Origin of the sequence: Shewanella marinintestina (assembly GCF_023283845.1) — a bacterium.
Taxonomy (GTDB): Bacteria; Pseudomonadota; Gammaproteobacteria; order Enterobacterales; family Shewanellaceae; genus Shewanella; species Shewanella marinintestina.
In genome coordinates, this window is the sequence record NZ_JAKILC010000007.1 from 230687 (window position 1) to 272155 (window position 41469).

Consider the following 41469-nt stretch of genomic DNA (forward strand, 5'->3'; position numbering starts at 1 on the left):
ACCTAGTTTTTCAACTTTATCGAAACCTTTTGGCAGTTGGCTGGTGGAATCAACTGCGACCAGCTCATTGCCAGCATCTAAGGCGAGCACTAATTCTGTTACTCCAGCACCTGCGCTGACAACTCTCGGTGTGCTGGATGATTTGTTTTCTTCGCCATGCTCATGATCTGCGTGCGCCATTACTGATTGGCTAAATGCCAATGTCGAAAGTAGAGCAAGGCTGGCTAATAAGCGGTTGTGGCTGTTATTAAAGATTCTTTTACCAAGCATGGGTAACTCCAAATTAATCAAAACTATTTAATATAAAAATATAAATAAAATTAGTGTGTTGGTTCGATAATCGAAATCGAACGACAATACAAATAAGTACAAGGATGTTGAGGCGATTAAGGCTCCATTAAAATCTGAGTATTTGTAATGTTCTGGCGCTGCATCGCAGCTAATACCGTCATTAATGGCTGCACGGGGGCTGTTTTGTCGGCGGCAATAACCACCTTAGCTTTAGGGTTAGCTTTAAAGGCTTGAGTAAATGCTGCTTCAAAGGCATTAAAGTCACTAAAGCTTTGGCCATCAAGCGCCCAGTGCGGTTCAGTTTGCAGCACATTGATCGCTATATGTTTGTCTTGAGATAGTGCGCTGAGATTTGAGTCGGCTTCAGTGGGGACATCAACCGGCAAACTCAATAACTGGGTGTTTGCAGTTAGCAGTAAAAACACCAATACAATAAAAATGATATCGATAAGCGGGGTCAGATCTAAACCAAAGCTTTGGCTGCTTTCATCATTGCCAGCGCTGATCATGATGGTAAACCCGTCAGCGGTGTTTTATTTAGCCCGGCTGCTTTATTTAGCCCCGCAGTCTTATTTGGCTCAGCAGTTTGGGACTGACAGCTTGCTTCTTTACAGGTAGCGGCTTTTGAACATAGCTGTGCAGCAGAGTCCGTACCGATACTCAAGGCTTGATCGAAGCCGTCTAACCAGAGGTTGAGTAGGTTAAGCGCATGAGCTAACTTGCTGCAGCGTCGCTCTGCCCAGAGAGTAAATAGGTGCGCCATGGTAATAGCGGGAACGGCGATAATCAGGCCTGCTGCGGTGGTGTTCATTGCAAGGCCTAAGCCGGACGCCAGTTGTGATGGGGTGACTGGGCCGTCAGACAAACCGAGTTGGTTAAACATCTCTATGAGCCCTAATACCGTGCCCAGTAAACCAAGTAGTGGGGTGATAACACCTATGATATGTAGCACTTTTAGCCCCGAAAGTAGCTTACTTTTTTGCTTTACTAGCCAGAGTGAAACTATCTCTTCGCGCATGGCGCGCGGCTGCTCGCCATGGCTCAATAATAAGGCAGTACCTTTGGCCAGCATGCTACGGCCTTGGCTTATTTGAGTCATTAAGGCTTGTCTTTGTTCAGGGGTTGCGCTGCGAGCCTGTTGGCGTAGCTGGGTGAGCCAGCTATCGCGTTTTGGCAGTTCATAAATCATGAGTGCTAAACGCTCAATAATAATCATCAAGCCTAAGAAAGCGCAGATAAGTAACGGCCAAGTTAAGTAGCCCAGCTGTTCGATGAGTTGTTGGTATAAGGGTTGAGACATGGTGTTTCCTTGGCGATAACTTAGTTATCGCATTAACGATATAAACAAATAAATGTGTATTGCGTCTTCCCTTAAACGCGTATTTATAGCCTTACTTTCCCCGTAAGGTTTGTTGCATTAACGGCTTAATTCAGTTCGTTTAGCTAGATTTGAGCCGTGATTAATTCAATGCAAATTTCACCGGTACACGCACTGTGTAGGCATAAGCTGTTTGTGGTTTAGGCGCGGCGAATTGCCATTTTTCTACCGCACTTAGAGCAGCCTTATCGAGTAGGCGGTAGCCAGAGCTGTCAACCAATGTTAGTGATAATTGCTCACCTAATTGGTTGAACATCACCTCAATTGTTGCTGTACCTTGAAAGCCTTTTTTACGAGCTTTTTTAGGGTAGCTAGGTTGCGCTGGTGGGCTGGCAAAGGTGGGTTGGCTTAATGCTACAGCTTGTTTGCTTACACCTTGTTTTGCGTCTACTTGTGCTTGGTTGTGGGCTGTTTGCGGCTCAAGCTTTGGTTCAAGTGCTGATTGTTTTGCTTCAGCAGTAGACTTAGCTTTATGCGGTGCCGGTTTTTTCGGCTCAAGCTTAGCGACTTGTTTAGTTGGTTTGACTGTAGGCTCAACCTTTGGCTTAGGTTTGGCTTTAGGTTTAGGTTTAGTCGTAGGTTTAGTTTTAGCCTCTGTTTTTGCTTTGGCTATTTTTTTTGGCTGCAGCTTGGGTTCAATTTGGGTTTCTGCTGGCGAAATTTCAGGCTCAATGACTTTGGGCGCTTGGCTTGCTTGCATGGCTATCGATAGGCTAACAGCTTGATTAGACCCCATGGCAGAACCAGAACTGAGCTGCAGTTCTGGTTGGCTATTTTGTGAGGCAAGTACACCGCCTTGGATTAAAACCGTTAAGCAACCAAAAGCAAAATAACGTTTAGGTGTCATGGTGAAAACTCTTAGCCAATTAGTCTATAAATATTATTAATTAGTGCCGACTAAAGTAACTTGTTTGAAATGATGTAAGTTCAATTTGATAATCAGCCACTCGCTTTACAAAACTGACAAATGGAGCTGTTATTTACATAATTTACAAATAGTTATAAATACTAGTCGCGATAGTGTCTAAACAAGATATATTATATTGAATGAGATCGCAAATGATAATGATTTTCATTTGATCTATTTTTTTATCTCAGGTAAAGTGCCGAAAATAACAAAACGGCAGTCTTAAATTCTTAATCCTAACTAAGAGGATTCAAGATAAGACGCTATCAATACTTACCTTGAGGATTGAACCAATGATCAAGAAGCCTGTTGTAATCGCAATTGCGATGGCTCTTAGCTCTAGCGCTTATGCAGCGCAAACTCAGCAAGCCAATAAGCAACAAGTCACCGAATTTGACGAAGTGCTTGTTACTGCAACTCGCGTCAGCGAAAAAGCGTCAGAAACTAGCCGTAGCGTAGCGGTTGTGAGTGAAGAGCAATTGCAAGAGTCGCAACCAGCATCGGTTGCACAGGCATTGAAAAACGAAGCCAATATCAACGTGAGCAATGGCCCACGCGCTTCATCTCAAGGGGTTGAAATTCGTGGCCTAGGCGGTCAGCGAGTATTACAAACGATTGATGGCGCTCGTCAAAACACTAATTCTGGGCATCGCGGAACCTACTTTATGGACCCTGAGCTTTTAAGCTCGGTCGAAGTGGTTCGCGGGCCTGCAAGTAGCCTATGGGGCAGCGGTGCGATTGGTGGTGTGGTTGCGCAAAACACTAAATCAGCCTCTGACTTTTTAGATGAAGAAGACACTTTTGGTGGTTATCTAAAGCAAGGTTATGAGTCAAATGGCGATCGCATTAAAACCAGTGGTGCTATCTACGGTTTAACTGAAACGCAGTCGGCAGGCAAAGTAGACTGGTTGCTTAATGGTAGCTACTACGACAGTAATAATATCAAAATTGGTAACGATCAAACGCTAGAAAATAGCTCGTCAGACGGTACCAGCGGTTTGGCTAAGTTTGGCTGGGAACCTACAGATGATCAGCGCTTGCAGTTATCTGCGCGTTTTTCAAATATTGACGAGCTGGTACCAAGCAACCCTTCTACTAATGTAGGTAGCTCGGTGCCTTTGGTTAAGCGTAAAACTGAAGATCAAAATGTGACTTTAGATTACAGCTTAAATCCTACCGATAATGCGCTGCTAGATTTAAACGCGACCTTGTACTGGAATGGTACCAACTACGATGAAGACCGCGTCACTAAAAATCAGTTTGATAGCACTGAATTTGAAACCTTAGGTTTTAGCTTAAGCAACGCCTCTACGTTTGGTAATACCGTGCTGACATACGGTGTGGATGGTTATCAAGACTCGATTAAAACAGTCCGTGACGATAGCGGCCAATCAGGTCAGCGTCCAGATGATATTGATGGCAACAGCACTGTTTGGGGCGCTTATACTCGCGCTGATATCGAACTCTCTGACAGCTGGTCAGTTGACGCCGCAGTACGTTATGACGCGTTTGAAAATGAAAGTAACAACTTGAATCAGTCATCAGACGATAACGCCTTCTCGCCTTCAGTCGGGCTAGTATGGAAAACCACTGATTGGTTAACCTTAAGTGCTCGTTACGATCAAGCATTCCGTGCTCCAAGTATGGAAGAGATGTACTCAACAGGTACCCATTACTGCATTCCACCTATCCCAGGCTTCTTACCAAATGGATTATGTAACACCTTTGAAATCAATCCAGACTTGAAAGCAGAGCAAGCGGAAAACAAAGAAATTAAAGCCGATTTACGTTTTGCCAATCTTGCGGGTAATGACGAATTAGCAATTACCCTAAACGTATTTAGAAACGATGTTGATGACTTTATCGAGCAATCTGTTTCTGATCCGCTAATGGGGATCCCAGGCTTTGAGCAAACCACCTCTTGGAACAACGTTGATGAAGCTAAGCTAACCGGTTTTGAATTCAGTACTCGTTACCGTTACGAGCAAACTCGAGTGAGCTTTAACTACGGTCAAACCGAAGGTAAAGACAAAACGACTGATGAATACCTATCTAACATTCCAGCCAAGAAGCTATCGATTGATCTGTCACAAGGGATCATGGAAGGCGATATGAAGATAGGGACCCGCTTTAGTTATGTGGCAGAGCAAGACGAGTTACCAGTAGACAACCTTAATCAATATGACTCATACAAACTTTGGGATGTTTACGTGGCGTGGGAGCCAGCCATGGGTACATTTGAAGGTCTAAGAGTCGATTTCGCAGTAGAAAACATCGGTGATGAGGAATATCGCCAAGCGTGGCAAACCTTGTATGAGCAAGGCAGGAATTTCAAATTGTCAGCGCGCTATAGCTTCTAAGTAAGCTAATTGAGAACGAGGTCGGCTCATTAACATGCGTCGACCTCTTTGCCGTTATTTTATAGGAGATATTCCATGTCTGTATCAATAGAGCAAATCCGTCAGCATCTAGAAGCTAACCCCGCGGCTATGCCTAGCCAAGTTGCAGCAGAACTCAGCATCAGTGAATTTGAAGTGGTATCAGCACTACCAAGCGAGCAACTGAGCATATTACCGCTAGAGCAAAAAAATGTGCTGTTAGCTGAGTTACCAGAGTGGGGCAATATGACCACGATTATTTCAGCATCTGGCAGTATTTTTGAGTTTAAAGGCAGCTTTCCGAAAGGTAAATATGCCCACGGTTATTACAACTTAATCACTAAAGGCGATGGCTTACATGGCCATTTAAAGCTTGATGTCATTAGCGCGATTGCGCTTATCAGTAAGCCATTTAGGGGCACCGAAAGTCACTCAATCAACTTTTTTGGCCCACAAGGTGAAGTGGTATTTAAGGTGTATTTAGGTCGTGACAAAAAGCGCGTGTTATTGCCTGAACAAGTGGCACGATTTAATGAGTTAAAGCAGCAACTTGTCGTATCGGCTTAAGTCGAGTTACCGAATAATAATTTAGAGAGTAGAGTCATGACCACTGAAAAAGAACAGCGCTTACGTGAAAAGCTATTGCCAGAAATTGAAGAGTTTAAAGCCCAGCGTTCAACGCTGCAGTTAGCCACACAAGATGCTGATGGCGTACCCAACGCTAGTTATGCCCCTTTTGCTTTGGCTGATGATGGTTTTTATATTTTGGTTAGTGAACTTGCGCGTCATGGCACCAACCTAAAAGCGTCTAATCGTCTGTCGGTTATGTTGTTAGAAGATGAAGCGGAAGCTAAAAGCGTTTTTGCACGCAAGCGTTTAACGTTTGATGCCACTGCAGAATTGGTTGATCGCGACAGCGAAACCTTTACCAAAGGGGTTGCGGCATTATCAATACGTTTTGGTGAGATGATTGATAACCTAGCAGGTCTTGGCGATTTCAATCTATTTAAGCTAAACCCGCATCATGGTTTATATGTCAAAGGCTTTGGTCAGGCATTTAGCTTATCAGGCTCAGAGCTATTGGATGTTGACTGGAAGCGCGATGGTCACCACGGTACGCCTAAGGCTGAACTTATTGATGAGGCAAGCTGATTCAAAAGGCTGAATAAGGTTACATTAATAAGGCTATAGCAATCAGAAAAAGACACTCGCCTATGGTACAAACATCTCGTTAAACCCTTTAGCGAGATAAATAAAAGTATTCTGATCTAAATAAACATTGCCCGCCTTCGTGCGGGTTTTGTTATTCTGCTGTTGTTTTCATTTTAACCTTACTTAAGGTTAGGGATATTGCATTGAATCAAAACACTTCTTCTGTCGCTAATGGCGATAGTCATTCAAAGGCTACGACGAATGACTCAGATAAACCTAAAAATACACCTCATGTAAGCCAGCGTGCAGTGCTGCCGTGGATTGGCGCATTTTTAAAGCCGTATCGCGCCAAAGTTATCACCGCGATTATCTTTTTGTTTATCGGTTCACTCGCTTGGCTATCGCTTGGTCAAGGCGTGCGCCTTATGGTCGATGAAGGTTTTTTAAAAGATAACGGTTCACGCTTAAATGAGATTATCTTGCTGGTCATAGGTATTACCGCATTGAGCAGTAGCGCAATTTTTTGTCGTTTTTATTTAATGACCTGGCTGGGTGAGCGCGTTAGTGCTGATATTCGCTTAAAGGTGTATGACCACTTACTGAAACTATCACCGGGTTTTTATGCCAAGCTGAGAACCGGTGAGATGATCTCCCGTTTTACTGCCGACTCAACCTTGTTGCAGTCTGTTGTCGGTTCAAGCTTGTCGATGGCGCTGCGTGCCAGTGTGACTGTGCTAGGTGGCATCGTCATGATGGCGATTACTAGTTTTAAAATGACAGGTTTAGTCTTGTTAGCCGTGCCTATGGTACTTGGGCCTATTTTCTTCTTCGGTCGTAAGGTGCGTGACTTATCACGTAAAAGCCAAGATAAAGTTGGGGACTTAGGGGCTTATGTTGATGAAACATTGCATGAGATCCACACCGTGCAAGCTTATTCTCATGAAGACCAAGACCGCGCCTTGTTTAATCATCGCGTTGAAGCAGTGATGGATGCAGCCAAAGGCCGAATTAAGTACCGCTCAATCCTTATCTCACTGGTAATGTTTTTAAGTATTTTAGCCATAGCTTTAGTGATGTGGGTTGGCGCGCACGATGTCATGAGTGGGGCGATTAGTGCCGGTGAGCTGTCGGCCTTTATGTTTTACGCGGTAATGGTGGCAGGCTCTGTGGCAACCATCAGTGAAGTGATTGGCGAAATTCAACGTGCGGCAGGTGCTACTGAGCGTTTGATTGAGCTCATTGAAACCCCGATAGATATCCCTGTGGTAGAAAACCCACTTGGGCTACCAACGCCCGTGCGCGGTGAACTGCAGCTTAAAAATGTACGATTTAGCTATAGCAATATGAGTGATAGTGCTGATAGCAGCCTTGAGCCTGTTTTTAATAACAACAACGAAGTCATTCGTGGCCTCAATATTGATATCAAGCCCGGTGAACGTGTGGCACTGGTTGGCGCTAGTGGCGCCGGTAAAAGTACCTTATTCGAATTACTACAACGCTTTTATGTGCTCGATAGCGGCTCGATTGAACTTGATGGCATAGATATCGCCAAGCTGACGCCACAAATTCTGCGACAGCAATATGCTCTGGTGCCACAAGAGTCAGTAATTTTTGCGACTAGCGTACTAGAGAACGTGCGTTATGGCCGCCTTGATGCGAGCGAAGCAGATGTAAAGCAGGCTTGTATTGCTGCCAAAGCTGATGAGTTTATCACTGAGTTTAGCGACGGCTACCAAACCTATTTAGGCGAGCGCGGCGTACGTTTATCTGGCGGGCAAAAGCAGCGAATTGCGATTGCCAGAGCAATATTAGCTGATAGACCAATTCTGTTATTAGACGAAGCGACCAGCGCGCTCGATGCGGTGAGTGAGCATAAAGTTAAACAAGCACTCGATAGCTTGATGACAAGCAAAACAACGCTGATTATTGCCCATAGGCTAGCAACGGTTATCAATGCCGACCGCATTTTAGTGTTAGATAAAGGTCAAGTAGTGGCTAGTGGCACTCATCAACAGCTGATGCTAAGCAGCGAGCTTTATCGTGAATTTGCCAGCTTGCAGTTATTAACTGAGCAAGACTAAGTGAAGACAGATTAAATATTTTTGACGCTTAGTTAAACTTTATAGCGCTGGTGAACGTATTGTTATTTAATGGGTTTATCAGCAAAAAATAGAGAGAAGAATATGCGTTTGATAATGATGTTCAGTTTACTGTTTTTATCTGCCTGCACGAGTTTACCAAGCGGTATAGAGCCGGTTAAAGGCTTTGAGTTACCGCGCTACTTAGGCACTTGGTATGAAATAGCGCGTCTTGATCATAGTTTTGAACGCGGACTTAATCAGGTGACTGCGACCTACTCGATGAAAGACGATGGTGGCGTGCAGGTGATTAATCGCGGTTTTTCAACTGCCGAGCAAAGCTGGGATGAAGCTGAGGGCAAAGCCTACTTTGTTGATAGCCCAGATATTGGCCATCTTAAGGTATCTTTCTTTGGACCATTTTATGGTGCTTATGTGGTGTATGAACTCGATACTAAAGATTACCAATACGCCTTCATCACTAGCTATAACCGTGACTACCTATGGTTTTTATCGCGCACACCGACTGTGGATGAAGCGCTAAAGCAGCAGTTTATCGAGCAAGCTAACAAGCTTGGTTTTGCCACGGACCAGATCATTTGGGTCAAACAAAGTTAGTTAGAATTAAAAACAATACAGACTAAAAAGGAGCCTTAGGCTCCTTTTTACTATCTGTGACTTAAACAGGCGACCTTGGCGCAGCTTATGTCGCTTTTACTTTTGAGCTACTTACGTAACTTTTACCTTGGAGCTACTTACGTAACTTTTACCTTGGAGCTACTTACGTAGCTCGCGCCTTAAAATCTTACCTACGGTAGATTTGGGTAGGGCACTAACAAATTCAATGATTTTTGGTACTTTATACGCGGTAAGTTGTTCGCGGCAATAGTATTCAATTACCGTTTTAGCCTGCTCTATATCGCTATGTGGATCGCTTAATACAATAACCGCTTTAACCGCTTCACCGCTGCGATCATCGTTAACGCCAATCACGGCACACTCTAATATGCTGTCATGGTTTGATAAAACGTCTTCCACCTCATTAGGGTAAACATTAAAACCCGAGACGATAATCATGTCTTTCTTACGGTCGACAATTTTGTGAAACCCATCTTCTGTCGCTACCGCAATATCGCCGGTTTTAAAGAAACCAGCCTTGGTCATGACCTTATCGGTTTCAGCTTGGTTGTTCCAGTAACCTAGCATTACCTGCGGGCCAAATACGGCAAGCTCACCGGTTTCACCAATAGGAACTTCATTATCATCCATATCGAGGATTTTAACTTGGGTGGCGATCACCGGTTTGCCGATAGTACCAAGTTGCTCAAGCCCAGGTGAATTAAGTGATACCACTGGCGAGGTTTCAGATAAGCCATAACCTTCAGAAATGGTGCAAGCCGTTGTTTGCTGCCAAATGCTTGCCGCAGCTTGGGTAAGGGCGGTGCCGCCAGAAATGGTGACTTTAAGGTGACTAAAGTCTAGCGCTTGAAATGCAGGCTGATGGCATAGACCAACAAATAGAGTGTTAAGACCGGCAAAGCCAGTAAATGGATAGTTTGATAACGTAGAGATTAAACCCGCAATATCTCGTGGATTAGGGATTAAAACGGAGCAGCCGCCGCGCTCATAATAAAGCACCAAATTCACCATAAAGGCATAGATATGGTACACAGGGAGCGGTGCGACGAAGATCTCTTCACCTTCAATAATTCGGCTACCTAAGCGTGACTTAATCTGCATCGCGTTGGCAATTAAATTGCCGTGAGTCAGCATGGCACCTTTCGACAACCCTGTTGTGCCGCCTGTGTATTGCAGTGCCGCTATTTGGCCAAGTACGCTGATCACTGGCGCGTAGGTTAGCACCTCGCCTTTTGCCAATACATCGCAAAAAGGTACTGTTGCAAAAGGCACTTCAGGTTGTGGTTGCGGCGCGATTAAGTCCATCGCATGGGTAGATATAACAGTTTCAATACCTGTTTTTTCTACTACCTCAGTCAGTGTAGGCAGTAGATCTGATAGAACCACTAAGACTTTAGCGCCGGAGTCATTAAACTGATGAATCAGTTCACGCTGGGTATAGAGAGGATTGGTATTCACCAGCACCATTCCAGCTTTGATAGCGCCGTAAGCGGCGATAACAAATTGGGTAATGTTGGGCAGCTGAATAGCAATTCTATCGCCTTGCACTAAACTCGTTTCTTGCTGTAAATAAGCAGCAAATTGGCGAGAGTAGCGATTAATTTCATTAAAGCTCGTTTCTTTACCAAGGCATGAATAAGCTGCTTTGTCGCCATAACGGGCACTGGCAAGTTCAATCAGATCGATAAGCGATGCATAGCGTGAGAGATCGAGCGTTAAGTCTGAGTCGTAAGCCATTGAAGTACCCTTTAGCTAGTGTGTTGATTGTTGGTGATTGATGCTTATATAAAATCAAACAGGCGTTTAGATTAGTGCGATTCTAGCAGAAAGGTCAATGGGCGAAGTTGAAATAAATTGTTTCCTGCTAATTGTATTGAATCGATGGGTATCAGTTTGTAAGGATTAGACTTTTTGCTCTAAATGTGAAGAGGGGGAGGTTCTAGGAAAGGTAAAGAAAGGTTCTAGGTGCTAGGAAAAGATTAAAGCAAAGACGGTTAAAATAGAGACGGTTCAATCAAAGACGATAAAAGCTAAGGCGATTTTAGAATAGTCGAACATGACTACGTCACTACAGAACGCTTCGCTTACAGGACGAGCAAAGTCTAAGGCTCTAGGAAATGCAAAGATAGGTTCTAGGTACAAAGAAAGGTCCTAGAAAAAGATTAAGCAAAGAGGAAAGGTCGGAAAAGCAAAGAAACGCTAAAGGTAGTGATTTTTGCTTTTCCTAGTAGGGCGCAGGCCGTTCTCGCGGCGAAGCGCCCTAGGACCTAGATTCTATAACCTTTATCCTGAACTTAAATAGGTGCAAAGAAACTCGACTCTTGTGAGGCTTGGCCATAGTTGTGCTGCTCCGCCACGGTAAAGGTAATTTCATTGCGGCCACTTGGTAATTGTTCAGGCTCTGCAACCACTGTAATTGGGTAATCAAGTTGCTCTCCGGGCTTAATTTTCAAATTTACATCACCCATTACTCTATAGCCATTATTACCAGACACGTATATGCGATAAAGTCTTGCTTGCTGGGTTTTATTGCGGATCTTAAGGGTGAAGCTGTTTTCAATTTTATCGTCTAAAGTTTCGCGGTACAGGGTTTGTCGGTCGCGTAGTACATTGAGCTCAATGTTATTGCGATTATAAATATCGACAGCAATGACAGTGATCATGATTAGCGCTGCAACCCCGTAGCCTATGAATTTATATGATTCATAAAAGGGCTCCGCTTTGCCGGCTAGCGTGTTTTCACTGGTATAGCTGATAAGGTTCTGTTGATAGCCAAATTTTTCCATGGTTTGATTACAGGCATCAACACAAGCGCCGCAGTTAATACACTCATATTGCAGGCCATTTCGAATATCTATGCCTGTCGGGCACACATCGACACAGAGATTACAATCAACACAGTCACCTAATGAACTAGCTTCATTGCGCTTACGTGGACCTCGGCTCTCACCACGAGTGGCATCATAAGTTACGGTTTTGGTATTGGCGTCAAACATTACCGATTGAAAGCGTGAATAAGGGCAGCAATGTAAGCACATTTGCTCGCGCATCCAGCCTGCGTTTAAGTAGGTGCATATGGCAAAGAACCAAACCCATATAGTTACCCAAAAGCTTGCACCAAAGCTGAAAATGTCGACATAGAGCTCTCGAGCAGGCACGAAATAAGCAATAAAGCCGCAACCAGTTAGCAAGGCTACTGCGCCCCAGGCACTGTGTTTTAAAGCGCGCTTCTTGAGTTTGTCTGTGCTCCAAGGTGCTTTATCTAGGGCGTAACGTTTATTACGGTTTCCTTCGATGCGAGTTTCTATCCACACATAAATAAAGGTCCATGCGGTTTGTGGGCAAAGGTAGCCGCACCAAATTCGCCCCCAGAACACGGTGATAAAAAACAGTAAAAATGCCGCAGCAATAAACACCCAAGCCAAAATCGTAAAATCTTGCGGCCATAATGTGGTGCCAAAAAAGATAAACTGCTGCTGGCTCAGATCAAATAATATCGCCTGACGACCATCGTAGGAGATAAACGGTAGCAGAAAAAAGAGCGCTACTAGCAAACTGTTCATGCCAGTTCTTAGCTGTTGAAACTGACCTTTTTGCTCACGGATATGGATCTTTCGGTTAGCTGGCTGACTCGGTATTACAGTTACGGGGATCCGTTGCGCTTGAGCTGGACTCTCTATCGTGTTGTTCACGTTATTTTTTTGCATAAGGCTTCTCTACAGGACGCATTCTGTGTTCGCAGCACTTTTAGTGCAGCGTGGCAATATCGTTACTGACTGTATTTGCAAGCCTTATACCAAGTTTTTAGTGGTGTTAGTTATTGATTTTAAACAGTATTGTTTGTTATATGTTTTACGTGGATGGCGATATATCGTGTGTTGGCGATATATCGCGATCTTTGAAGCTAAGAATAGAAAGCGTGCTTGATTTAGTCAGATGCTAAATTGGCCGAACAATTGCCAGTTTATTCATACGTGAACGCAAAGTACTTGGCGGCAAACCAAGTACAGCAGCGGCACCACCACTTCCCGAGATCCGCCATTGGGTCTGCTTTAGAATATTAATGATATGCTGGCGTTCGACCTGTTGCAGTGTTTGATTGCTGGCAACAGTTTGTGGGTTATCAAGTGGTGCAGACATTGTGAGCTGGCTAAACTCCAATACTGGGCCATGGGCTAGGATCATCTCCCGCTCCAGCACATTTTGCAGCTCGCGAACGTTTCCTGGCCAGCTATTTTGCATTAGTTTTTGCATGCCTTTTTGGCTGACTTGGCTCACTTTTTTACCCAGTTTACGGTTTAAATCTTGGATTAAGTGACTGACTAACTCTGGAATATCGCTCAAGCGCTGCCTCAGTGGTGGCACCACAATTGGAAATACATTTAAGCGGTAATACAGATCCATACGAAACAGACCTTGCTCGACACGCTTAAGTAAATCGTGGTGAGTGGCTGTGATAAGACGAATATCAACTTTGATGGTTTGGCTGCTGCCTACACGTTCAAACTCTTGTTCTTGAATGACTCTAAGTAACTTAGATTGCGCCTCTAAACTCAGCTCAGCCACTTCATCTAAAAACAGCGTGCCTTGATGGGCAAGCTCAAAACGACCCTTGCGGCGGCTGGTGGCACCGGTATATGCGCCTTTTTCATGGCCAAACAGCTCACTTTCTAATAGCGAACTTGAAAAGGCGGCACAGTTAACGCTGATGAGCGGTTTATCGGCACGATTACTTAATCTGTGGAGGTTACGAGCAACAAGCTCTTTGCCTGTGCCATTTTCACCACTAATGAGTACAGTGCTCTCCGTGTTTGATACTAATTTAATCTGTTGAATGAGTTGATTAATTGGCTGGCTATTACCGGATATTTCTACATCACCAGTACGATCGGCAAGCTCAAGCTGTAAGTATTGATTTTCAAAAGACAGCTTTTCAGATAGCGCTTGCACTTGCTCAAGTGCTTGCCTTAATGAGCGTTCTGTTTGCTTTTGAATACTTATATCACGAAATATCGCGACTACACCCATCATCACCCCATCCTTGTATACTGGGGTCGATGTATAGTGCACAGGAAAGCTAGTGCCATCTTTACGCCAAAATACTTCATGGCTGATCTCACGAGCTGTGCCGTCTAATAATGTGTTGTAAATTGGGCAATCATCTTTATGGTAGTGGCTGCCATCGCTATGGCTATGGTGATGACAATCATGAATATTTTTGCCAAGCAATTCTGCCGAAACCCAACCTGTCATTCGTTCAGCCGCAGGGTTAATAAAAACCGCATTTCCGTCAAGATCAAACCCATAAATCCCTTCGCTGACTGCGTTTAAGATCAGTTGGTTTTCTGGTAAAAAGTTGTCGTGGTTGGTTTTGTCTTTAAGGTTAATGGCAGACATAAGCAGCCTAATAAAGAGGAGTTAATGTTCTGAGTATACGGAAAAATGGCGGGCAAAAAAATAAGGTCACGAAATAACGTGACCTTATTTTTAATCTCTAATATTGCTAATGTGTTAGCCAGAGCTAGCCTTTGGCTTTTTGTAGCCCTTGTAGGACAGATTCCATGGTGAGCTGGGTAGGTAATATGATGCCGTCGGGCGCCCCTGGGCCATAGACTTTATTATATGGTGTGCCGCCTCGCCCTTGAGTTCGCATATAGTCCTCAACAATGGCGTTAGGCTCAGTCCAATCGCCTAGCATTAAAATAATCTTGTCAGCCGCTAAGGCATTAACGATTTTTTCTCTGTGGGTTACGCCGACTTTATTGGCATAACAGATATTGCACCAGTCCGCGGTGACATCGACAAATACGGTATAACCTTGATCCACAAGTGGCTCAATTTGACTCGGAGTTAAGGTTTGCCAATGCAGCTTTTTATATGCTTCATAGTCTTCGCCATAGTTAATAAAGGCAAATACACTGCCGACGCATATTGTCATAAACCCTAAAACCACAATTACCCCATTAGGGATGATTCTGCCTTTAATTTTGAGCCAGATAAGTGAAGCAATACTTAAGCAAAGTAGGCTGAAAAAAATGGCGATGCTGATTGAAATCGTATCCATCAATACTCCAAAAAAATTATCTAAGGGCTACAGTGTTAGGCGCCTAAACAATAAAGCAGTAGCAATTGTAGCCAGCTTAATTAATGCACGCACTGTCCCAAGCTAACACTATTGTGCACCAGTTAAATGAAAATAACCTGAGTAACTCTCGCCTAATGCATTGAATATTGCAGGTAAGGTGTCTGTTTATGGTCGTAATAAACCAAGTTGGTCAGTAAGGGGTTATTAATATATATTGTTGCCACTTAATTACTGGCCATAGGCTGGGTATTCACAAGGGATAAAATGACTTTTAGTGCTTGGCTAGGTTTGCTAGCAATTTGTTGTTTAGGCGCAATGTCACCGGGACCGAGTTTAGCCATGGTGGTGAGACACACTCTTGGTGGTGGCCGCGGTAAGGGCATTATTTGTGCCTGGGCACATTCAATCGGCATTGGCGTTTATGCCTTGCTAACCTTATTGGGTTTAGCGGTATTACTGAAACAAGCCCCAATGGTGTTTAACGGCATTGCTATTATTGGTGCACTTTATTTGGCTTATATGGGGGTACAGGCACTACGTTCTAAAGGCGGTATGTCAGATAAACTCGCAGCTGGTGAATCAACTGATGCATTAACCGCAGCGCGTGATGGTTTAGCTATTTCGCTATTTAATCCTAAGATCATGCTATTTTTCTTGGCGCTATTTAGCCAGTTCGTAATGGTGGCAGACAACATGACAGGTAAAGCATTGATTGTGCTGACGCCATTGGTCATTGATGGTTTGTGGTACACATTAATCGCGCTAATATTATCGCATTCAGCTGTGTTGCCAAAGCTTAGAGAGAAATCTGCTTTAATCGATAAACTGTCGGGTGTGGTGCTGATATTGCTGGCAGTGCGGGTGATTGTGTCGCTTTAATACCAATCAGTATAAAGATTTGGTCGCTCAGCGAGAATTTAGCGCTTCTGAGGCAAGGTCATTAAGTGCTCCTGCTTTAATGACATTCGCTGCATCCATGCAGCTCGCTGCGAGTGAAGAGCATAGTTGAACTAGGGTTAAGCTCACTCTTTTTTTGTAAAAAATCGCAGCATCAGAATCGCTAAAACTCGTCATTCTGGAGCGTTTTTGGCTGCCTACTTCTGCGTTGAACAGCCTCACAAGGGAATAACCATTCTTTCATCTATTCGCCTTGAACTAGTTGCCAAAAAACGCTCTGAGTAGATCAACTTCTTATACTGATTGGTATAATGTGTGCCAATAGCAACACATAAAAAAACGCCATCATTATGATGGCGTTTTTATTGGATCAGTAATTAACTCAAGTGAATTAGCGACAGATGCTTATGAGTTAAATACTTGCACCGCATCATCTTTAGCTGCTTCAGGCTCAGGCTCGCGAGACTGCACAGGGTTTTTGATATGGTCTTCAAGGTTATCCGCAAGCATGGCTTTGTATTCATCGGTAAACCATGCAAGAGCATTGTCTTTTTCTGCTGCTAGATCAGATGATTTTAAAGAAGCTTCAAATGCGTTGAAGCGAGCAGCTGCGAAACGCATAGCTGTGCCGACTTTACCGACATCTTGTTCTTTACCTGCTAGTTCGTTTGCCAATGCAATGAATTGATCGGCTAGTTCAAAAATGGTGGTTTCTTTTTTAGCTTCTGACATCTTGCTTCTGCTCTTGTTTATCTAGGATAGTGTCTCGATTCTAACTTAAATGAGACATTAATGAATCATTGATATTAACTATTGGGATCTGAATCGGTAATAACGCTACCGTCACGAGAATCGTAATAGATAGACATGGTTTGCTCTGGTAAGTAGAAGTAGCGGCATTGGTCTGGGCCAATATAAGTGGCAAAGTATTCTGCACCATCAGTATTTGGAGAGCTGGTGACGACAGGGGGCTCTTGCATAATCGTGCGCCATACAGACATACAATCAGCAACGTTATTTAACCTTGGGCTCGATTCAAATGGTGGGTAGTTTTGCGCAGGAAAGCCCCATTGATTAATATCTAGCTGACCGTTACTGCCATCGCCAAATACTTGCAAATTATCAACTGGGCCAGAGCCACCTTTAGACGCCCATTTTACATTTGCTAAAGTGATGCCACCTTTAAATGCAGCGCCAGTTGCCTCGACTGTTGCGATTTGAGCATCTTGCTTTAGATTGATAAATTTTGGCGTAGCCACAACTGCTAAGATCCCTAAGACGATGATCACCACGACCATCTCAATTAGGGTAAATCCCAAGCTTGCAGTTTTTGTAGGCATGAATAATTCCTTTATTCTTTCAATCTTAATTTTATCGCTAACGAGCGAGCGCTATAGATTCAATATTAGCTGTTAGGATCCGAGTCCACCACAACGCTACCGTGATTAGAGTCGTAAGTTATCGATAAATTTGTATTATCTGAGTACTGATAGATACAGACTGCTGGCACACGTCCATCATATAGAGCTTTATAATCGGTTTCATCAGAGGCATTTATATCTGATACCGTAGGCTCATCATTTTGCAGTACTATTTTCCATACTGAAATACAATCATCAACATTATCAAGCTGAGGTGAGGCTTCATTATCAGTATAAAAATGCTGAGCAGGCCAACCATTAGCATTAAAATCAACATGGGTATCATCAGTGTCGCCATATACTGGCAAGTTTTCAGCAGGACCACTCCCCACTTTTACAGCCCATACCGAGCGCGCTAAGTTAATGCCTGATTTAAAAGCTCCACCAGTGTTTTTAACTTGTGCAACTTGTGCATCTTCAGATAGGTTGAGAAATTTAGGTGCAGCAACAGCCGCCAAAATGCCCAAAATAATGATCACCACAACCAGTTCAATAAGCGTAAAACCTAACTGTTGTTTTGTTAATGGACCTAAACCTTGCATTATAAAATCATCAATTCGTAATAAGGTGGCTATATTAACACTGACAAGTTTTAATACCAATGATCAAAGGTTGGTTACTTGATTGCTTGTTGGGTATTAAAGTTTGCAGTTTGTTGTATTGGTTGGTGTTGTTTATGCGTTTATTCCGTCTGTTTGGTTGTCTGTTTTGCCGGCTAATTACAGGAAGGTGAGCTTGTTTACATGGTAAACTTGGCTTTCTTCAGCTTTACAGGTTTTATTTAGAGGTTAATGATGGCAGTTAATAGTAGTTGGTCGACTTTTATTAAAGAGCAACAGCAGCAAGAATATTTTAAGTCCTTACAGCTATTTGTTGATGCAGAACGGGCATCGGGTAAAGTCATTTTTCCGCCTGAAAATGAAGTGTTTGCTGCTTTTGATGCTACGCCTCTTGATAAGGTGCGAGTAGTACTCATTGGCCAAGATCCTTACCATGGCCCCAACCAAGCTCATGGATTGTGTTTTTCGGTTAAACACGGCGTAAAAACGCCGCCCTCTTTGGTCAATATGTACAAAGAGTTGGCTACCGATATTGATGGCTTTATGGTTCCAGAACACGGCAACTTAAGCGCTTGGGCTGAGCAAGGAATATTAATGTTAAATACCGTATTAACGGTTGAGCAAGCCAAGGCGCATTCCCATGCTAAATCAGGTTGGGAAACTTTTACCGCCAACGCATTAACCCTGCTTAATCAGCAGCCCCAGCCGATTATTTTTGTGTTGTGGGGGGCTCATGCGATTAAAAAAGGTAAGGGGATTGATGCGCCGCAGCATGAGGTTCTTAGCGGGCCACATCCATCGCCATTATCAGCTTATCGTGGTTTTTTTGGTTGTCAGCATTTCTCTAAAGTTAATCAGCTTTTACAAGCTCGAGGTGAAGCCCCAATCAACTGGCAGGTATAACTTTATCTGAATATTGATACACTGCACTTGGAGTAATAATCATAGGTAACGGCACATCCCAATGCTGGCAGGGCAGGCTATCGACTTGCTGACAGTCGTGGGCATAACCTATCGGTAAAGGTTTACCGATACTTTGCCAGTTAGCGAGGGTTCTGTCGTAGTAGCCACCGCCCATCCCCATGCGGTTACCGTGCTTGTCAAAGGCGACCAATGGTGTGATCACTACATCTAGTTGATGAGTAAGCATCATCTGCGTGATATCTAACTTTGGTTCCCAAATACCTAAACTGTTTTGCTCTAATACACTATCAGCTTGATAGCGTAGGAAGAGTAAATTGCCCGCACTAAAGGGGTGTAATCGTGGCAGGTATACCGCAATATTATGCTGCCAAAGCATCTCTATTAATGGCTTGGTATCAAGCTCTCCATCATTGGTAAGATAAAGTGCTACACGGCGAGCGTTAAGTTTGAGTATGGTCGATAAAGAGGTATCTGTGGCCTGCTTTGAATCTGCAAATTGCTGCTCGGCCGACAAACTTTGGCGCGCGAGACGAATCGTGGCGCGGATCTGCTTGCGATTTGCAGGGGTAATACTGTTGTGCGTTTTTGCTGGCATTTAAGACGACTCCTTTTGATAAATAGTCTAACTTTCAGAGTGGTTAAAAGCTACCGGTACAAAAATGCCGCTTAGTGCTAAAGAACCAAGCGGCATCGATTAAACTATTTCTCGTGACGAAGTAGCTTTAACGCTCCATATTCATCGACTTAAGCAGTACTGGACTGTTGTAGTCGGCCACGGCTGTTTTGGCATTTAACCAAAAACGTCGACGAGTTAAGAAGTAGCTACACAATATAGTCAATAAACCCAGTTCAATTAAGTTATGGCTCATAAACATTAATGCTGGCTCAATAATTTGGCCGATACCTCTAACGTACTTCACTTCAGCCGGCACTATGCCAAGTGCACCGTTGAGCATAGCGATACCAAATTGAAGGGCGACGTATAATGCTGCAGCAACAATTAAACCAATAGGCTTTAGGTACCATTTGCTCGGCCAGCTGAAGCCAATAACTAATAAATAAAGCCCTACAAATAAGGCGCCACCAGCTAATGCATTTACGAGAGCGGGCGTATACTGAAACGCTGTTAGGGTATTATAAAACAAGCTCAGGCCAATGTGAGGCAGCAACAGAGTAATACCTAATGCCAGAGCATAAGTTTTAGCTTTACCAATGTTCTTCCAATAACAGCGTTTTATCAGCTGGTAACTTGCGATAAACAGACCTATGACAAAGGCATAGTTGGCTAATGGGTGGACTCCAAACAGGGCAAAGTCACCCTTTAATAGTGCGACAATCCACTGTGGGTATTGCATTAAGCCTACACGGTCCTGAGTTTGCTCTGCAAACTGTGGAAACAGTAGCGCTATTAGTATACCTAAGGTAAAGAATAGGTAGGCATATTTAACTACAGCGCCTAACATCCTAGGGACAATGCCTTTTACGCTTTGTTTCTTAAGCTGGGTCACCAAAGTCTTATAGTTGGTTACTACGGCATCTTTGATATCTGTCGATACCCAATTCTCCTCTAATAACCCAATTTTGCTGCTCGTCGTATCGGCTTCTACGATATTTTTAATCGCAGGCGTGGCAAGGGCAATGGTGTCGTCTTTTTTATCTCCCGCGCCCATCTTTTGGGCGACTTTCCACACTGCTGGATCATAAACACCACCGGCGTCATGAGTTTTATTTTGTTTACCGGCAAAACACATTTTAGTGTCGACTTTGTCGATAGTTGCCGTGAATTGCAGTGTTGGCAAAATAGCACTAAAGGCATACACAAAGGTACAACCATCAAGGTCGCCTTCAACATCTACTTCGGTAATATCGTTAAAGCCGTGGATTACGTTAAGGCCGGTACGTTTGATAAAATCGCCAGTCCATTCATGGTAATCGCTACTGGTATGCTTCCATCTAGTGCTGCGCTTGGCTTCGCCATCGATAGTGTAGCTGTAATATAAGTAACCGCTGCCATCACAGGTACGGCAGGTGACGTCACCGCTACCATTACAAGTTGAACAGGTTTGTTTACCGCTGCCCCAACATGATGAGCAAGACTCTGTAGTGTAAACCGTACGTTGGTTGTAGCTGTCGTACTTACTCACACTGACACGGCCGCTACCACTACAAGAATAACAGCTACTTTTTCCTCGGCCATTACAGCTGCTGCAACTTACACAACCAGAGCCTCGGCAATTGCTACAAATGTCTTGACCTACATAGGTATTAGGAGCTGAGTTTAAGCCAGTATTTTTGATTAAAAAGTTTTTGCTAATATCCGGCCCAAGGATCTTGATAAAGCGTTCGTTAAACAGTGGGTCTCGGCCACTGACATACTCTTTAGCTGCTTGGTTTGCTTCATGGCTTGCATCTGACGATGTACCACAGCTAATACCTGCAGGACGTCGTCCCCCATGGCTATGGGAGTTGACGCCAATTTCAATTCGCCAGCCAAAGGTAAAGTTAAGTTGAGGCTGTTTAGCTTGCTCATCGCTTAATACAACGGGTACATCTACACCGGTGAGTTCTTCACCGTTAGTTCTAATAAAGTCTTGAAATTGCTGTAATTGGCTCACGGCATACTTCCTATTTAATACTGGTTATAGCTTAATGGTAAATTGAGTTTTATCGGCTTTTAAATACACCCATTGACGCACATCTTGATGACCCGGAGCACTCACCTTAATATCGTAACCACCAGGTGGCAGTAGCATCCCCGGTTGATATCTTGGTTTAATATTCATCACAGAAACTCTAGCTCCATCAACGTTAGTATTTACCGTTAAAGGCAGTTTCAACGTTGGCTTAGCTGTGCTCTTTTTAGCGCTGTGGTCACTTGAGTCGTGCTCTGGCAGCATGGCTAAATCAAATTGGTTAAGTGGTTCGCTAATCGCATTGAAGCCTTTGGTAATGCTAAAGGTATTGTCAATTGTTGAGCCAATAGGCTGCACCAATGGCTGGGTAACCAACAGCCACTTGAGCGCAAAAGAAATACTGGCCGAATCATTCTTCTCCATCTGCTCGAAGAAGTAGTTCATCGCCGAGTCTTCCATGGTGTACTCATTGCCGCCAATCGACATAGGCACGACAAAAATTGACGCTAAAATGGTCATGGTAATTGCAGGCTTAACGTAAGGTTTTGTGCTCTTTTCTGTTGTCGGTTTAGCTTGCTTAGCTTGTACCAACTCAACGAGTTTCATTGGTAGCTTAAGCACTGTTAGCAGCACTAACGCTAAACTAATCGACATCGAAATAGGTGGAATAATGGTGGCACGTAGCGCCGATTTACCGGTGGCTTCAAATATACCACCATCGGCAAACTCAGCTTTTTGAGCTTCTAGTACATTAAGGTATTCAGTGGTTTTGCGCTGAATATTAGGCTCGATGATTTGCTGCTTAAACTGACGATTATTCCAGTCGGCTAAGGTAGGGTTAACGTATAGGTCACCCATACGTTTGGCAATACGCTGCTGAATATCGCTGTGGCGTTGGAATGCTTTCCAGCTAAGGTTAGGCGGCATATCAGTGTTTTTAGCACGCATATTTTTGCGCCATTCAATATCGGCTTGTTGGCGAACTTTGCTTGCCACGGCTTTATCGAATGTTCGGCGATCAGTAATAGACCAAGCAGTTGGTAGACTTAGCCCTTTCTGTTTAAGCTTTTTGTTTACCTTAAGGCTAGTGAGTTCATGTACTCTGAAGGTATGCAAAGAGTTGATGCCTAATGGATAGCCTCCTGATTCTTTAATAAAGTCAGGCTCCATTTTTACCATCAGTACATTCTTATAGTGATTCACATCATTGGTATACACCATGCGGTGATCTTTTAAACCTGCATCGCCACCAGTAGCCGCATCAACCGCTTGCATAGCGGTGAATAGACCAAATGTCATGACACCAGCAATGATTGAGTTGCCAACATTTTCAGAGGTAGAGATCTCTTCACGGATCAGCCAGTCATCAGGCGGTATATACGGAATGCTGTATTTCTTTATCTCGCGGTCATAACCATCTTGTAAGCGCTCAAAACAGCGGTTACGACTGTTACCTTTTTTCTTATCAGCACATTTATTACGACGCTCAAAATAGTCATGGATCTTAGGGGCTATTTTTTGTGCTCGAGATTCCACCCTAGCTTCATAAGCGGTAACGCCTTTTTGATACTTTTCCCAGCCCTGTTTTACTTGGTTTTGGGTATCTAACCAATACTCATCAGAGCGGTCAGGTGCACTGGCTAAAGCGCGATTATATTTGGCAGAACCATCGGCGTATTCTTGATATTTGCCTCTCAACGTTTGACGGAATTCATCATAATCTTGGTAATGGCTATCAAAGCGAGACATGGCTTTATCACGGACAAACTTTTCCATGATCATGCGCTTTTTCTGCGATAGATCATCGACCAGTTTATCGTCGGCATACACTAAACCACCAAATACTGATAAGAAGGTCTTTTCTGTGCCGCTATGGGCTTGGTCTGGGTTGTAATTAATACCTTCAAATTGAATCGACTTTTCGATTAACGCGCTACGTAGGACTTGTGACAAATACGCTTGCTGACGCTCTTCAGGTGTCGAAGCATCAATAATAAAGTGGTCCACTAACCATTTTTGGCCAAAAAATACCGTAGGCCAAACAAGCACGGCAATCAAACAAAAATAGCCAAGCGCACGGCCAACTCTAGCTACGCGTTTGCCGCTAAGTAGCATATCCGCTAGTAGTAAAGTCACGCCAATACCACTAATGGTTCGGCCAAATAACTCAACTGCGCGCAGATCATCATGGCTAGAGTTACGACCTCCGGCCACATCGGTTAATGCAGCATTAAATACCGCTTCAGGGAACAGATAAATAACCGAGCAGATGAACATGGTCATCATCCACCAAAATGGCTTACCGACACTAGCGATCTGCTGCTCTATTTTTTGCTGCTTTTGTTGTTTAGCTGCAGTTGATTGCTGCTTTTTTTGCACCTTCTGTAGCTCTTTTTCTGCAGCCGCCATTTTAATTTGAGTCGGCGCAGAGTTAAGTAAGTCAGTGGCAAATGGGCTGTTTTTTTTATCAGTCATTGTTACTACTTGGTAGGGTTAAAATAATGGTTTTACTATTGGTTTTCTCTATTTCTTCATCGACAATTGTCGGAAAGCCATGAGGGTTACTTGCTGAATTCTTATTGCTTCTGCTGACTTTCGCTGGCTTAGCCTTGGCTCTAGCAATTGACTTAAGGCCAGAGTTTAACGATATGTAATAACCCTCTTGCTGGTAGCCAAGCATTTCGTCAAAGCGATCAAAGTCGGCATCAGCAGGCAGCGACGCAATATATTTTCCGGCAGGGGTTAACGGCTGATAACGCTTGTTCGGTACAGAAGCATTAAACAGTTTCTGGCAGATTTTATAAGGTGTGGTGTCGACAATTACACCATCAGGTAGTTTTTTCTTAGCGAGTCGCTTTAACTGGCCTTGATGAAAATCAGTACCGTTAATCGTATAGGTGTAGACTTTCATGCCATAACGGTGCGCGCTATTTAACACACTGGTATTTTGCATAAAGCTGCGAATATCTAAATGCAGGCCTGAGTTTGCGCCAAGCTTATCGCTGATCTTTCTTATACCTGCAGATGACGCATAGTTCTTATAACGAGAACGGTAACGTTTAGTGCCATACTTGCCCGCAAACTCGATGTTCTTTTGGTGATCTAAGTAATAATCATCGTTTTGAGCGCCGCGGCGCAGATCGGCAGTAACCTTATCAACGCTGGTTGGGTGTGCACCTTGAACGAATCCTAAGTAAACGCGTGGGTTAATCCCACGGAGCTTTTCCAGCATTTCCAGATCAGATGCCGAATAATAATAGCCACCCTGACCAATGGTTTGACGCAACATATTGTCTAGCTCAACCAGTTCATGGCCATTAGCTTCAGACTTAATTTCTACGTTTAGCAACTGATCATAAGAGCGATAGGCAGCAAAAGTAGTAAACGCCTCGTATGCAGTAATTGGACGCATATCGAGTAGTTCGTTTGAGCCTTTTTGGCGTAGTTTGAGCTTGGCATATTGCTTACGATTCATGCGCTCAAGTTTGTAGCGCTCACCGGTGTAATACACAGTCGCACGGCCTGTTTGGCTGTCGTGATGGTTAACCCAAGTGCCGTCTTTTAGCTGCATTACATCAATTTCGACACTGTTGTAGTTATCAAACAGCGCAGATGCAATGGCAAGGTCGCTGCTTTCTGGTAAGCGAAAGTCACCGCGATGCGCAGAAATATCCAGCGGACACTGCGCAATGGACACCATTTTTATATGGCCACTATCGCTGAGGTATAAGTTGCGATCGCCCAAAGTCAGCTGAATATCAACAATATCTTCACCATCAACTTTAGCGTCAAACGGCAGGTGACTTAATGATTGGGGCACAACTTTTGGGGGGATCGGAGGCGCCTCTGGGGTAGATTTACAGCCTGAAAGAGCGATAAAAATGATGAGCAGTAAAGCATAACAGCGAGAAGATTTAAGCATACAACTTGTCATAGTCCCTGAATTACAAGTTATTAATAATTATCGCTTTATACGCGAAAAGATAGTTAAAAACAATGGCGAACTAGAAAAGGCTTGTATGTAAGCCTATGATTTTAAAGGGTTCGAACAATAATTAAGTGAGTGACAATTTACATAGTGTGACATATGTTCAATCGTTACAGTGGCTTAAGCTTATTTAGGGATTCATTTAGTAGACTTGCTGTGACTAATCTCGTTCGAGTTTATTGGCGTGATAGATAAGTGGAATTTAGTTCAAGATGATTTTAGCTATAGGATTATTGATTGGTATTAATTTGTACGTAATAGCAAGAGACTGACAGCACAAAGATACAAAACGAATTAATCCAAATGACCATTAAAGGCCTATTCATTAGATTTGGCTTTTACATTGGAAACCTTTTGCAATCAATGTAATTGTTTTGTTTGGTAGGTGTGTTTTTAGTGGCTATTGTGCTGGATGGGTCGTTGCGCTGTTGACGGATTGTATAGTATTTTAGAGCCATAAATAGATAGGGTTTAATTACGTAATTTTTGAAGGCTAGCGTATAGCGCTAAAAAGGTTGTGATGACAAGTTAGTCAACTTAACACGCAATTATTTCACTTATTTTGATTATCATTTCAAACGTAGTTTTTACTATTTTTATCAAATTATTAGTTGGTAGCTCATGTCGCTCATTCCTGTTTTAAGTACACCTTGGTTTAACTCATTATGATAAGGCCTAATTTGGCGGTATGGGTAATCTTGTGCGCATTATGTTGGGGTTTTCCTCGTGCAGTAATAGCCTCTGATATTGCTACCAGTGTGGCTGGTGGAGTCGATGATCGTCTTGCTAATGGCGGTTATTTTGAACTGGGAGCCAGTGTTTATAGTGTTAATAAAGTGGATGTGCGACAAACCGAACATCAAACGCTTGAACCTTCTTTACTCATCAGTGGAATGTATCAGTATAAAGGCCTGTTTGTTGAGATGGTGCATCAGTCTCAAGACGGAATAAATCTGGGTTTTAATTTTTGGAATTCTGAAAACTGGTCATTAGATATTTTAGCGGCAAATTTAAAAACTTCTTGGGCGAGACCTGAGGGGGTTGATCCTGCCATGTTAAGCGAGGCTGGGCGCAATAATTACTTGATGTCAGAAGAGTCGCTATATATTGGTGCAGGCTTCAGGGCTACGCGTTATTGGGACGACCATTACGTATTTCAATACCGGATAGTGAGTGACTATTTTGATGGGCAGGGGATCCAAAGTAGTGCCAGATTAGGTAAATCATGGCAGGTTCGTAATTGGAATTTTCATGCTTTAGCTAGTGTTGAATATTCCTCTTCTACGTTAAACCAGTATCTTTTTGGCGTCACTGATGAAGAAGCAACAGAGCTATTTCCAGCATATAAACCGGGCAACTCATTTAGCTATGGTTTAGAGCTTGGTGTTGCTTATCCAATTAGCGAAAGCTTGGTGTTTCGGGCTATGTATCGTATGAACGTGCTGTCAGATGAAGTGACAGATAGCCCCTTTAATGAGTCTGGTTATGTGTCGTTTTTTAACGCCTCAATCAGCTATGTATTTTAGGTGGCCTATGACTAAGTTGTATCAGTTAGTCGGGCTGCTAATATTTACCTGTCCTGTTAACGTTTTAGCTCAGCAGCCAGTCATTAATTTTACTGCAACGCCGGAGCAATGCGTGGCACTACATAAAGGCCAAACCTGCTATCAAGATGTATTATTCCAGTGGCAAACCCCTGCAACTGGGCGATTCTGTTTAATAGAATCGAAAAATCGGCAACAGTTAACCTGCTGGGATGGCCAATCTTTACAACAATATCAATACAGTTTTGAAAGTGATGCCACCAAGGCATTTAGCTTGATCCGTCACGATGACTTACAGCCATTGGCCGAGGTAAAAGTTACGGTGACATGGGTGTATAAAGCACCTAAGCAAAGTCCGTCTGGCTGGAGGTTGTTTTAATGACATCAACAAAACACATTTTAGTGGTCGAGGACGATACCTCTTTAGCTGAGTGGATAAGCGATTATTTACTTGACCATGGATACAGTATTACAGTTGCTAGCCAAGGGGACTTTGCGCTAGCAATGATCGCCGAAGAAGAGCCGGACTTAGTGCTATTAGATGTGATGTTACCGGTTAAAAATGGCTTTGATGTTTGCAAAGAAGCACGTGCTTTTTATACAGGGCCGATTCTATTTATGACCGCTTGCGTTGAAGACGGCGATGAAATTCAGGGCTTGGAAGTCGGCGCAGATGATTATCTCACCAAACCAATTAGACCTCAGGTGATGTTAGCTCGGATCAAAGCACTACTGCGCCGTGCCACCGATGACAATATTAAGCAGCAATTGGTCTTTGACTCTTTAGTACTTAATGCCGTGGCTAAATCAGTTACTATTGAGCAGAAAGTTTTGGATTTGAATGCCAATGAATTTGATGTTTTGTGGTTACTCGCCTCAAAAGTTGGCACTGTGGTGAGTCGTTCAGATTTAATTGCGCAGTTACGCGGTATTGAGTATGACGGCTTTGACCGTTCTGTTGATATTCGGGTATCACGACTGCGTAAAAAACTGCATGAAGCGCAAAACCAGCCTTATAAAATAAAAACGATTCGTGGTAAAGGTTATCTATTTTGCCGTGAAGATGAGACGCAATAATCCCATGCTTAAATGCGTTGGCAGGGGCGAATTATGAAAAAGCTCATCATCTCTTTAGTGTTAGTTGTGCTTACATCGATAGTTAGCCTTGGTTGGTCAATTAGTGAATTTGCTAGTCTTACCGATCCAAGACCGGATATACCAACGACCAAAGAGCAATTGACTGCGCTAAAGCTAGTTGGCCGTTCATTAGCCCAAAGCTTAGATGATGACAATGTCGAACCGGCTCATTTTATCGATAACTGGAATCAGCAAAACCAAGAGCAACTTTCTTTAATCGATGAGAAGATATTTATCTTACCACCTTCATTAACGACGCAGTTTAAACGTGATGCTGCGTTGCTATTAGAGTCTGATGAAGGGATCTCACTGCATTATCGTTTACCGCTGACCAGCCAAGTACTGAACATCAAGACTCAGCTGGTGTCTCCCGAAGAAACAAATTTTAGTTGGAATAAAATCTACACAATGCTGTTTTATGTGGGTGTAGTGCTGATCTTACTGGTTTGGGTTTCACCATTGATCAGGCAATTAATGCACCTCAGTAAAGCCACTAAAGCCTTTGGTATGGGGCAACTACAGCAACGGATTAAAGTCAGTAAAACCTCTTATATCGGCGCGATTGAAACGGAATTTAACCGTATGGCCGATCGCATTCAGCAGCTAGTGGACGACAATAAGTTGCTTAGCCGCGCCGTCTCCCATGATCTAAAAACGCCCATCGCTAGGCTACGCTTTGGTATTGAAGCGCTAGAAGAAACACAAAACGAACAGCTACGAATTAAGTACTTTCAAAGATTAAACCGCGACTTGGATACCATGGAAGAACTTGTTTCAACCCTATTAAGCTATGCAAGGCTTGATGAAGCAAATATTAAACCTGACTTACAAGTTATTGAGCTAAATAGTTGGCTTAAGCAAAAGCTTGCAGATCATAGCAACATTGCTTATCCGATTGAATATCTCGGGATAGAACAAACAATTAAGGTTAATAGCGACCCCAAATACCTCTCTATGCAGCTGGCTAACTTGCTCAGTAATGCAGAGCGTTTTGGTCGCTCGCAAATTATAGTGAGAGTAGAAGTCGATCAATATCGGGTATGGTTGCATGTCGAAGATGACGGGCAAGGAATTGATAACGATGAAATCGAACAGATTGTTAAGCCATTTGTTCGTGGTCAACAAAGCCGAGACAATGCCGGCCATGGTATGGGGTTAGCGATTGTTAAACGTATCAGCAGTTGGATGGGAACTGAATTTGTTATTACTCGCTCAAGTGCGCTAGGCGGAGCGAGAATGTCGCTGAGTATAAAGCTCGAAAATTAAATCGCTATTGGATATTAAAAACTAAATATGTTGATTTGCTAGAGCGATACACCTAAGTATCCATCAAATAAAAAAGCGCCACAATTGGCGCTTTTTTATGTCTGCGATTAACTCTCGGTCGATAGATGCTGCAAAATGTAGTCGGTATTGTAAATTCTAGACGCTGGAGAGCTAGGCTTGCTCTTAAGTCCCGTAACTTCTACAACAGTAGAGGTCTCTTTATCTATAGTCGAGCTGCCCCACAAAATATCGCCGGTGGTTGTTGCTGCGCCATACTGAGCCACTGAGTCCCGGTTAGTTTGCTCATTGTTAAAGCTAAAGTATGGGTAGCCCGCTTTTTGGCAAAGTTCAGCAGCTTTGAGCATTACATATTTTCGCGTGAGTGCTCGGTCGGTATTGGTGTTGCCCACAAAACTGATCTGCCAGCTATCAGGGGCAATTTGCATAGTTTCAAAGCCTTTACCAAAGGTCCAAAAGCTCTTTTGAGTATCATAAGGTGTGGCACATGCGGCTAACATTACCGCTAGTAATACACCAATGGATAGATTTCTATAATGTTTCATATCACCTCCACTCATAGCGATTTGGATTAATTAAAAGCTGTAGCTAACGCCTAGAGTCGTTACCCATTGATTATTACTGTCAATTAGCGGTGAGTCTGCCATATCAGAACTCAAACGAGAGTAACCTGTGGCTTGAGTAATATCTAAGTGTTCCGTTACCGGTATGACTAAGGCATAGCCCGCTTTATAGGCAAAAGCCCCATCGCCAGTATAAGCTGCGCGCTCATTTGTGGCATCAGACTTAGATACGCCAGCGTAGTAGTTGACGAAGTCTTTACTGTAATAGTGCACGCCTGCGTAAGGGACAAAATCTGCAAAGCCGATATTAATTGGTTGGTAGTAAGTGATATCAGCTTGATAACCGTCGTAGACACCTGTGACATCATGTTGGAATTTACTCGATAGCGTGCCACGACCAAGCTTGATATCGGCATTTAAGCCTAAATCACCGCTGATCTTACGGTCTTTCATGCCTTGTAGAATATCGGCATCGCTAGCATTAAAGCCTGGGTTTGCGACAACAAAGGCACTTAAGTTTATACCGCTTTCATTGTTGCCCAAAAAGCGATAGTTAATGCCTGAAAGATCCGCGTTAAAGTCTTCGCCATGGTAACCGCTGTTTACATATGCGGTAGTCTTATGGTCTTGACCTTTATAAAATTCACTACCGGTTGCAGCACCTGCGCCGACAAAAAATTGGCCTTCATGGCTATAAATATTACCGTTACGAATATAGGTATTGTCTGCTGCAAATGCCGAGTTTGCGAGTAATAGGGTTGAGATAACTAAACAAGTCTTTTTCATAGGATAGTCCTTTTACGTCCTTCAAATATCAGTGGGATAACTATATTTGATGGTGAATTAGGACTCTGTATCCAAATGTAACCTGAGAGTGGAGTTCTATTTTGTGTCAGAATTTAAAGAGTCGTGTAAGTGCAAGGAAGTCCTTTCTTTGTTTCTAACCCACAGATACAAAAAGCCACCTCAAGTGAAATGGCTTAATGTCGCTTTTTCTTATAAAGAATAATTGCTCCCCCGCACTCTCTTCATAAAGTGTTTTATAGAAAGTCCGACGGGTCGGTATTACCAATGCACAAATAAAAAAAACACCGTTATTGCTAACGATGGTTTTCATTTAATTAAATTGCTCCCCCCAGTCTTTTTATAGAAAGTCCGACGGGTCGGTATCACCAATGCGTAGATACAAAAAAGCCACTCTGTCATCAACAAAGTGGCTTATTGTAATTAAATTGCTCCCCAGAATACCGACCGCTGGTGTAGCCCTTGAACCGTAGGTTCAAGGCGGGTAAATGAATACCTCCTAAGGCTTCTCGGTACGAGCCGAGCTTGCGCAATGTCAGTAAAACATTCACCCTGGGTTTGTAAGTATCGGCACAGGGACATTACCAGCTAGCGAATATCCCAGGGAGCAAAACTTGTGTTCGTAAACCAGTCGGGTGACTAAAATGGGCTTACGATAAAACTGTTAACACTTGCTTATAAAGCAACTGCGATTATAGCTATTTTTAGTCAGCTTTTGTAGCGCGATCTACCAGCGCATCTTCAAGAGTTGACTGTAGCAAACCGATTTTATCATCCATTTGCTTAATATAATCTTGATTCTTTTGCTGTTCTTCTAACAGCTCATAACCGGTATTTAATGCTGCCATAATGGCAATTTCTTCTCGGCTAATGTTATTAGTACGTGCTTTAAGCGAGGTTAACTGCTTTTCGAGGTTGTTAGCCACATGCCTAAGCGCAGCTTCTCGTCCTTCTGGACAAGCAATAGAGTAGGTACGACCCATAAGGGTAATTTCAATCGCCTTGCTACTCATCCCGAAAACAATCCTAATAACCATGTACTTGAGCGGACTATATCGGTCTCACTAGCAAAGTGCAACACGATCGACGCGCAAACTGATGCAGTTTAGATTAATTGTTGTTTAGATCGCCATTGGCGTACAAACATAGAGCGGATCAGCTTTTTCCTTGTTGTTTAAGTGCACCTTTGCAGGGGAAGCCTTTGGGTGTTTGTACAGAGGAAAGCCATTTGCTTTTACAAAGTAGTATCGAGCGCTAAGTGACGGGATCCGTTTCGGCGTGAATGATTTGCCTTTTTGGTCACGATTGCAGCATTTGTGGTTCATAGCACAAAGTTTTACCGACTTTATGGTGCCGACTATTGGTCGAGTCCGTCACTTCTGCTAGCATGAAGTGAGTAAATATTGTGATTGGAAAATACCTTATGGCTAGCCTACCTACGTTGCAGATGGATAAACTCCTTGCAGCACTAAATGCCGCTGAGATTGGTCAGCACCCTGTAGAAGTTCACGGCGCACTTGTCGGGCTTATTTGTGGTGGTGTAGAGCAAAAACCATCGGGCTGGACTCAACCACTGCTTGAGCTAATGAACGACGGCCAAGCACTGCCGAAAGAATTACAAACCCTGATTGATGACTTGTATCAAGATGCGGTGACGCGTTTGTCAGATACCGACTTTGGCTTTAGCCCAATGCTACCCCAAGAAGAAGAGTCACTATCAAAGCGTGTTGAAGCACTGTCACTGTGGGTGCAAAGCTTTCTCACTGGTATTGCCATCATTCAGCCTAAGCTCAACCAAGCGCCGCTTGATGTGCGTGAAGTGATTCAAGACTTATCTGAAATTGCTCAAGTTGAGTTTGATGTTGCCGAAGACGACGAGTCAGAAGCCGCACTGATTGAGCTGATGGAGTTTACTCGTATGGCGGCACTCATGTGTTACGCCGAGTTTGGCCCCGCGATTGATGACGACGAGCCAATTGATGTAGGCGTAATGCACTAACATCTATTTAAACCAATCACCGCCATCGCTGTTGCTGCATGGCGGTTTTTGTATCAGTAGCACCGACACTTATCTTGTTATTGGACCAATACATTCCATGGCGAACCATAACCAACACGCTGATGTAGCAAGTACCACTGAAATTAATCACGTCGATATCGCTATCGTAGGCGGAGCAATGGCGGGCGCCACCTTGGCTTTAGGTATAGCAGAGCTTGCTAAGCAAGGCTGCTCACATCTAACAGCGCCAATTAAAATTGCTCTTATTGAGGCACATAAGCCAAGTAGCGAACATCCTGGTTTTGATGCCCGCTCAATTGCTATCTCCCATGGCTCTATCTTCGAGCTTAAGCAGTTAGGTTTGTGGCAGCATTTAGACGCGCTAGCTGAACCTATCCACAATATTCATATTTCAGAGCGCGGTAACTTCGGTATGACGGAGCTTAACCGTGAGTCACTGCATTTGCCGTATCTCGGTCAGGTAGTTGAGCTTGAAGCGGTAGGGCACAAATTATTTAACTTGCTTGAAAAAAGTGAGGTTGGCCTTTATTGCCCAGCCAAGCTGCAAAGCGTAGCAGCGGGTATCGATGCACAATTGCTGACGTTAGAAGATGGTCAGCAGATCTCAGCTAAGTTGCTAATCGCCGCAGACGGGGTTAACTCCAAAGTGCGCCAAGCCTTTAAGCAGCCGCTAGAGCAGGTGGATTTTAATCAAACTGCAATTATCGCCAATATTCATACCGAGCAGCCCCATAATGGTTGGGCCTATGAGCGCTTTACTCAAACGGGGCCGCTTGCGTTATTGCCAATGGCTGCTAATCAAGGTGAGTCACGCTTGTCTATGGTGTGGGCGCTTGAACCTTCTGATGCCGAGCGACTACTAAACGCCCCTAAGGCTGAATTTATTAGCGAACTGCAACATGCCTTTGGTTATCGAGCAGGGCGTTTTATCGATATTGGTGAGCGTTTTAGCTACCCATTAATGTTGTCGTATATGCCAAGGCCGATTTATCAGCGTACGATATTTTTAGGTAACGCGGCGCAAACACTGCACCCAATTGCTGGCCAAGGGTTTAATTTGGGGCTGCGTGATGTGGTATGTGTACTCGATGTATTAAAGCAAGTGCTTGCTAACCCAGAGCATCAAGATATAGGTAGTGTGGCGGTCACTCACGCTTACCTTGAGCGCCGTAAGGCCGACAGACAAAGCACCATGAATAACATTGAGTTTTTAGTCCGCGGTTTTTCTAACGACTATTGGCCATTGGTGATTGGTCGTAATCTTGGGCTACGACTGCTGTCATGGTTTCCGCCATTAAAAGCGCCAGTAGCGCGCCAAGCAATGGGCTGGAACAAAGGTTAATCTTCAGCAGTCACTTCGCCGTATTAAAGTCAAATTAACAATAAACATGCACAATAACGTTTGTCAGTCAGTTCAAAAGCATGTGGTTGGCGTAATCCGCCATTTTTGAATAAGGGTAAAAGATGTTAAGCACACAAACTTATGATGTCGCCATTGTTGGTGGCGGCATGGTTGGGTTAGCAACAGCCATAGGCTTAGCGATGGCAGGCACTAAAGTCGTGGTAATCGATGCAGGGCAAACACAAGCGGTATCTGGCGTACCAAAGCTAAGAGTCAGTGCCATTAACAAAGCTAGCCAGCAGCTTATTACTAACTTAGGTGCTTGGCCTTACTTGGCTGCAGCGCGAGTGAGTCCTTACCAAAAGATGCAAGTGTGGGACAAAGATAGCCTAGGTAAAATCGATTTTGACGCTCACTCGTTAAGCGAAAGTCACTTAGGCTCGATTATCGAAAACGACGCCATCGCCTTTGCACTTGCTGAGCGCGCATCAGAGCTCAGTGAGTTGACTTATATCGAAAACACCCGTTTAGAGCGCATCGCCTTTGGTGAGCGCGAAGCCTGGTTAACCTTAGATAACGGCGACAGCTTAAGTGCTGCTTTGGTGGTCGCTGCTGATGGCGCCAATTCATGGGTACGCGAGCAGTGTAAGATCCCAATGACCTTCTGGGATTATAACCACCATGCCATTGTTGCCACTATCCGCACCGAGCTGCCTCACGGCGAAACCGCAAGGCAAGTGTTCGACAAAGAAGGGCCATTAGCCTTCTTACCGCTATATGAAACAGATCTGTGTTCTATCGTCTGGTCAGTGTCACCAGAAAAAGCCGAGCAGCTACTCGCATTAGATAAGGTCGGCTTTGAGCGTGCATTAACTGCCGCCTTTGATGGTCGCTTAGGCATGTGTAACCTTGAAAGTGATCGTCAGTCGTTCCCACTACGTATGCGTTATGCACGTCACTTTGCACGGCCACGTTTGGTGTTAGCGGGCGATGCTGCCCACACCATTCACCCGCTTGCAGGCCAAGGCGTTAACTTAGGCTTCCTTGACGCGGCAGCGATTGTAGAAGTGGTAACTGAGCTTAAACAGCAAGGTAAAGACATTGGCGACTATAAACATCTGCGTGATTTAGAGCGCTGGCGTAAAGCTGAGGCGCTGGAGATGATCACCGCCATGGAAGGCTTTAAAAGGCTATTTCAAGGTACTAATCCAGTGACCAAAGCGATTCGCGATTTAGGCCTAAATATCGTCGACAATTTTGCGCCATTGAAAACACTGTTTATTCAACAGGCGTTAGGTAACAAGAAGAATCTACCTAAACTGTGTAAGCGCAGCGAAGGCTAACAATTAGCAATCATTAGTGCAGCCTAAATAAGCCTTTAATTTCATAGGTTTGTTTTGTCTTTTCTGGAAAAGGATAATTCATTGTAAATTTTTCACATATTTGTAATGAGAAAAACTAATGACAAAACTGTTCGGATTAGAAAATTCTTTTGTATACAAAGTGACGACTCAAGGTATAATTTCGCCGCATTTTAATGCGATGACATAAATCTGGTGCCAGTACCCTACACAAGCACACTCTATTTGTGCCGGCATCAGAAGCAGACTAAAAGACCCCAAAGAAGGGATAAAAATGGCTAACAAAACTGTACTTTTTAACAAGCATCTAGAATCAAACGGCAAGATGGTAGACTTCCACGGTTGGGATATGCCACTTAACTACGGTTCACAAATTGAAGAGCATCACGCAGTGCGTCAAGACGCAGGTATGTTCGACGTGTCTCACATGACAGTAGTCGACGTGATTGGTGATGACGCTTGTGCCTTTTTACGTAAATTGCTAGCCAACGATGTCGCTAAGCTTAAAGTTCCTGGTAAGGCCCTATACGGCGGAATGCTTGACCATAACGGCGGCGTTATCGACGACCTTATCACTTATTACCTATCAGATACTGAGTACCGCATTGTGGTTAACTCAGCAACGCGCGAAAAAGACCTCGCGTGGATCAACGAGCAAGTGCAAGGCTTTAGTGTTGAAGTGACTGAGCGCCCAGAGCTAGCGATGATCGCCGTACAAGGCCCTAACGCTAAGGCAAAAGCCGCAACCGTATTTAACGCTGAGCAAAATGCAGCAATCGAAGGCATGAAGCCATTCTTTGGTATGCAGTCAGGCTCACTATTTATTGCCACTACTGGTTACACCGGTGAAACAGGCTACGAAGTGATCGTGCCAGAAGCTGAAGCGGAAGCACTATGGCAAGCATTCTTAGAAGCTGGCATTCGTCCATGTGGTCTAGGTGCACGTGATACGCTACGTCTTGAAGCAGGCATGAACCTTTACGGCCTAGATATGGACGAAAGCGTTAACCCACTCGCCGCTAACATGGGTTGGACGGTAGCATGGGAGCCAAGCGATCGTGACTTTAACGGTCGCCAAGCGCTAGAAAAGATTAAAGCAGAAGGCACAGACAAACTAGTTGGCCTGATCATGGACGCTAAAGGCGTTATCCGTCACGGCATGTCAGTATTCTATACCGACAGCGACGGCGTTGAGCAGCAAGGCACAATTACCAGTGGCACATTCTCACCAACATTGGGCTACTCAATCGCTATGGCGCGCGTACCTAATACCATTGGTGATGTGGCTGAAGTGGAAATGCGTAAGAAGCGCGTACCCGTTAAAGTTATCGCACCTTCTTTTGTACGTAACGGTAAACAAGCATTCTAATTATATTGGTGGGTTTATAGCTATTTGCCTTGGCTTCGTTGTCGAAAGTGCTCATTGATGCTTATCAACTGCGCGCTTTCTCCTAGAATCCAAAGCAACTATCGGCTAACCCCACCATATAATAGCTAATGAGTTTAAATAGCTAAAAAATGTTTTGTTGATGTGGCGAACATTCGCTTTATCAAGATTGCGTTATCTATTGGGCCAGTTAATGACCTTAGTTGAGAGATTGGACCAATAGGCTACAGTTTATGGTTTCATCAAATGCTGATATAAAGCGAAAAGTGCTAGATTTGCGCGGTTGAACAGTATCAATGTCGCAAACCTTAAAAACTAGATGAAATCACTGCACTTATGATGTAAAAAAGGTGCAAAAATTGATATAAGCCTTATTAGGCAAATCAGTGTAACGTCTTATTAAATACAGAATTAGAACATCGAATAAGGATTTAGACCAATGAGCAATATCCCAGCTGAACTTAAATATGCTTCTTCTCACGAGTGGATCCGTAAAGAAGAAGACGGTAGCTACACAGTCGGTATCAGTGAGCACGCTCAAGAGCTTTTGGGTGACATGGTGTTCGTTGAGTTACCAGAAGTTGGCGACGACGTTAGCGCGGGTGAAGACTGCGCAGTAGCAGAGTCTGTTAAAGCGGCATCAGACATCTACGCACCACTATCAGGTGAAGTTGTTGCAGTAAACGAAGCACTGGAAGATTCTCCTGAGCTAGTAAACAGCGACGCATTCGGTGATGGTTGGTTCTTCCGCGTAATGCCAACAGACCTAGCTGAACTAGACAACTTGCTTGATGCCGAAGGTTATCAAGCAGTTATCGACGAAGAATAAGCGTCGATGATAAACAAAGCCCCAACTCATCGCTGAGTGGGGCTTTGTTCGTTTTATGGCTTATACCCTTGTAAATAGTCAGGGCAATAACGCCAAATGGCAGACATGACACAAGCAAATACTGCCAAACAATCGAATTCTAAACTAAAGAGACCGGTAGCACCGCCCCCCTACAGGCAGGATACTGGCAAATAGGAACTAGGTTACCCATGACCACAGAAACCCTTACGCAATTAGAGCAGCACGAATTATTCATTCGTCGTCACATCGGCCCAGGTGCTGAGCATCAGCAAGAGATGCTTAACTTTGTTGGTGCTGAGTCATTAGATGACTTAACCGCGCAAATCGTGCCAGGTGCTATTTTACTTAACCGTGATCTATTAGTTGGCGACTCATGTGGCGAAGCTGAAGGTCTAGCCTATATCCGCAAAATTGCTGATAAAAACCAAGTATTCAAAAGCTACATTGGTATGGGTTACCACGGCACTGAAGTACCAAGCGTCATTCAGCGTAACGTATTAGAAAATCCAGGTTGGTACACAGCGTATACTCCTTACCAGCCAGAGATTGCTCAAGGTCGCCTTGAAGCGATCCTTAACTTCCAGCAGCTGTCTATGGATCTAACCGGTCTAGACTTAGCATCTGCATCACTGCTTGATGAAGCAACCGCAGCTGCTGAAGCAATGGCGCTATCTAAGCGTGTTTCTAAAGCTAAAAAAGCTAACATCTACTTTGTGGCTGACGATGTGTTCCCACAAACTATCGACGTGATTAAAACCCGCGCTGAGTGTTTTGGTTTTGAAGTTATCGTAGGCCCTGCAATCGATGCTGTTAACTACGAGCTATTTGGTGCCTTGTTCCAGTACACCAACGTACACGGTCAAATCGTTGATCACAGCGAACTATTTGCCAAGCTGCACGAGAAAAAAGCATTAGTTTCAGTTGCTGCTGATATGATGTCGCTAGTGGTACTTAAGTCGCCAGGTTCAATGGGCGCAGACGTGGTATTTGGTAACTCACAGCGCTTTGGTGTGCCAATGGGCTTTGGTGGTCCACACGCTGCTTTCTTTGTGACGCGTGACGCACATAAGCGTTCACTACCGGGTCGTATTATCGGTGTATCACAAGATACTCGCGGTAACCGCGCACTGCGTATGGCTATGCAAACGCGTGAGCAACATATCCGCCGTGAAAAAGCCAACTCAAACATTTGTACTGCGCAGGTACTGCTTGCCAACATGGCATCGTTCTACGCGGTATACCACGGCCCACAAGGTCTTAAAACCATTGCAGAGCGCATTCACCGCCTGACTGATATCGTTGCAGCAGGTTTGACTGCAAAAGGCGTTGAGCTGGTAAACACAACTTGGTTTGATACCCTATCAATTAAAGGCTTAGATGTTGCCGCTGTTAAAGCGCGCGCGGTTGAAGCGGGTCTAAACCTACGCATCGACAGCGACGGCATTGTCGGCTTGAGCTTAGCTGAAACCACGACTCGCGGCGATGTTGCTGAGCTATTTGACGTGATCCTTGGCGCTGACCATGGTTTAGATGTTGCTGCACTTGATGGCGATATTATTGCTAACGGCAGCCAGTCAATTCCATCTGAGCTACTACGTACTGATGCAATCTTGACGCACCCAACTTTTAATCGCTACCACAGCGAAACAGAGATGATGCGTTACATCAAGCGTTTAGAAAGCAAAGATTTAGCCCTAAACCACTCAATGATCTCGCTTGGCTCATGCACCATGAAGCTAAACGCGGCAACCGAGATGGCGCCAATCACATGGCCTGAGTTTGGTAACATGCACCCGTTCTGCCCAACAGAGCAAGCAGCAGGTTACACTCAGCTACTTGAAGAGCTATCAGCATGGTTAGTTGATATCACAGGTTACGACGCAGTATCGCTACAGCCAAATTCTGGCGCACAGGGCGAGTACGCAGGTCTACTGGCAATTAAGCAATACCATGAGTCACGCGGCGACGCGCACAGAAACATCTGTCTAATTCCACAATCTGCCCACGGTACTAACCCTGCATCAGCGCAGCTTGCAGGCATGAAAATCGTCGTTACCGCCTGTGATAAAGCCGGCAACATCGACATGGATGACCTAAAGGCGAAAGCGGCTGAAGTGGCTGATAACCTATCTTGTATCATGGTCACTTATCCATCGACTCACGGTGTGTATGAAGAAGGCATTGGTGAGATCTGTGAAGTTATTCACCAGCACGGTGGTCAGGTTTATCTAGATGGCGCCAACATGAACGCACAGGTTGGTCTAACATCACCAGGCTTTATCGGCGCAGACGTATCGCACCTTAACCTACACAAAACCTTTGCTATTCCACATGGCGGCGGTGGACCAGGTATGGGCCCAATCGGTGTTAAAAAGCACCTAGCGCCTTTCCTATCTGGTCACAGTGTCATTAAGCACGGCTTAGAGTCAGACAACAACGGCGCAGTATCAGCAGCACCATTTGGTAGCGCGGGTATTCTGCCAATCACTTGGATGTACATTAAGCTGCTAGGTAAAAAAGGCCTACGCCAGTCAACACAAGTAGCGTTACTAAACGCTAACTACGTGATGAAGAAGCTTTCTGCTCATTACCCTGTGCTTTATTCTGGTCGTAATGACCGTGTAGCGCACGAGTGCATCATCGACTTACGTCCGCTTAAAGAAGCATCTGGTGTGACTGAGATGGATATTGCTAAGCGTCTAAACGACTATGGTTTCCACGCGCCAACCATGAGCTTCCCTGTAGCGGGCACGCTAATGATTGAGCCGACAGAGTCAGAGTCTAAAGTTGAGCTAGACAGATTCATCGAGGCAATGGTGTCTATCCGCGGCGAAATCGCTAAGGTAGAAGCTGGTGAGTGGCCAGTGGACAACAACCCACTGCACAACGCACCGCACACACTAGCAGACATCATGGATCCAGCATTTGATTCACGCCCTTACAGCCGTGAAGAAGCCGTGTTCCCAACTAATGCGGTTAAGGCGAATAAGTTCTGGCCAACGGTTAACCGTATTGATGATGTGTTTGGTGATCGTAACTTGATGTGTAGTTGCGCCCCTGTATCTGACTACGAATAATTTATAATGGCTACTTAGCCTTGAGAATACGGCTTCAGCCTCAGGTTTTCACTGCTCATTGACTGGAGTCAACTCCGCGGCGAAAACCATCGGCTTCATTGTCTTATCATCGGCAGTAACGCCATTACGTAAAACGCACCCTTAGTGGTGCGTTTTTTGTTGGGTGAATTTTAAAGATAAATCTAACATTAGGCTGTTGCAACCTATGGCATTAGCTCGCAGAATCAGCGTTATAGCGCTTAATTTAAACCAGAGAAGAGTGACGGAAATACCGATGATGAAGATTGATATAGAGCAACAACTTCCTATTACGATATTCCCAAACTCAAAATTGGGTCTTGGGTTATGCTTATTGCTGTTGCTAGGGTAAGTGTTTTTGTTGTAAGAGAGGAGGATTCTTAAATACGTAAGGTTTACGTGTTAACTATACGAAAATATTATGATTTTATTTTTCATTCCAGTATGTTTTCATGTAAGTTGCCCTAAGTAATGTACTTTAACTATGAGTATACATATATGAGCTTATCGGAAACCATTTTTTCTTATAACAGTGCTAGCGGTAATTCAGCTGTTAGAAGTTTTATTGAAGATGAACAGCTATATTTTTCATTATTTGATGTTGTTAAAGCTATATCTGCAGAGAACAAAGTTTTAGATATGGTAAGCCCCTAATTTCTTAGACACTTAACTGTTTCTCAAAGTACTGCTTTTCGAACTGCACAGGAGACAGTCCATTATTACTACCATGACGACGCACTGGATTATAGAA

35 protein-coding genes and 1 other RNA gene (1 of these 36 running past the window's edge) are annotated in these 41469 nt (G+C 44.0%); 17 read left to right on the plus strand and 19 right to left on the minus strand.

The window, feature by feature from the left end:
• The 4 genes from L2747_RS10290 to L2747_RS10305 form a co-directional block, all read right to left on the minus strand.
• Positions 1-270 carry the 5' end (the start) of a heme/hemin ABC transporter substrate-binding protein gene (locus L2747_RS10290; protein WP_248998944.1) on the minus strand. 666 nt of this gene lie to the left of the window's left edge, so the window shows 270 of its 936 coding nt (coding positions 1-270); it begins with the start codon at positions 268-270; its stop codon lies beyond the left edge, outside the window.
• A gap of 116 nt (positions 271-386) precedes the next feature.
• Positions 387-800 carry an ExbD/TolR family protein gene (locus L2747_RS10295; protein WP_248998945.1) on the minus strand — a complete coding sequence of 138 codons (414 nt, stop codon included), beginning with the start codon at positions 798-800 and terminating at the stop codon, positions 387-389.
• Positions 797-1591 carry a MotA/TolQ/ExbB proton channel family protein gene (locus L2747_RS10300; RefSeq protein WP_248998946.1) on the minus strand — a complete coding sequence of 265 codons (795 nt, stop codon included), beginning with the start codon at positions 1589-1591 and terminating at the stop codon, positions 797-799. The genes L2747_RS10295 and L2747_RS10300 overlap by 4 nt, the downstream gene beginning before the upstream one ends.
• 160 nt (positions 1592-1751) lie before the next feature.
• Positions 1752-2516 carry an energy transducer TonB gene (locus tag L2747_RS10305; RefSeq protein WP_248998947.1) on the minus strand — a complete coding sequence of 255 codons (765 nt, stop codon included), beginning with the start codon at positions 2514-2516 and terminating at the stop codon, positions 1752-1754.
• A 386-nt stretch (positions 2517-2902) separates the two neighbouring features.
• Between L2747_RS10305 and L2747_RS10310 the strand changes: the two genes are divergently transcribed.
• From L2747_RS10310 to L2747_RS10330, 5 genes are all read left to right on the plus strand, one after another.
• Positions 2903-4936, plus strand: coding sequence for a TonB-dependent hemoglobin/transferrin/lactoferrin family receptor (locus L2747_RS10310; protein ID WP_428848514.1), 2034 nt, complete (start codon positions 2903-2905; stop codon positions 4934-4936).
• A gap of 75 nt (positions 4937-5011) precedes the next feature.
• Positions 5012-5521: a heme utilization cystosolic carrier protein HutX gene (hutX, locus tag L2747_RS10315; protein WP_248998949.1), complete on the plus strand. Its 510-nt coding sequence runs from the start codon at positions 5012-5014 to the stop codon at positions 5519-5521.
• A 36-nt stretch (positions 5522-5557) separates the two neighbouring features.
• Positions 5558-6106, plus strand: coding sequence for a heme utilization protein HutZ (hutZ, locus tag L2747_RS10320; protein WP_248998950.1), 549 nt, complete (start codon positions 5558-5560; stop codon positions 6104-6106).
• A gap of 203 nt (positions 6107-6309) precedes the next feature.
• The gene (locus tag L2747_RS10325) at positions 6310-8187 is read left to right on the plus strand and encodes an ABC transporter transmembrane domain-containing protein (protein WP_248998951.1); all 1878 of its coding nucleotides are present in this window, start codon (positions 6310-6312) and stop codon (positions 8185-8187) included.
• Between the two features lie 102 nt (positions 8188-8289).
• Complete coding sequence (locus tag L2747_RS10330) at positions 8290-8802, plus strand: lipocalin family protein (protein WP_248998952.1); 513 nt, start codon at positions 8290-8292, stop codon at positions 8800-8802.
• A gap of 159 nt (positions 8803-8961) precedes the next feature.
• On the opposite strand, the gene L2747_RS10335 is transcribed toward L2747_RS10330, so the two are convergent.
• From L2747_RS10335 to L2747_RS10350, 4 genes are all read right to left on the minus strand, one after another.
• Complete coding sequence (locus tag L2747_RS10335; protein WP_248998953.1) at positions 8962-10560, minus strand: AMP-binding protein; 1599 nt, start codon at positions 10558-10560, stop codon at positions 8962-8964.
• Positions 10561-11117: 557 nt separating this feature from the next.
• Entirely contained in the window at positions 11118-12530 is a 1413-nt protein-coding gene (gene ccoG, locus L2747_RS10340) for a cytochrome c oxidase accessory protein CcoG (RefSeq protein ID WP_248998954.1), read from the minus strand.
• Between the two features lie 232 nt (positions 12531-12762).
• Positions 12763-14220, minus strand: coding sequence for a sigma-54 interaction domain-containing protein (locus tag L2747_RS10345; RefSeq protein WP_248998955.1), 1458 nt, complete (start codon positions 14218-14220; stop codon positions 12763-12765).
• 124 nt (positions 14221-14344) lie between these two features.
• The gene (locus L2747_RS10350) at positions 14345-14887 is read right to left on the minus strand and encodes a thioredoxin family protein (RefSeq protein WP_248998956.1); all 543 of its coding nucleotides are present in this window, start codon (positions 14885-14887) and stop codon (positions 14345-14347) included.
• Positions 14888-15172: 285 nt separating this feature from the next.
• On the opposite strand from L2747_RS10350, the gene L2747_RS10355 reads away from it, so the two are divergent.
• Complete coding sequence (locus L2747_RS10355; protein ID WP_248998957.1) at positions 15173-15787, plus strand: LysE family translocator; 615 nt, start codon at positions 15173-15175, stop codon at positions 15785-15787.
• A gap of 423 nt (positions 15788-16210) precedes the next feature.
• Here the strand turns inward: L2747_RS10355 and L2747_RS10360 are convergent, their stop codons facing one another.
• The 3 genes from L2747_RS10360 to L2747_RS10370 all read right to left on the minus strand — a co-directional run bounded on the left by L2747_RS10360 (position 16211) and on the right by L2747_RS10370 (position 17768).
• Positions 16211-16537: a DUF3144 domain-containing protein gene (locus tag L2747_RS10360; RefSeq protein ID WP_248998958.1), complete on the minus strand. Its 327-nt coding sequence runs from the start codon at positions 16535-16537 to the stop codon at positions 16211-16213.
• A gap of 74 nt (positions 16538-16611) precedes the next feature.
• Positions 16612-17145 (minus strand): type II secretion system protein, encoded by a 534-nt coding sequence (locus L2747_RS10365; RefSeq protein WP_248998959.1) that lies wholly within the window; start codon positions 17143-17145, stop codon positions 16612-16614.
• Positions 17146-17210: 65 nt separating this feature from the next.
• On the minus strand, positions 17211-17768 hold the full coding sequence (locus L2747_RS10370) for a type II secretion system protein (protein ID WP_248998960.1): 558 nt from the start codon (positions 17766-17768) through the stop codon (positions 17211-17213).
• Positions 17769-18020: 252 nt separating this feature from the next.
• On the opposite strand from L2747_RS10370, the gene ung reads away from it, so the two are divergent.
• The gene (gene ung, locus L2747_RS10375; protein ID WP_248998987.1) at positions 18021-18689 is read left to right on the plus strand and encodes a uracil-DNA glycosylase; all 669 of its coding nucleotides are present in this window, start codon (positions 18021-18023) and stop codon (positions 18687-18689) included.
• On the opposite strand, the gene L2747_RS10380 is transcribed toward ung, so the two are convergent.
• From L2747_RS10380 to L2747_RS10395, 4 genes are all read right to left on the minus strand, one after another.
• Positions 18673-19305 (minus strand): 5-formyltetrahydrofolate cyclo-ligase, encoded by a 633-nt coding sequence (locus tag L2747_RS10380; protein ID WP_248998961.1) that lies wholly within the window; start codon positions 19303-19305, stop codon positions 18673-18675. The genes ung and L2747_RS10380 overlap by 17 nt on opposite strands.
• A gap of 127 nt (positions 19306-19432) precedes the next feature.
• Complete coding sequence (locus tag L2747_RS10385; protein ID WP_248998962.1) at positions 19433-21325, minus strand: DnaJ-like cysteine-rich domain-containing protein; 1893 nt, start codon at positions 21323-21325, stop codon at positions 19433-19435.
• Positions 21326-21349: 24 nt separating this feature from the next.
• A complete protein-coding gene (locus L2747_RS10390; protein WP_248998963.1) occupies positions 21350-23818 on the minus strand; it encodes a peptidase associated/transthyretin-like domain-containing protein in 2469 nt (822 codons plus the stop codon).
• Entirely contained in the window at positions 23811-25265 is a 1455-nt protein-coding gene (locus tag L2747_RS10395) for a glycerophosphodiester phosphodiesterase (protein ID WP_248998964.1), read from the minus strand. The genes L2747_RS10390 and L2747_RS10395 overlap by 8 nt, the downstream gene beginning before the upstream one ends.
• Positions 25266-26011: 746 nt before the next feature.
• Here L2747_RS10395 and L2747_RS10400 point away from each other — a divergent pair.
• The 4 genes from L2747_RS10400 to L2747_RS10415 are packed head-to-tail and all read left to right on the plus strand — an operon-like array spanning position 26012 to position 29278.
• Positions 26012-26857, plus strand: coding sequence for a MipA/OmpV family protein (locus L2747_RS10400; protein WP_248998965.1), 846 nt, complete (start codon positions 26012-26014; stop codon positions 26855-26857).
• Positions 26858-26864: 7 nt separating this feature from the next.
• Positions 26865-27254 (plus strand): DUF3019 domain-containing protein, encoded by a 390-nt coding sequence (locus tag L2747_RS10405; protein ID WP_248998966.1) that lies wholly within the window; start codon positions 26865-26867, stop codon positions 27252-27254.
• Positions 27254-27952, plus strand: a complete 699-nt coding sequence (locus tag L2747_RS10410; RefSeq protein ID WP_248998967.1) for a response regulator — start codon at positions 27254-27256, stop codon at positions 27950-27952. The genes L2747_RS10405 and L2747_RS10410 overlap by 1 nt, the downstream gene beginning before the upstream one ends.
• 33 nt (positions 27953-27985) lie before the next feature.
• Entirely contained in the window at positions 27986-29278 is a 1293-nt protein-coding gene (locus L2747_RS10415; protein ID WP_248998968.1) for an ATP-binding protein, read from the plus strand.
• A gap of 107 nt (positions 29279-29385) precedes the next feature.
• On the opposite strand, the gene L2747_RS10420 is transcribed toward L2747_RS10415, so the two are convergent.
• The 4 genes from L2747_RS10420 to L2747_RS10435 form a co-directional block, all read right to left on the minus strand.
• On the minus strand, positions 29386-29841 hold the full coding sequence (locus L2747_RS10420; RefSeq protein WP_248998969.1) for a CC0125/CC1285 family lipoprotein: 456 nt from the start codon (positions 29839-29841) through the stop codon (positions 29386-29388).
• Positions 29842-29871: 30 nt separating this feature from the next.
• Positions 29872-30645: an outer membrane protein OmpV gene (gene ompV, locus L2747_RS10425; RefSeq protein WP_248998970.1), complete on the minus strand. Its 774-nt coding sequence runs from the start codon at positions 30643-30645 to the stop codon at positions 29872-29874.
• Between the two features lie 446 nt (positions 30646-31091).
• A non-coding RNA gene (gene ssrS / locus L2747_RS10430) (6S RNA) lies at positions 31092-31273 on the minus strand.
• 94 nt (positions 31274-31367) lie between these two features.
• Entirely contained in the window at positions 31368-31676 is a 309-nt protein-coding gene (locus L2747_RS10435) for a cell division protein ZapA (protein WP_248998971.1), read from the minus strand.
• A 410-nt stretch (positions 31677-32086) separates the two neighbouring features.
• Between L2747_RS10435 and L2747_RS10440 the strand changes: the two genes are divergently transcribed.
• The 6 genes from L2747_RS10440 to gcvP all read left to right on the plus strand — a co-directional run bounded on the left by L2747_RS10440 (position 32087) and on the right by gcvP (position 40700).
• Entirely contained in the window at positions 32087-32662 is a 576-nt protein-coding gene (locus L2747_RS10440; protein ID WP_248998972.1) for a UPF0149 family protein, read from the plus strand.
• Between the two features lie 97 nt (positions 32663-32759).
• The gene (gene ubiH / locus L2747_RS10445) at positions 32760-34025 is read left to right on the plus strand and encodes a 2-octaprenyl-6-methoxyphenyl hydroxylase (protein WP_248998973.1); all 1266 of its coding nucleotides are present in this window, start codon (positions 32760-32762) and stop codon (positions 34023-34025) included.
• A gap of 122 nt (positions 34026-34147) precedes the next feature.
• Positions 34148-35368 carry an FAD-dependent monooxygenase gene (locus L2747_RS10450; protein ID WP_248998974.1) on the plus strand — a complete coding sequence of 407 codons (1221 nt, stop codon included), beginning with the start codon at positions 34148-34150 and terminating at the stop codon, positions 35366-35368.
• A gap of 292 nt (positions 35369-35660) precedes the next feature.
• Positions 35661-36755 carry a glycine cleavage system aminomethyltransferase GcvT gene (gene gcvT / locus L2747_RS10455; RefSeq protein ID WP_248998975.1) on the plus strand — a complete coding sequence of 365 codons (1095 nt, stop codon included), beginning with the start codon at positions 35661-35663 and terminating at the stop codon, positions 36753-36755.
• Between the two features lie 457 nt (positions 36756-37212).
• The gene (gene gcvH, locus L2747_RS10460) at positions 37213-37602 is read left to right on the plus strand and encodes a glycine cleavage system protein GcvH (RefSeq protein ID WP_220767468.1); all 390 of its coding nucleotides are present in this window, start codon (positions 37213-37215) and stop codon (positions 37600-37602) included.
• A gap of 209 nt (positions 37603-37811) precedes the next feature.
• A complete protein-coding gene (gene gcvP, locus L2747_RS10465; RefSeq protein ID WP_248998976.1) occupies positions 37812-40700 on the plus strand; it encodes an aminomethyl-transferring glycine dehydrogenase in 2889 nt (962 codons plus the stop codon).
• Positions 40701-41469: the final 769 nt, after the last annotated feature.

Bases quoted from the DNA above. Each gene is read 5' to 3' on its own strand.
- L2747_RS10295 (WP_248998945.1), bottom strand. From the start codon at position 800: ATGATCAGCGCTGGCAATGATGAAAGCAGCCAAAGCTTTGGTTTAGAT.
- L2747_RS10300 (WP_248998946.1), bottom strand. From the start codon at position 1,591: ATGTCTCAACCCTTATACCAACAACTCATCGAACAGCTGGGCTACTTA.
- L2747_RS10305 (WP_248998947.1), bottom strand. From the start codon at position 2,516: ATGACACCTAAACGTTATTTTGCTTTTGGTTGCTTAACGGTTTTAATC.
- L2747_RS10310 (WP_428848514.1), top strand. From the start codon at position 2,903: ATGGCTCTTAGCTCTAGCGCTTATGCAGCGCAAACTCAGCAAGCCAAT.
- hutX (WP_248998949.1), top strand. From the start codon at position 5,012: ATGTCTGTATCAATAGAGCAAATCCGTCAGCATCTAGAAGCTAACCCC.
- hutZ (WP_248998950.1), top strand. From the start codon at position 5,558: ATGACCACTGAAAAAGAACAGCGCTTACGTGAAAAGCTATTGCCAGAA.
- L2747_RS10330 (WP_248998952.1), top strand. From the start codon at position 8,290: ATGCGTTTGATAATGATGTTCAGTTTACTGTTTTTATCTGCCTGCACG.
- L2747_RS10335 (WP_248998953.1), bottom strand. From the start codon at position 10,560: ATGGCTTACGACTCAGACTTAACGCTCGATCTCTCACGCTATGCATCG.
- ccoG (WP_248998954.1), bottom strand. From the start codon at position 12,530: ATGCAAAAAAATAACGTGAACAACACGATAGAGAGTCCAGCTCAAGCG.
- L2747_RS10345 (WP_248998955.1), bottom strand. From the start codon at position 14,220: ATGTCTGCCATTAACCTTAAAGACAAAACCAACCACGACAACTTTTTA.
- L2747_RS10350 (WP_248998956.1), bottom strand. From the start codon at position 14,887: ATGGATACGATTTCAATCAGCATCGCCATTTTTTTCAGCCTACTTTGC.
- L2747_RS10355 (WP_248998957.1), top strand. From the start codon at position 15,173: ATGACTTTTAGTGCTTGGCTAGGTTTGCTAGCAATTTGTTGTTTAGGC.
- L2747_RS10360 (WP_248998958.1), bottom strand. From the start codon at position 16,537: ATGTCAGAAGCTAAAAAAGAAACCACCATTTTTGAACTAGCCGATCAA.
- L2747_RS10365 (WP_248998959.1), bottom strand. From the start codon at position 17,145: ATGCCTACAAAAACTGCAAGCTTGGGATTTACCCTAATTGAGATGGTC.
- L2747_RS10370 (WP_248998960.1), bottom strand. From the start codon at position 17,768: ATGCAAGGTTTAGGTCCATTAACAAAACAACAGTTAGGTTTTACGCTT.
- ung (WP_248998987.1), top strand. From the start codon at position 18,021: ATGGCAGTTAATAGTAGTTGGTCGACTTTTATTAAAGAGCAACAGCAG.
- L2747_RS10380 (WP_248998961.1), bottom strand. From the start codon at position 19,305: ATGCCAGCAAAAACGCACAACAGTATTACCCCTGCAAATCGCAAGCAG.
- L2747_RS10390 (WP_248998963.1), bottom strand. From the start codon at position 23,818: ATGACTGATAAAAAAAACAGCCCATTTGCCACTGACTTACTTAACTCT.
- L2747_RS10395 (WP_248998964.1), bottom strand. From the start codon at position 25,265: ATGCTTAAATCTTCTCGCTGTTATGCTTTACTGCTCATCATTTTTATC.
- L2747_RS10405 (WP_248998966.1), top strand. From the start codon at position 26,865: ATGACTAAGTTGTATCAGTTAGTCGGGCTGCTAATATTTACCTGTCCT.
- L2747_RS10410 (WP_248998967.1), top strand. From the start codon at position 27,254: ATGACATCAACAAAACACATTTTAGTGGTCGAGGACGATACCTCTTTA.
- L2747_RS10415 (WP_248998968.1), top strand. From the start codon at position 27,986: ATGAAAAAGCTCATCATCTCTTTAGTGTTAGTTGTGCTTACATCGATA.
- L2747_RS10420 (WP_248998969.1), bottom strand. From the start codon at position 29,841: ATGAAACATTATAGAAATCTATCCATTGGTGTATTACTAGCGGTAATG.
- ompV (WP_248998970.1), bottom strand. From the start codon at position 30,645: ATGAAAAAGACTTGTTTAGTTATCTCAACCCTATTACTCGCAAACTCG.
- L2747_RS10435 (WP_248998971.1), bottom strand. From the start codon at position 31,676: ATGAGTAGCAAGGCGATTGAAATTACCCTTATGGGTCGTACCTACTCT.
- L2747_RS10440 (WP_248998972.1), top strand. From the start codon at position 32,087: ATGGCTAGCCTACCTACGTTGCAGATGGATAAACTCCTTGCAGCACTA.
- ubiH (WP_248998973.1), top strand. From the start codon at position 32,760: ATGGCGAACCATAACCAACACGCTGATGTAGCAAGTACCACTGAAATT.
- L2747_RS10450 (WP_248998974.1), top strand. From the start codon at position 34,148: ATGTTAAGCACACAAACTTATGATGTCGCCATTGTTGGTGGCGGCATG.
- gcvT (WP_248998975.1), top strand. From the start codon at position 35,661: ATGGCTAACAAAACTGTACTTTTTAACAAGCATCTAGAATCAAACGGC.
- gcvH (WP_220767468.1), top strand. From the start codon at position 37,213: ATGAGCAATATCCCAGCTGAACTTAAATATGCTTCTTCTCACGAGTGG.
- gcvP (WP_248998976.1), top strand. From the start codon at position 37,812: ATGACCACAGAAACCCTTACGCAATTAGAGCAGCACGAATTATTCATT.